The sequence below is a fragment of the Pseudoglutamicibacter cumminsii genome, assembly GCF_003143995.1.
Classification (GTDB): Bacteria; Actinomycetota; Actinomycetes; order Actinomycetales; family Micrococcaceae; genus Pseudoglutamicibacter; species Pseudoglutamicibacter cumminsii_B.
The window spans coordinates 1-57,671 of record NZ_QFWG01000003.1 but is presented as its reverse complement, the minus strand read 5'-3'; the positions used below and the strand labels follow the sequence as shown (position 1 = coordinate 57,671).

Genomic DNA, 57,671 nt, shown 5'->3' with positions numbered 1-57,671 from the left:
GCCAGTTGAAACATCGATATACAGCTTCAAGCCACGACGATGCCCGCCCGGGTAAAACGTCGCGACCCACTCGCCCACGCGCGGAACCAAAACTACCGCGTCCTCGCGCGCGAAAAACGCAACCCCTGGACGCGACACGAAGATGCCTTGAGGCTGATAAACCCACACCCCATCGGCATCCTGGCCCAAACACAGTCCGTAGGTGACCCAGTGCGGGGAACCATCGAATTTCCACGCCCGCGTCACGATCGGCTCGCCTACAACCACATCTTCAGGGTTGCGCGCTAGCCCTTCCGGGATCCCAGCCTTCACCCGTGGGCCTCAGCAGCTGCCGCAACGGTGTCTGCAGCATCGGCGCCATCTGTAGCACCGGCCTCGCGGGCACGCGGCACGCGCTCGCCCCGCATCGACTCCAGAACCTGGTTCACAACCGCGTCCACCGTGATTCCAGCATCCTCAAGGATCTCGGCACGGGTGCCATGAGCCAAGAACTCGTCGGGAACACCGACCTCGTTCAGGCCCGTATCGACACCCAGAGCACGCATCTCCTGCCGGTAACGCGAGCCCACACCACCAGCGCGGATGCCGTCTTCAAGCGTGACCACCAGCCGATGCTCAGCCGCCATGTCAGCGATGCTACGAGCAAACGGAAGAACCCACCGCGGATCAACCACGGTCGCGCCAACCCCGTGCGAGCGGAGCCGCTGCGCAACCTCAACCGCCATCGGAGCCAACGCGCCGATGCCAACCAACAGCACATCGCGCTGGCCGTCCGCTGGCTCAACCAAAACATCGACGCCGTCCTCGGTACGACGCACGGGCGTGAGCTCTTCAGCCACCGCGCCCTTAGCGAAACGCACCACGCTCGGCGCATCCGGCACCGCAACCGCTTCACGCAACTGCTCACGCAGACTCGACGCATCGCGCGGAGCGGCTAGCCGCAAGCCTGGAATCGACTGAACCAACGCCATGTCCCACACGCCGTGGTGGCTCGCACCGTCCGGGCCAGTCACGCCTGAACGGTCAAGCGTGATCGTCACGCCAGCCTTATGCAGGGCGACGTCCATCAACAGCTGGTCATAGGCCCGGTTCATGAATGTCGAATACAACGCAACCACAGGATGCGCACCACCGTACGCAAGCCCCGCGGCACTAGCGATCGCGTGCTGCTCGGCAATCCCCACATCGATCACACGATCAGGGAATTCCTGCTGCATCGCACCCAAACCAACCGGCTGAAGCATCGCCGCCGTGATCGCCACGATGTCATCACGCTCACGCGCTAACGCGAGCATCTCAGCGCCAAACACATCCGTGAAGCTCTGCGAATCCGATTTCTTAACCGGCAGGCCCGTCTCCGGATCAATCACACCCACCGTGTGGAACTGATCCGCCTCGTCCTCGCGCGCCGGAGCATAGCCGCGCCCCTTCTGAGTCAAAGCGTGAACCAAAACCGGACCGTTGAAAGCCTTCGCGGCCTTCAGCGCATCCTCAAGATCCTGGATCGAATGCCCATCTACCGGACCGATGTACTTCAGACCCAAATCGGCGAACATCGGCTGCGCAGCCCAGTAATCCTTGAAAGACTCCTTGATAGCGTGCAACGACTTATACGTGCCGCGCTGGAACGCGTTGCCGTGCTTGAGCTTCTCTTTCATGAAGCGCATCGTCTGCACGTATTTGCGCGACACACGTACCTGGTCGATCTTCTTTCGTACCTGGGACGTCACGCCGTCCATCGTCTTCGCGAGCCCACCCACGGTAGGCGCATACGAGCGGCCGTTGTCGTTGACCACGATGATCGCCTTGCGGTGTTCATCGCCCGCGATGTTGTTGAGGGCTTCCCACGCCATACCGCCGGTTAGCGCGCCGTCACCGATCACACCCACGGTCCAACGGTCATCTTCCCCCGCTAGTACGCGGGCACGGGAGATCCCATCGACCCACGACAATGAGCTCGATGCGTGCGAAGACTCCACGACATCGTGCTCAGATTCTTCACGCGAGGGGTAACCAGCCAAGCCACCCTTTTGACGCAACCGATCGAATTCCTGCCGCCCCGTCAGAATCTTGTGGACATAGCTCTGGTGCCCCGTGTCGAAGACGAGGGTGTCATGCGGCGAATCGAAGACCCGGTGCAACGCCATCGTCAGCTCGACAACACCAAGGTTCGGGCCCAGGTGCCCACCCGTCTTTGCGACATGCGTGATGAGGAACTGCCGAATCTGTTCCGCGACATCAATCAGCTCTTCCTGATCCAAAGCCCGCAGATCTTCAGGCGAGGTGATGCTGTTGAGGTGTGGCACCCGGCTCGTCCTCCACTTCTGTTGTCTGATGTAGCCGTCACAGTCGACTCTGCACAGCAGGCGGCGCGGCTGAGTGGCATCCGTACTAGTCTATCCCGCCGGTAGCGTGAAGGTGGCCGGCGTTTGAACGTGACAGTAAAACGGAGGATGGCCCCAACACTCGGTTGAGGCCATCCTCTGTTGTTTGCTGTACCCAGCGCGGCTACCAGCTGTGCTGTAGTGAGCTCACTTGCTTTTAGCTCGCTACAGCACCCGCCGGTTGCGCCGTCTCAGGTGACTTACTTGTTAGCGGCGATGTTGCGCAGAACGTACTGCAGGATACCGCCGTTACGGTAGTAGTCAGCTTCACCTGGGGTATCGATGCGCACCACTGCATCGAAGGTGGTTTCCTTGCCGTCTTCGCCGGTAGCGGTAACCTTCACGGTCTTTGGCGTCGAGCCGTTGTTGAGCTCGTTGATGCCCTCAATCTTGAAGGTCTCAGTGCCGGTCAAGCCCAGCGAGTCTGCGGACTCGCCTTCTGGGAATTGGAGCGGCAGAACGCCCATACCGATCAGGTTGGAACGGTGGATGCGCTCGTAGGAGACGGCGATGACTGCCTTGACGCCCAGCAGAGCGGTACCCTTTGCAGCCCAGTCACGGGACGAACCGGAGCCGTATTCGGCGCCTGCCAGAACAACGAGCGGGGTGCCCTGCTCCTTGTAGTTCATAGCTGCGTCGTAAACGGTGGACTGTGGGCCCTCAGCCTGGGTGAAGTCGCGGGTGAAGCCACCCTCGACGTTGTCCAGCAGCTGGTTGCGGAGGCGGATGTTCGCGAAGGTACCGCGAATCATGACCTCGTGGTTACCACGGCGGGAGCCGTAGGAGTTGAAGTCCTTACGCTCAACACCGTTCTCGAGCAGGTACTTACCTGCTGGGGTGTCGGACTTGAAGGAACCTGCTGGGGAGATGTGGTCGGTCGTGACCGAATCGCCCAGCTTGAGCAGAACGCGAGCGCCGTCGATGTCCTCGACTGGCTCTGGCTTCTCGCCCATGCCTTCGAAGTAAGGAGGCTTACGCACGTAGGTGGACTCTGCATCCCACTCGAAGGTGTTGCCTTCTGGGGTGTCGAGGGACTTCCAGCGCTCGTCGCCGTCGAAGACGGATGCGTAGTCGCTCTTGAACATCTCGGAGTCGATCGACTCGGAAATGACCTTCTCAACCTCGGTTGGGTTTGGCCAGATGTCCTTGAGGAAGACGTCGTTGCCGTCCTTGTCCTGACCCAGGGCTTCGTTCTCGAAGTCGAAGTCCATGGTGCCTGCCAGCGCGTAAGCGATCACGAGTGGAGGCGAAGCCAGGTAGTTCATCTTCACGTCAGGGTTGATGCGGCCTTCGAAGTTACGGTTACCGGAGAGAACCGAAACTGCGGTGAGGTCGTTGTCCTGAACTGCCTTGGAGATCTCTGGCTCGAGTGGGCCGGAGTTACCGATGCAGGTCGTGCAGCCGTAGCCGACCACGAAGAAGCCGAGCTTCTCGAGGTATGGGATGAGGCCGGACTTCTCGTAGTAGTTGGTGACAACCTTGGAGCCTGGAGCCACGGAGGTCTTGACCCATGGCTTGGAGGTCAGGCCCTTTTCAACCGCGTTGCGTGCCAGCAGTGCTGCCGCGAGCATCACGGATGGGTTGGAGGTGTTGGTGCAGGACGTGATCGATGCGATCGAAACGAAGCCGTGGTCGAGGGTGAACTCGCGGCCGTCTTCCATCTTGACGTCGACTGCAGCGGATGGGCGGCCCTTGCCTGCCTGGTCGCGGCCGTCGGAGTAGTTCTCGATGTCCTTGCGGAACTGGTCCTTCGCGCTGGTGAGCTCGATGCGGTCCTGTGGACGCTTCGGGCCAGCGATAGATGGGACAACGGTCGAGAGGTCGAGCTCGAGGTACTCGGAGTACTCGGCTTCGTTCTCTGGGTCGTGCCACAGGCCCTGTTCCTTGGCGTATGCCTCAACCAGGTCGATGTTCTCCTGTGGGCGGCCGGTCAGGCGCAGGTAGTCGAGGGTGACTTCGTCGATCGGGAACATTGCCGCGGTCGAACCGAACTCTGGCGACATGTTACCGATGGTTGCGCGGTTCGCGAGTGGCACAGCGGATACGCCCTTGCCGTAGAACTCAACGAACTTACCGACAACGCCGTGCTGACGCAGCATCTCGGTGATGGTCAGAACGACGTCGGTTGCGGTTGCGCCAGCTGGGATCTCGCCCGAGAGCTTGAAGCCAACAACGCGTGGGATGAGCATCGAAACTGGCTGTCCGAGCATCGCTGCCTCAGCCTCGATACCGCCAACGCCCCAACCGAGAACACCGAGGCCGTTGACCATGGTGGTGTGGGAGTCGGTACCGACACAGGTGTCTGGGTATGCGCGCAGAACGCCGTCGACTTCGCGGGTCATGACGGTGCGTGCCAAGTATTCGATGTTGACCTGGTGGACAATACCGGTGCCTGGAGGAACGACCTTGAAGTCGTCGAATGCGGTCTGGCCCCAGCGGAGGAACTGGTAGCGCTCGCCGTTGCGCTCGTACTCGATCTCCATGTTGCGCTCGAGTGCGGCTTCGGTACCGAACTTGTCGATCTGAACCGAGTGGTCAATAACCAGCTCAGCTGGTGCGAGAGGGTTGACTCGCTTGGCGTCGCCACCCAGGTCCTGGATGGCTTCACGCATGGTTGCCAGGTCGACGATGCAAGGAACACCGGTGAAGTCCTGCATGATGACGCGGGCTGGAGTGAACTGGATCTCGGTGTTTGGCTGTGCCTTTGGATCCCAGTTGCCAAGGGCTTCGATGTGCTCCTTGGTGATGTTGGCGCCGTCTTCGGTGCGCAGCAGGTTCTCGAGCAGCACCTTGAGGCTAAATGGAAGACGCTCGGAGCCCTTTACGGCGTCCAGGCGAAAAATTTCGTATTCGGTGCCCTTGACGTTGAGTACGTCCTTAGCGCCGAAGCTGTCCACGGTTGTCATGGATCTCCTCTCGCAAGTGATCTGTCCTGAGCAGTGACGCTGGTGTCGGCGCCGTTTGGCTCAGCGCAGTTATGTCTAATCCTACCGGGTACCTCGGACTGTTTGGCGTCTATGACACAAGCAGACCGGGTGGCGAATCCCACGTTTACGGCTTGTTTTATGGCTTTGGCGTGAAGAGCGCGATGGTTTCGATGTGGTGGGTGTGGGGGTAAAGATCGCGCCCGGTGAGTGATGTGAGCTGGTATCCGCTACGCACGAGTTGGCGGGCGTCGCGGGCGAACGCGGCAGGGTCGCATGCAACGTAGACGATGCGGTTCGGAGCGAGGCTCACGATGCGGTTGATGGCTACCTTCCCCGCTCCTGCACGTGGCGGGTCAAGCACGATGCCGTCGATGGCGGCGTGGCGTTGGTTTCGGTTTCTTACTCCGCGTGGCTTGTGGCCCAGTTGAGCGAGCGCACCCTCGACTCGGTCTTGCACGATGCGGGCTTGCGGCGCGTCTTTAAGGTTGCGTTTTGCGTCGCGGTGGGTTCCAGGCGCACCTTCAATCGAGACGACTTCACCGCTCTCCCCCACAGCGTCGGCGAGCGCAGCCGTGAACAGTCCGGCGCCTGCATAGAGGTCGAGCCAGCGTTGGCCGGGCTGGGCCTCGGCGTAGGTCATGACGTCGTGCATGAGGGTTTCCGGGGCTGAGCTGTGGATCTGCCAGAAGCCTTCGCCTGTAACCCGATAACTGTAGCCGTTGGCGGTTTGTGTAAGCCATGTTCGGCCGGTAACGCGTTCGACGCGGCCGAGGCCGTCGCTGGCCGCCCCGCTGATCTGGTTGAGGATCGCGATCGAGGCGGCTGGCGCATCGTTGGCCGGACCATCATTGTGGGTGAGGCCTGCGACATGTTGGCTGAGCCGTTTGATCGAGCCGCGTGCCGCACGCGTCGTTTCCCCCGTTTCGGTCACGGTCGGGACTGCAAGAATGAGCGGCGGCTCGTCAGTGTTGGAGACCGCGAGTTCGATCTTCTCGAGGCCTGTCAGATCAACCTCACCGAGCCGTAGCGCTTCAAGCCGGGGATGTTGCAGCGGCATGCGTGGGGTTGGGATGAGTGTGTGGCTACGGGCTTGGCGCATCGAGATCCGGCCCTGTTCATCGATCGCGTACGCCATGCGGGTTCGCCAGCCGAGCCCGCCGTCGGTGTCCGTGAGCGGCGGCAGGACGCCGCGGTAGTCGGTTTCGTTGACGTCGATGCCGCCGATGCGGGCTAGCTGTTCCGCTACGATGCGGGTCTTGAGTTCGCGCTGGTGGCTCAGCTCGATGTGCCCGAAGTCCGCTCCACCCGGCACTTCCTGACCATGTTTCAGCGGATCTGCGCTATCCCACACGTGCGGAACGCGATGCGCAGATGCTTCGTGGACTGCGATGACGTCGCCTCGCCACATCCGGGCATCCGGCGCGGGGTCATCCACGCGTACAGTGACCTGCTCCCCTGGGATGCCGTAACGGGCGAAAACCACGCGACCGTCCTCAGCCCGGCCCACAGATTCGCCGCCGTGGGCGATCCCGGTCAGCTGCAGCTCAAACTCCACGGGTGTCAGCACGTTGTCAGTTTGAGTCACGCTTACGAACCTTCCTGTGAAACACGACCACCCTGTGAACCACGACCCCCTGCCGCGTCGGCCCCACCCGCGTTCGAATCATCGATGTCTTGTTCCAAACCGATCTGCCACGGGACGGTAGCGATCACAATCCCCGGCTCAAGCCTCAGATGCGAATGCAATCTCGCAACCACCTGGTTGTGAACGAGCCGCTCCCAAGCGTGCTCAACAACGTATTCCGGAACGAACACCGCGACGATCTCGCGAGGCTTCTCGGCCCTGATCCGTCGGATGTGGTCCACGAGCGGACCCGCGACGTCGCGGTATGGCGAAGCCAGAACTGTCAACGGAACGGGAAGCTCAGCTTTGTCCCAGCTGTTCAAGAATCTGGCTGTGCGTTCGGGTTCCGTATCCACCAGAACACACTCGAGCCGTGCTGGCCGCATCCCCCGCGCATACGCGATCGCGCGACGCACGGGCCGATTGGTATTCGACGCCAGAACCAACGCATGAACGCGGCTCGGCAAAACATCGTCCGCACAGGCAAGCTCCCCAGGCTTATGTTGCGGAGCCTTCAGCCGTCGGTCAACACGCTGATAGTGCCTGCGTATCGAAAGCATCCAGGCAGCACCCAGAGCAATCAAGAGGAAAGCTATGAAAGCGCCATAGGCCAGGCGCGTCGCAACAATGCTGATCAGCACCAGGAAAGAAAGTCCCGACGTAAAACCGGCCAACAGCAAGTGCCGAACATCGCGACGACGGGTAGCGCGCACCGCGTGGCGGCGATGCTTATTCGCACGCCGAGCAAGCCCCAACTGGCCGAGCCCAAACGCCATGAAAATACCCACGACGTAGAGCTGAATCAGATCCGTAACCCGCGAACCAAACGCGACTACCAGAATGCCCGCAAAACCACCGAGCAACAGAATGCCGTTCGAAAACACCAAGCGCTCGCCGCGGGTACGCATCTGGCGTGGCAGCAGGTCATCTTGAGCAAGTTGATATGCAAGACGCGGGAAAGACGCGAACGCGGACACGCCCGCTCCAAGCAGGATCATGAACGTCACGATCGCCACGACGATCGCCGGCCAGTGAGCGCCGATGATGGACTGCGAAAGCAAAACTGTAACCGGGGTTGGCCACGTGCCCGGCTCGACAGCTCGCTGCGCATCCGTTCCTGAACCAGTCAGTCCGCTCGCCGCGGGCGCGAGACCCGAGATGTGGGCAAGAACCAGGATCCCCACCATTCCGAGCGCCGAAACCACACCGATGAACAACAGCGTTCGGCCAGCGGTCTTGGCACGAGGCGACCGGATCGAGGACGCGTTCGTAACCGGCGTCTCAAGACCAGTCACAGCGGCCGAGCCCGTGGAAAACGCACGCAAAACCAAGATCACGGCAGCCCACCCTTCAGCGGGTGCCGGTACGCGGGCTGGCCCGTTAGCCGCCGACGCGCCCTCGAACGGCTCCAGTTGGCCTGAAACCATGACCATGACGCCGCCTGCCACCAAGATCAGCAACAGCATCGCAAGAAACAGGTACACGCTCACGATGCGGACCCGGACCGAACGTGCCCACCCACGCAGGCTCAGGAGCGTCAAAAGGGCAACTCCACCCAACGCGATCCACGGCTGAACCGGTTCAAGCGACGGGAACGCGATCACAACATAGCTCGCCGCGACCGCCATCGAAACCGCAACAGTCAACGTCAAGTCCAACAGCAACGCAGCACCCACCGCGGCACCGGCGCGCACCCCAAGCTCAGTGCGTGCAATCTGGTAATCGCCCTGCCCCGGAGCCCGGCGAACCGTCATCCGATACGCCGCAACCAGAATCAGCGTGAGCAGCGCAACCGCGATGCCCACCCACGGAGCGAACACGAGCGCCGCGACACCGCCAGCAGCCAATGTGAAAAGAATCTCATCCGGCGCATACGCCAAAGACGAGATCGCATTAGTGGAAAGCGCAGGCACAGCATCCTTCGGGGCAAGGCGAGTCTCCGGGCTTTTACCCGTCGCAACCGCCCGCCCAACAAAGGCGCGTTTCACCGCATCAAAAAACGTCACCCATCCAGAGTAGCCCCGAACGTGGCACACTGAGATGAGTCAAGAAACGAGGCACTCAAACCATGGCTCACTTTGTCATCATGGGTTGCGGGCGCGTTGGCGCCCTCCTAGCCCAAACGCTTGAAGACGGCGGCCATTCCGTGGCTGTCATCGATAAGAACCCCAACGCATTCCGCCGGCTCCCTGTCGGCTTCAACGGCCAGCGCGTCACCGGCGTCGGATTTGACCTGGAAGTCCTCAAAGAAGCGCGGGTCTCAGAGGCCTATGCGTTCGCCGCGGTATCTTCAGGCGATAACTCGAACATGCTCGCAACCCGCGTTGCACGCGAAGAGTTCAACGTCCCCCACGTAGTGGCTCGCATCTATGACCCAGGCCGCGCCGAAGTGTTCCAACGCCTCGGCATCCCCACAGTCGCGAGCGTGCGGTGGAGCGCAGACCAAGTCTTGCGCCGCATCCTCCCCTCCCACACGCTCTACGGCGACTACCGCGACTCAACCGGCACCATCATGCTGCGCGAACTCAACGTCGCCTCGGCTTGGCGTGGCCAGCCGCTCACCCGCATCGAAGAGCTCGCCAGCGTGCGCATCGCGTACATCACCCGCTTCGGGGAAAGCATCATCCCGAACGCCGGGATGCTGTTCCAAGAAACCGACACGCTGCACGCGACGATGCGCGTCGATGCCGTGGCTGACGTCGACCGGATCTTGTCGGAAACCCCGCAGCGGGCTGAGAAACTTGCCGAAGAACTCACTGAAGACGTCACGGACGAGGTAGAGGAATGAGAGTCATCATCGCCGGTGGAGGGTCGGTTGGTCAGTCGATCGCGTCGGAACTTTTGGGCCGTCAGCATCAGGTGTGCATCATCGACGAAGATCCTGACAACCGCGAAGCCGTCACTTCAGGCGCGCTCGATGGGGTCGAATGGCTCATCGGGGACGCGTGCGAACTTTCGACGTTGCGCCGCGCCCGGCCAGAAACCGCCGATGTGGTGGTTTCCGCTACCGGCGACGATAAGGCGAACCTCGTGGTGTCGTTGCTCGCGAAGTCTGAGTTCGGCGTGCTGCGAACCGTGGGCCGCGTGAATAATCCGCGCAACGAGTGGATGTTTACTCAGGCGTGGGGCGTGGACGTTGCGGTTTCGACGCCGCGTTTGCTCACGGCTCTGGTCGAGGAAGCCGTTGAAGAGGGCGACCTCGTACGGCTCATGTCTTTGCGTTCGGATTCCGCGGATATCGTCGCGTTCACCGTGCCCGCGGATTCGCCGATGGTGGGCTTGCGTTTCGCTGAGGTTCCGTGGCCTTTGCGTACGGTTCCGGTGGCGTTGCTACGCGATGACGCCCCGATGGCGCCAACTGCTGACGACACTCTCGAAGCCGCCGATGAGGTCATCTTCCTCGCCGCACCTGCCGCAGAAGACGAGCTGCGGACTTTGTTGCGGGAAGGCTGGGACCAGGCCGAGTCCCCTGCTTAGGGGCCTCCTGTTTAGGGTTCCTCCGTCTGGTCCGCCACGCCCTGAGCTTGCTGCGCAACGCTCTGCTCCTGCTGCGCGACGTTGGTGCGTGGCCGGGTAATGAGCCACGCCAAAACGAGCACACCCACGTAGAGCGGGACGCCCATCACGAGCCGGGCGGCGCCGAGTGCGTTGACCTGGTCCGTGAAGTACAGCGGGACCTGAACCGCGAGACGGAAAATAAACAGGCCGAGGACCAGAAGGTTAGCTACTTGGTACACCCGCATGCGGCTACGGCTCGCACGCCAGCGGGTCTCCTCACCATGGAGGAAACCAAACACGACGCCGACCAGCGGCCAACGCACGAGAGCCGAAATACCAAGCACCACAGCGGAGACGATGTTGGTGATGAACCCTGGGACGTAATAGTCGCGTGCGTTGCCGCCCGCTTTAGCGAAAACCGCGCACAGCGCAATACCCAACAAACCCGTTACCGCGGGCGTGACTTGGGAGCGCGTCACAACACGGGCCACGATGAACACGAGCCCAGCCGCAAGTGAGGCGATCAACGCGGTGTCCAGCTGTTGCGTAAACGCGAAGATCATCATGAACAGGAAACCCGGAACCGTGGATTCCGCTAAACCGCGGATGCCGCCGATCGAGGCTAACGGGTCGATGTTCCCGTCGTCTTTACGCTTGATCGAACTACCTAATGATCCCGCAACGGCTGCCGCGGCCTGCTTCCGTTCGGTAGCTTCCGCCGCAGAGTCTGAGGACTCAGAGGTAGCGGACATCGGTTCAGGTTTCTCTGGGTTAGTGCTGGACATGCCTAGGATTCCTTATCTGACCGGTCCGGAGCCGCTTCGATGACCTCATACCTCGGGTTGAAGATCACGTCTCGTCCCTCGCGCCGGCTCACTGGCCCAGAAAACCGCAGGGTCGCGCCCGGGTGTATTCCAGCTACACGGTGCTGACCGAGCCAAATCAGGACAACGAGCTCACCGGCTTTAGACGACTCCAGACGCTGCCCTGGGCTCGGCCGGTCCGGAACGACAACCGCCTCAAAGCTCGCAGAATGGCCGGGCGCAGGGCGTGTGGTTGCCGTGATCCATCCAGTCAATTGGATGTGCTGACCAGTGACCCGCTGCGGCCATTCGGCACCAGCTTGGCGTTGGCTTGTTGGCACTCTTTAGCCGACCTGGGTGATTTCAGGGCCACGACGAGGGTCGTGGTTATCTTTATTAGCTTCCGCATCGTGCTGCGCCTGTGCAGACTCAGCCGCCGTCTCCGACCCTTCCGGGACACGCAACGGCAAAAGCTCCGTTGGCGACATCGGCTCCGAGCCACGATCCACAATGACACCCGCAACGAACGCTTCGAGTTCCTGTGCGGCTTCGTCATTGATCGCTGCCGGGCCACCAAAGACCGCGCGCAGGAACCAGCGCGGGCCGTCGATACCTACGAAGCGAGCCACCATGTGGCCCTGCTCGCCGTTCGGTCCAGTGGCCTGAACGCGCGCCAAAAGCTCCGGACCAAAACGGCCATCACGACGGTCGGTGCGGCCGCCCTGCTGCGTGATCGCATCGTCGATCTCTGACGAGATGCCATCCCACAGGCTTCCAGATTTCGATGCGGCGAAAGCCTGCAACTGGACGCGCGACTCCCCGTGCTCAACGGCCGCCGAAACCACGGCGCCGGAGCTTTCCTCGACCTCGAGGTTGAGGCTCATGCCCTGGATCGCAGGGATCTTCAACGAGCCGAGGTCAATATAGGACTCAGTCGGGGTGCGCTCTGAAATGTCGAACGGCCCCCCGGGGCGTTCAGGTTTGCCCTCAGGAACCTCCGGAGTCGACTCAGCGACAGCTTCCTGTTCCGCTGCGGCTTCAGCCTCCTGTTTCCTACGCTTGCGGCGCGAGAACAGACCCATCGAAATACACGTCCTTCCACATCACTGACCGTTACGTGGCCAGCGACCTATCGTCGATCACATCGATCTCTACACCGAGTCTAATGCCGTAGGCCACACAAACCAGAACCTTGCGACTCTAGCCCGGAACATTAGCCGCGCAAGCCGCCTGTGCTTCCGTGACCTCCAACGCCGCGCTCCGATTCGCCCAGCTCATCCGCCTCAACGAAACGGGCGTGGCTCACCTGCTGGATGACCAACTGGCCAATCCGATCCCTCGGGTTCACGGTCACGGCGTTCGCTGGGTCAAGGTTGATGAGGTTCACTTTGATCTCACCGCGATAGCCCGCATCGATCGTTCCTGGCGCATTCACAATGCTCACACCATGCTTATGAGCCAACCCGGAGCGCGGGTGAACAAAGCATGCATAGCCTTCTGGAAGTTCGATCGCGATCCCCGTAGACACAAGCCTGCGCTCACCTGGCTGCAACGTGACCGTCTCCGACGCGGCAACATCAGCCCCCGCATCGTCATGATGTGCATACGTTGGCACCACGGCTGAAGGGTCCAGACGCTTTATTTTCACAACAGGGCGATCAACACCGGCCCCACGTGCACCTTCAGAGCTGACCTGATTCTGCTCCACGAAAACTCCCACAACACTCGGTGACATCGTCAAATCAGTCACATTCTAGACGGCGCGCGCCAGCCAGCGACCCCGACCCACCCCAACGGTGCCGCTCGATAGAATGACAGCATGTCCCAGTCTGTTCCTTCCGAACCACACGACCCTGCCGCGAACGCAACCGCAGCCGAGACTGCATCGGCAAGCACCGCATCGGCCGTAGCAGGCAAACCGATCTTCGAAGAAAAGCTTCCCTACCCATGGTGGATGTGGATCGTAGCCGCCGCGTTCTCTGTAGCGATCGGCTTGACGCTGTCGCCCACCAACATGGCGCTACTCGCCCTCATCGCGGTGATCATCTTCGTTATCGCGGCTGTACTCATGATCAGCACAACCCCTAAAACGGTCGTTACCGATGACGTTCTGCGCGTGGGGCGCGCCGCAATCGAACGCCGTTACCTCGGTGAAGTCACCGGCTACCGCGGCTACAAGGCTCGCTATCAGCGCGGCCCAGGGCTCAACGGACTGGCATACATGAGCTTCCGCGGATGGGTTGACCCGGTCGTCAAGGTCATCATCACGGACGAACGCGACCAAACCCCCTACTGGCTGTTTTCCACCAAGCGCCCCGAGGAACTCGTAGCAGCGCTGGGCGGTTCGATGGCCGGCGACGACGCACCAGAAATCTAGGCGGTACCAGAGATCTAGGTGTGATGTCCAGGGACGTTGTTCTGGCCCCCGCCCGTAATGACACCGTGCCGATTCAAGAAGTATCTGTCCAGACCGCTCGCCATTGAAGGCATGTTAGAGTTTGGGGCATGTCGAGTCCCGAATCAGACAGGTCAGGGGTTGTCGGTCACACCGCCAGCCCCTTGAACCACTAGTTACGACGCCCACGATCTGTGTGGGCGTATGTCTGGCGTACCCGGGGCGCTGGCCGTGGTGACAAGAAGAACCATTTCTTGATCTCACACCTCGGAGTACTCGATGCCTTTTGCCCTCTACATGCTTGCCCTGGCGGTCTTCGTCATGGGCACTTCAGAATTCATGCTCGCGGGATTGCTCCCCGCGATCGCGACCGAACTTGACGTCTCGGTCGGCACTGCGGGCCTGCTGACCTCCGCATTCGCAGTCGGTATGGTCGTCGGCGCGCCAGTGATGGCGGCATTCGCTCGCCGTTGGCCACCGCGGCTCACATTGATCGTTTGCCTTCTCGTGTTCGCGGGAAGCCACGTCATCGGAGCGATGACACCAGTGTTCTCTCTCCTGCTCATCACCCGGGTGCTCAGCGCTCTCGCAAACGCAGGATTCCTCGCCGTAGCACTGAGCACGGCCACTACCCTCGTGCCAGCGAACCAGAAGGGGCGTGCACTGTCGATCCTGCTCTCCGGCACGACGATCGCAACCGTCGTGGGCGTCCCCGCCGGGGCACTGCTCGGCACAGCGCTGGGCTGGCGAACGACGTTCTGGGCGATCGCCATCCTCTGTATTCCCGCGGCCGTTGGAGTCATTCGTGGCGTCACGAACAATGTTGGTCGGAGCGAGACTAGCGCGACCTCACCAAGGCTCCGTGTCGAGCTCAGCCAGTTGGCGACGCCGCGGCTCATCCTGGCCATGGTACTCGGAGCGCTGATCAACGGAGGGACCTTTGCGGCATTCACCTTCCTGGCACCCATCGTGACCGAGACCGCGGGCTTGGCCGAAGCGTGGGTGTCCGTCGCGCTGGTGATGTTCGGCATCGGATCGTTCCTTGGCGTCACGATCGCAGGACGACTATCAGATCAACGACCTGGCCTCGTGCTCGCAGTCGGCGGACCGCTATTGCTGACAGGCTGGATCGTGTTGGCAGTGGTCGCATCTCATCCCGTCGCGCTTATCGTCCTCGTCCTCGTTCAGGGATTCCTGTCGTTCGGCGTCGGCAGTACTCTGATCACGCGTGTGCTGTATGCAGCATCGGGTGCGCCAACGATGGGCGGTTCGTACGCAACCGCAGCATTGAATATCGGAGCTGCAGCGGGGCCCGTGCTTGGTGCGCTCGGGCTCGCGACCGGGCTGGGGCTGCTCGCGCCGGTTTGGGTCGCTTCGGTGCTGACAGCGATCGCTCTCGTCATCATGCTTCTCACCAGACGCGCGCTTACGAAGACCGCGGCGGAGGCCAATTGATGACCCATCCGAACGCTCTTCTCACTCCTCGTGCCCGTCTCCGGTTAGCCCGGCTGATTGTCGAAGACGGCTATCCGGCCACGATCGCCGCAAAGATGTTCATGGTCTCCCCGATCACTGCCCGGAAATGGGCAGGCCGCTACCGGGAAGAGGGTGAGTTTGGGATGCAGGATCGCTCCAGCAAGCCGCACCGGATCCCAGGCAGGACGCCCGAGCATGTCAAGAAGAAGATCATCAACCTGCGCTGGCGGCTTCGACTGGGGCCAGCCCAGATCGCTGCGCGACTTGGTCTCTCGACGTCGACTGTTCACGCGGTCCTCGTCCGTTGCCGCGTGAACCGCCTCTCGCATATCGATCGTGTCACTGGCGAGCCATTGCGGCGATATGAGCATCCTCATCCGGGATCGTTGATTCATGTCGATGTCACGAAGTTCGGCAACATCCCCGACGGCGGTGGACATCGTTACGTAGGTCGGCAGCAAGGCGCACGGAACAAGCTCGCGACTCCGGGATTACCACGAGGAAAAGATCACAAGCCGCGCACCGGGACGGCGTTCGTTCACACAGTCATCGACGACCACTCCCGCGTCGCATACGCAGAAATCTGGTCGGATGAGCAGGCGAGCACAGCGGTGGGAGTTCTCGAACGCGCCGTGGCCTGGTTCGCCGAACGAGGCGTGACCGTCGAGCGAGTCCTATCCGACAACGGGTCGGCATACAGATCCCACGCATGGAGGGACTTCTGCGCTCGGCTCGGCATCCGACACAAGCGGACACGCCCCTACCGGCCGCAGACGAACGGGAAGATCGAGCGATTCCACCGCACGCTCGGGGACGGCTGGGCCTATGCCAGGTTTTACGGTTCAGAGGCCGAACGACGCCTGGCGCTGCCCGGCTGGCTCCACTTCTACAACCACCACCGACACCACTCTGCGATTGGCGGCGTACCCTTCGACCGACTCAACAACGTCCCTGGACATCACATCTAGGCGGCGGAAACTGAGCCGGTTCCGGCATTGCCCTTAACCGCGCGCCTCTTAAACCGCGTGTGGGGAGCAGCTCACAATTGTGAACTGCTCCCCACACACGTTAAAGCTTGAACGTTTAGCCCGCGCAATCCTTGCAATACAGCAGGCCGTCTTCTTCCTCGGCAATCTGGGAACGGTGGCGCACCAAGAAGCACGAGCTACACGTGAACTCGTCCGACTGAGCCGGGAGAACCGTCACGTTGAGCTCTTCCTCGGACAGGTCAGCACCCGGAAGCTCAAAACCTTCCGCCGCTTCGGTCTCGTCCTCGTCAACTACCGCCGACTGGCTGTCGTTACGGCGACCCTTGAGTTCCTCAATGGAATCTTCGCGGTTGCCTTCCTCGTTCTTGCGAGGTGCATCGTAATCAGTGGCCACTTCTCACCTTAATTCTCGGACGGGTCTCTGACAGCGACATATGAGCCGATATACAGAGGATCTGTGCATCTCCTACTTCGCACGTATCTAACACCATCAGACCCCTTCTTGGCAACACCTGCTATCGGGGCGTTGTCAAACACGATGCGATAGCACCATACAAAGCGGCGCGCCGCAACGCAATATGGCGGCATTGTAGCTGAGACATGAAAGACTAGGCCGAGACAAGGCTCACCCTAAATATGAGCGACTGAGGTAAAACTCGGTTCGAACAATCCGTTCATGATCGGCTCGACGGGCACCGACCGGGAGGAAACATGCGTAACCTTCGCGTGATTCGCGTTGATGAAACGAGCGCGACTCTGTATCTCAGCGACTCCGACGGACGCGAGTACAGCCTCCCCATTGACGACGAACTCCTCAAAGCTGTCACTGAGCTCACCTCACCTGACGCTGACAAGACCAACGCCTCCGATAGCACTGGCGAGACTGGCCGCGGAGACGACCAGCCTCAGGCCGGGCCGCAAGCAAGCGAGGACCCCGCAACCGCCGCATCGCGCACTGCACCTCAAGGCCGGCCACTTAAGCCGAGCGAAATCCAGGCGCGCATCCGTGAAGGCGCAACAGCTCAGCAGCTCGTGGAAGAAACCGGGACCGACCTCAAGCTCATTCAAAGCTACGAGGGCCCCATCCTTGCTGAACGCCACTACCGTGCGCAGCAAGCCCAAAACATCGAGGTCTCCGCGCCACAAAACAACGAGGGCTACCGCGCCGCTTTCGGCGATAACCCAGCCAATCTCGGCGACATGGTGCGCGCCCGCTTGCGCGCCAACGGTGTAGACCTCGAAACCCTGCGCTGGGATTCGTGGAAGGTCAACGCCGGCGCGTGGACCGTCATCGCAGACTTCGAACTCCCCGAAGGTGCCGTCACGGTTGGTGGCGAACCACCAGCGGAATGGACGTTCCACCCAACCCGCCGCCACCTCGAAAACCGCAACCGTTGGGCCCAGGTGCTCTCCGAATGGGAGCCGTGGGACTTCTCCGCTCCACCGCGGCGCCTTGTGCCGGTCGCTGACGAACCTGACCAGCCGTTCAACGTTGAAGACGGCGGCGAAAACGGCAACACCGCACCTGCAGATTCCGCGCCTGCAAACGAACCGGGCCATGATGATTCGGACCACGAACTGCTCGATGTTCTGACCCGCCGCCGCGGAACCCGCGTAGGTGAAGACGCCGAAGGTGACGATGCGCTCGCCCACCTCATCGCGCAAAGCCACCAGGATCGCGAACGCTCAGGTGCGAACACGGAAGCCCCAGACCGTACCGACGGCCAGCACCTCCCGGACGTCCAGAACGTCTCGTTCCCACCGCTGCGCCGCGTCCCAGACCCAGTCCCGGCCAGCTCCCACACCGGAAACGACGCAGACGACCGCAAGGGCCGCGACAACGCCTCCCAGCCACTCTGGGGTGACTCGCATAACTCTGACCGAGAAACCGAATCCGGCTCCAACCACGGCCGCCATGCTGGTTCTGAGCACGAGAACGACGGTGAATCGAACCATAAGAAGCGCCGCTCCAAGATGCCGTCCTGGGACGAAATCGTGTTCGGCCGCGGCGCCCGCCACCCCGACGAGGACTAAGCCGGCGGCTTGTTAGGGTTGGGCACTAGGCCTGTGCGAGCACGGCGAACGGGATCCGCCTCTCGGCCTCGGTGAGCGAGCCGTGCTGTCCGATCATCTCGAAAGCGTGAGGAGAAACCCGGCGACCGTCATACAACGCAATCGGGCCGTGCGCGGCGATCACGACATCGCCCGCACGCTCGAGCACGCCGTCGCGGAACGACGCACCAAACCAACCGAGCTCCACGTACTCCTCCCGCGTGAGAATCCACGCGTCCGCCCCGAAGCGTTCTTTCCATGCCGCAACCACCGCATCGCGCTGTGACTGTGGCACATCCGCGGCAAAGTGCAACTGAACCGCGCGCGGCTCCCCCGCCGTGAGCTCGACGCCGTCAATCAGCTCGGGGAACTGCGAATAATCAATGCGCCCCTCACGCGGGATATCAACCATCCCGTGGTCAGCGGTCAAAACCACCGCAGTGTCCGGCGGAAGCTTAGCGATGAGCCGGCCCATCGCGGCGTCGAGCTCCTCGAGCTCATGCAGCCACTGCTTCGACGCGACACCGTGCGCGTGCCCGGCTTTATCCAGGTCATCCCAGTACAGGTACACAAACACATCTTTGTGTTTGAGCTCGGTGAGCGTTGCACCCACGCGGGCGTGCGGCGTCGTGACGCCAACGAACTCTCCACCACGCAAACTCGAACGGGTCAGCGCGGAATCCTCGAACTTATCCCGCGACACCGTGACCACCCGCCGCACCGCCTCCATGCGTTCAAAGCACGTCGGGTTCGGTTGCCACTCACGCGGTTCAAGATCGCTCGGCCAGCTGCCGAGCTGGTTCACCATGCGGCGGCCGCCAGCAGGGTCCGGTGCCACCGCGTCATAGCCCACGATGCCGTGCTCAGCTGGCGCAAGACCCGTACCCATCGCTGTCAGGGCTGCCGCTGTGGTTGTCGGGAACACCGTGGAGAGGACCTGAGAGTTTTGGCCTTTCATCGCCTGGCGGATCACCGGAGCGTGCCCGCCATAGCGATCGATCAGCTCGGACCCCAGGCCATCCACCATGACCATGACTGCACGCCGGGCTGGCCCAATCCCCGGAATGAGCTCAGCCGCATCGATCCCCGTGCCCGGCCCCGAACACACAGGCGCGACGCCGTGCCACTCGGCGAGCGCCGCATCGAGCGTTGGCACCACCATGTTCAGCGTGCCCTGGCCGTAATCCGGAGCCGTCGGCAACTTAGCGCCAGCCGCGCGGTCACCAAGCTCTGGTGCGGCTGCGCTTTGGGCATCTGCACGGAAACCAAACTGAGGCATCGAAAACTCAGACACAGCGCCTACCACGCACGCCCGTCTGCCGCGGCAGAGCACGCACGCCGCACGTCCCTTGCGAACTGGCGTGCCGCGTCGAGCGCTTTCTGGCCGTCCGCATCCGCTGAAACACGCATCGCAAGGTCCTCCTTGCTCACCTGACCAGTGAGCCCGTGGTCGGCGATGCATTCAGGGTCGCCACACTGCGCCGGCGCGAACTCAGCGCGGGCGCTACCCGACCACGAAAGCGAGAACGTGAGCTCCCGCGGCGACTGCCCCGGCGTGTACTCAGCAGGCCGCGCAACAACACCCGAAAGCACCACGGTATGCAAACGCTGCAGAGGCACGGATTCGACGGAGAACGTCGCGATCGGCTGGCCATCAGCCGCGTACTGCGCGTCATCGATATGCAGAATGATGAGCTCCGCGTCAGTCAGCACCAAAACGATCGCATGCCGGTGAACCTCAACCGCCTCAACGTGCGTCTCAAGATGCAGATAATGACGACGCGGCACGGTGCCTTCGAGCTCCTCGTTGAGGATGTCCAAGGTCAGGTCCGGGTAGAACCCTGCGCGTTCGAGCTCAAGACGCAACGCGTACGCTGCCGACGGTGTAGAGGAAGTTTCAGACATAGCGTCCAGTCTAGTGCCGGGCTAGAAAATTAGTGCCGGGCTAGAAAATTGGTGCCGGGCTGGGATTTGAGTGCCGGCTGGGAATGTAGTGCCGGGTTGGGAACCAAGTGCTGGGGCGCATCGGATGCGGCTGCCGCCGTGGCCCACGCGTGAATACGCCGCGGCTAGCGTTGCGGGATGCTCATGGAACGGCGAGCCGAGTCGGTGCGCTGATCCGGGTTCCCCACATAGATCGCCGCCGAGAGCACCGCGACGCCCTCTTCCATGACCTGGAGCGGGATGAACTCCATGCGTACAACCTCTGGATGCTGTTCTTTGAGCTCAGAGATGCGATGCAGAACGTCCTTGAGTGCTTCGGTATCGAAGTGTGGGAGGCCGTGATAGCCCGTGAGTTTCTGCGCCGTCTTGGGGCGCGAAACCATGTCTTCGAGGATCCCTGGCGAAAGTGGAGGTGTCGCGTGCGCCCAGTCGTCGAGCAAGTCCACGGCATCCCCGCTCAGGCCGAATGACACGACCGGGCCCATGAGCGGGTCCTCGATCGAAATCACGGTGCATGCCTGGCCGCGGTCCACCATCGGCTGGATATCAAGCCGCGTTTCACGCGTCACTGCCATATCTTCACGCATCTGCTCGATCGCCTGCCGCAGCTCCTCCTCGGAACCGATGCCGAGACGCACGCCGCCCATGTCCATGCGGTGACGCAAGTGCCCCGAGGCGACCTTCAACGCGACCGGATAGCCGTACTCGTTGGCGGCGGCAACGGCGTCCTCAACGTCCTCGAAGGTGGTCGACGGAACCACCGTCAAACCGTAGTGGCCCAGCAGTTCAGCGGTCTGCTCGTGCGAAAGCCGGCCCATGCCCGTGCCCTCGATGCCTTCAACGGCCTGCTCAACCAATGCACGGGCCGCCGCAACGTTGATGCCCTCCGGAGGCTCCGGGACACCCCAGTCACGTTGCTGCCACGCCGCGTATTCCGCGCCGTGCCCCAGCGCTCGGAACATCGTGGACAACGTCGCGAAAACCGTGACGCGCCCACCACGGTCAGTACCCGGGGTCTCCGCGCCAGAAACACCCACGAGGCACGCAACCACAGGCTTCTCCGTCGCCCCAAGGCGCTCCGCGACCTGCTCAGCAAGCACCTCGTGGTCAACGCCAACAGCGGGAAGCAACACGACAGCGACGGCATCCGCCTCATCGTTCTCCAGGGCCTTCGTGACCGCGTCCGTCACGGTCGCGGCAGGATCCTCAGTCCCCGCCAGCAGCAGGGAGGCATCCGTACTCACAGCTTCGAGGCCATTCTGGCCGGCCAGATCAGCGGCTGTCATCGCAAGGGCCGAGGAATTAGAAACCAACGCAACCTTAGGGCCCTGCGGAACCCCCGCCGTCGAAAACAACAGCGCCGTGTCCATAAGCTCATCCTGCGTCGAAACACGCACCACGCCCGCCTGACGCAACATCGCATCCACCACGCCAACCGGCGCACCCAACTGACGCACAGCATGCCCCGGAGGAAGAACCAAGCCCATCGTCTCCGACTTCGCGACAATCACCGGCTTCGAAGCCGAAAGACGGCGAGCCAAGCGCGTGAACTTACGCGGATTACCGAAGCTCTCGAGGTACATAGCGACCACGCTCGTGGCCTCGTCGTCTTCCCAGTACTGCATCAGGTCGTTACCCGAAACATCCGCACGGTTACCGGAGTTGACCCATGAAGAAATACCGACGCCGCGACGCTGCGCCGCCGCTTCAAGCATGATTCCCGACGCCGCGGAATGGCTGAACAAGCCGACGCCACCGGCCGGAGAGGTTACCGCAGAAACAGAGGCGTGCAGGCGCACATCGGCCGCGTTATTGCCGTAACCGAGCGATGCCGGGCCGATGACACGCATACCGTAATTGCGGGCCACCTGAACCAGCTGACGCTGAATCTCGAAGGCCTCCGGCGTGTCGAAGCCAGAGGAAATCACCACAAGACCGCGAGCGTTCACGACCGCGGCGTCATCCGCTGTCTTCATCACATCGGCCGGCCGCTGTACCGCAACCACCACATCGACCGATGCGTCCACCTCACGCAGCGATGCAACACAGCCCGAAGCCTCGGCTTCCTCCGCGCTGAGCTTCGCAAGATAGGGGTCAACGCAATGCAGAGTTCCAGTGAAACCAGCGGCACGGATGTTCTTAACCACGGCACCTGCCACCGAGCCTGGCTTGTTGATCGCACCCACCACGGCCACCGATTCAGCCCGCATCAACGCATCCAGCGACAACGCCTCAGCGCGGTGTTCGCGTGCCTCCATGACCTCACGCGAACGATCCGTTGGGTCAATCGGGAACTCAACCATCACAACGCCGTCTTCAAAACGACGCGAAACATCGAAGCCAGCCTGCTGGAATACCGTGAGCATCGCGCGGTTCTCAGGCAAAACCTCGGCCGTGAAACGCTCAATGCCCAGCTCCCGGCCCGCAGTCACGAGGTGCTCAAGCAGAATCGAGCCCAAGCCCCGGCCGTGGAAGTCGTCGCGGATATTGAACGCGACCTCGGCCTCCGCATCGCTGCCGCCAAACTTTCCACCGAGCCGATCAAAACGGCCAATGCCCACAATCTCGTTGCGCCGCTCCACCACGAGGCACACGCGGTTCTGGTGATCGACTTCCGTGAAGTTCCGCAGCTCTTTATCCGTGAGCTTCGACTTATACGTGAAGTACCGCAAATAGATCGAACGTTCCGACTGCTGCGAGTGCATTTTCTGCAGGCCGTCGGCATCCGCAGGCGTCACCGGACGCACGTGAGCGGTCGAGCCATCGCGGAGCACCACATCGGCTTCCCAATGCGATGGATACGTCGACGGAGTGTCAGATCCCGGATTCTGCGCTAAGGAGGCCATAAAGTGAATATAGCGCGATCATCTGAATGTTGGGTGAAGGTTTCCTCTTGATATGGGGCCGCACCTCATGCTTCAAGATTGCGGGCAGGTATTCGAGACAAGAAACGTTGAGTGAAGGGCAGCATGGCGACCTCGTCGAAAGGTTCCAAGGGCACAGCGGGTTCCAAGGGCACAGCAGTTGCTAAGGCACCGGTGGCTTGGGAGGACGTTGAGGAACACATCATCGATGTGGATGTCACCAGTGAGATGGAGGCGTCCTTCCTCGAGTACGCGTATTCGGTGATTTATTCGCGTGCGTTGCCGGATGCGCGTGATGGTCTCAAGCCGGTTCAGCGCCGCATTCTGTACATGATGCGGCAGATGGGGCTCGCACCGAATAAGGGGCACGTCAAGAGTGCGCGTGTGACCGGTGAGGTCATGGGTAAGCTGCACCCGCACGGTGACGCCGCGATTTACGATGCGATGGTGCGCATGGCGCAGTCGTTCTCGTTGCGTTTGCCGCTGGTTGATGGGCACGGCAACTTCGGTTCGCTCGATGACGGCCCTGCGGCGGCGCGTTATACGGAGGCGCGGCTCGCTGATTCTGCGATTGATATGACGGATGACCTCGATGAGGACGTCGTCGATTTTGTTCCGAACTACGATTCGCGGCTTCTGCAGCCTGAGGTTTTGCCGGCCGCGTTCCCGAACCTTTTGGTCAACGGTTCGTCGGGTATTGCGGTGGGTATGGCGACCAACATCGCCCCGCACAACCCGGATGAGGTGATCGCGGGTGCTCGGCATTTGATCGAGAACCCGGATGCGTCCCTCAAGGACATCATGAAGTTCATCCCTGGCCCTGACCTGCCATCTGGTGGCACCATCGTGGGCTTGGATGGCGTGAAGCAGGCCTATGAGACGGGTCGTGGCGTGTTCCGTACGCGCGCCAAGGTTGAGCTTGAGAAGGTGACCGCGCGCAAGCAGGCGTTGGTGGTCACGGAGCTCCCGTATGGTGTGGGGCCCGAGAAGGTTATCGAGAAGATCAAGGACGCCGCGGACGCGAAGAAGCTCACGGGCGTATCCGATGTTGTTGATCTGACGGACCGCCACCACGGTTTGCGCCTGGTGATTGAACTTAAGACTGGCTTCAATCCGAACGCTGTGCTTGCGGCTTTGTATAAGCACACGCCGATGGAGGACTCTTTCGGCATCAATAATGTCGCTTTGGTGGATGGCCGGCCGCAGCAGCTCGGTTTGTTGGAGATGCTGCAGGTGTATGTGGACCACCGTTTGGATGTGGTTCGCCGCCGTACGCAGTTCCGTCACGGTAAGCGCAAGGATCGTCTGCACCTGGTTGAGGGTTTGCTGATTGCGATCCTCGATATCGATGAGGTCATCCGGATTGTGCGGGACTCTGAGGACACGGCCACGGCGCGGGCCGCGTTGCGTGAGCGGTTCTCGCTTTCTGAGCCGCAGGCTGATCACATCCTTGAGCTACGACTGCGTCAGTTGACCAAGTTCTCGCAAGTTGAGCTTGAGGCAGAGAAGAAGAACCTCGAAGAGGAGATCGCATACCTCGAGGGGATCCTGGGCTCGGATGCGAAGCTGCGCGAACTGGTTTCGAGTGAGCTTGCCGAGGTTGCTGAGCGGCACCACTCCCCTCGTCGCACGGTTTTGATGGCTAAGCCGAAGGACGTCCCGCTGGCCGGCACTGTGATGCCTGAGCCGGATGCGGGCGCGGGTTCGGCGAAGAAGCCGCTGTCGATGCAGGTCGCTGACACCGAATGCTTCGTTGTGCTGTCCGCGACGGGCAAGCTGGTGCGCACGCACGGCCGGGACGAGGTTTTGGGTGACCGGCGTTCCCGCCACGACGTGATCGCCTCGATCGTTCCGACGACGGCGCGAGGCCACATCGGTTTGCTCACGAACACGGGCCGCATGGCGCGCATTAGCGTGGTCGAGATTCCACAGGTTCTGCCGGGTTCGAACGGTGTTCCGCTGGGCGACGGCGTCGCGGCGACCGAATTTATGCCGGTCGAGCGCCGCGAGCGGATCATCGCCGCGGTTCCACTGGACGAGGTATTCGCTGTGGGTACGGCCCAGGGCGTTGTGAAGCGCGTGAACCCGGATTATCCTGTCACGACCGATGAGTGGCCTGCCATCACGCTGAAGGCCGGCGATGAGGTGGTTGGCGCCGCCACATGCCCTGACTCTGCGGAGCTTGTGTTTGTTTCGCGTGAGGCTCAGCTGTTGCGTTTCGGCGCAGATAAGGTGCGTCCTCAGGGCCGCACGGGCGGCGGTGTTGCTGGCATCAAGTTGGGTGCGAAGGACTCGGTCGTGTTCTTCGGTGTTGTCTTGAATGAGGCCGATGCGGTGGCTGTCACGATCGCGGACGGCCCCGAGCCTCTCCCGGGCGCTGAGGGCGGTTCCGCGAAGGTCACCCCGCTGGCTGAGTTCCCTGCGAAGGGCCGCGGCACGATGGGTGTCCGCGCGCATCGTTTCTTGAAGGGCGAGGATCACCTCGTGGCCGCGTGGGTTGGTGCGGGTCCGGCTCGTGGCGCATCGAAGGGCGGCATGGCCCGTGCGCTGCCGCTCGAATACGGCCGCCGCGACGGCTCCGGCGTCCCGCTGACGCAGGCCGTCGAGATCATGGGCCCTGTGAGTTCCGTTGCGGCTCTCAGGCCAGCCGACGATGCGGTTGCGGCTAGCGCTGAAACCGCGGCTGGCACCGCAGCGGCTGACACTGAGGCGGCTGAGACTGAGGCGGCAGATCCTGCGACGCCTGCCAAGACAGCGGCATCGAAACAGGCTGCTCCGAAGCAACCAGCAAAGCCCGCGTCGCAGCGTGCGACCCCTCCTCAGCGCCGTGCGCCGGTCCAGCCAGAGATGGATTCGTTGCCGTTCGATGACGACGCGGTCTCGATCGAGCCCGGCAACCGGGTCGACCTTCGAGGCAACGACAAAAAGTAGCGCATCCACGTTGAAACGACTCTGGGGCCTGCCAGCACTCACGTGTTGGCAGGCCCCAGAACTATGTGTGTTCGCTAGAGCCGCGTGATGCTGTCGGCTTGGGCCGCTAGCTCCTGGTCGTGTGTCACCAGTACCAAGGCGACGTCCTGGGCGCCCGAACGGACGTCGTCGATGAGGTCTTGGCCCTCATCCGCACCGAGGTGCGCGGTTGGTTCGTCGAGGATGATCGCACGTGCCCCTGCGAGCAGCGTACGTGCCACCGCGAGCCGCTGCCGCTGACCGCCAGACATGAACCTGCCGCCAGCGCCCGTGCGAGTGTCCAGGCCCTCCGGCAGCTGAGCCGCCCACGGTCCTAGGCCGACGCGATCCAGCGCGGCATACATTTCCTCTTCCGTCACCGGGTTGTTCTTGTCGCGGCCGAGTGCGAGGTTACCCCGAACCGTGGAATCGAATACGTACCCGTCCTGAGGGCACCACGCGAGGCCCGCCAAAGCCGCCGCGGAATCGCTCCCTGGGGAGCCAGCCGCCGCATCGGGCGCTGTGGCCACGGTGACCCACGTGCCATCCGCACGCACCTGGACCGACCCCTCGCGCGGGGCGAGGAAGCCGAGCATCACAGCGATCATCGTTGACTTACCGGAACCGGACGGCCCCGTGACCGCCCACATCTCGCCCTGCTCGACCTCGCCGCTGACCGGCCCGAACACCGTCGGGTCCTCCGGCGCGTACGCCGCGCTCAACTCGCGCACGCGCACACCGTCGACCTGCAACGGCGCGGCATCGGATGGCGCTTCCTCACCGTCGAGCGGCTCAACCTCAATTTCAGAGACCGAGCGGTTCTCCAGATACGGTGCAACGGAGGCGAGCATCGAGCTCAAAACCGGGACCTGCCGCAACGCGTCAGCGAGCTGGCCGAGCGGCTCATCGACGGCGAGGAGCAGCAGAACCGCAAGCGCGAGCAGACGCGGATCAACGCCAGCCGCAGCACCGACAACCAGCGCGGCAAGCGCGGCGACCCCGCCAAGGATCGATGCGAGGCCCTCCCCCACACCGGACCCGAGCGCTTCGCGTCGTACAGCACGGCTGACCGCGCCGTCGCTGTTCCTAAACCACGCCACGTGGCGGGCTACCGCGTTGTGAGCCGCGATGTCCGGGGCGGCTCCCATGACGCGGCCGGTCTGTTCGGCGACCTGAACGCGATGCTCGGCCATGACGGCAGTAGCGCGCCGTTCCACGGCAAGCGTGATGAGCGGGGCAACCCCGAGCCCCAGCACCAGGAGCGCGATGAGCATCCAGCCGAGCGACGGAATGAAAATCCACGAAACCAGGCACGTCGCGAGCACAGCCGCGATCGCCGCAGGGATCGGCACGATGACGCGCGGCACGGTGTCGCGGACCTCATCGACCTCGGCGATCAATGTGCCCGCCGCGCCTCCTGGCCGGTTGAGCTTCTGCCAGCCCAGAATGTTGGAGCCCAGAGCGTCCCACACCGCTACACGCAGCCGCGACGCCCACGCGAGCACCGCATTATGGGTCACGTTGCGTTCCGCATAGCGGAGGGTCGATCGCGTAAGCCCGAAGAAGCGCACGCCCACGATCGCAACCATGAGGTACATCATCGGTGGCTGTTGGGACGCGTAGACGATGAGCCAGCCCGAGACCGCCGTGAGCGCTCCGCCCGAGAGCACAGACAAAGCACCAAGCGCCGCCGCACCCCACAGCGCCGCCTTACCCCACGGCAGAATCCGCCACGGAAGCTTACGGCGTGGGCGAGGGGCCCGATGTTCGTGTTCGCTGGCCTGTTCCGCTTCGTTTGGCTCCGGCTCAGCCTGCGCTGAATTGGCTTCGACAGCGGCGGTCCGGCTCTGATGGGTTGTGCTCGGTGTTGAACGGCTCGGATTGGAACGCAGCGGGAACACGGTGTCCGGGCGGGACGTCGTGTGAGCGGGTGCCTGCCCCCCGCCTTCCCACACGACGAACGCATCGCAGATCTCTGCCAGCTCGGGGTCGTGTGTAGCGATGACCACGATGCTGCCGGCGTCTACTTCTGCACGGATCAGTTCCCGCACGCGCTGAGCCGAAACCGGGTCAAGGTGGGCCGTCGGCTCATCCAAGATCAGCAGGCCCTCGGCGGCGGTTACACCTTCGTTTGCAGTGGCGCGCGCCGCCCGCAGGTTCGTCACGGCACGCATGATCGCGAGCCGACGCTTCTCCCCGGGTGAAAGCTCCGAGATCGGACGATCCCACGCTTCCTCCGGCAAAAGAGCCGCAACCTCCTCTGCGACCAAGAGCTTCCGAGGGTCTCCGGCATCCGCGGCCAAAGTCAGCTCAGCCCGCGGCGTCTCTTGCGAGAAGTTCGGGGCCTGAAACGCAACGCCACGCGGCCGCGACACCACCACATCGGGCACCACCACATCGGGCACCGCTGCATCGTGAGCCACCGCATCCTGCCCGGCGGAGTCCGTCGTGTCCGCCACCGAGAGACCCGCCACAGTTCCCTCGATGGTCGTTGCCGGTTGTGCATGCGCAACCCCAGCCAAAACTGCAAGCACTGACGACTTACCGCAACCAGAAGGCCCGGCCAGCGCAGTCACGGTGCCCGGCAGAGCCTCGAACGTCACCGGCCCCACCGATTCGCGCCCACCACCGCGAGTCACGTGGACGTCGGTCACCGCAACGCCCGCATCGGCCGTCCCAGGCACGCTCTGCAGACCGCGAGGCGCCTCGGCCGCAGCAGTATCAGCGGGATCTGCGTCGAGGATCGCGTTGACCCGCTTGAGCGCCGCAACTCCGTCTTCGGACGCGTGGAACCCCGCACCCACAGCGCGCAAAGCCAAGTAGGCCTCCGGTGCGAGCATCAACGCGATCAGGCCGTCCTCAAGGCTCAGCTGGCCCCACACGAGGCGCACACCGATGAACACCGCGACCAGGGCAACCGAGATCGTCGCGATCAGTTCGAGCGCGAACGAAGACATGAAAGCCGCCCGCAACGTCTTAGCCGTGCTGAGACGGTACTTCTCCGATACCTCGAACAACGCACGCCGCTGAGCATCAGCTCGCCGCAACCCCACCAGTACGGGCAGGCCGCGCGCGAGCTCGCTTAAATGGTGTGACAACCGGTCGAGGCCCTCTTGAGCCTCCTGGATGCGTTCCTCGGTGTGCCACCCGATAAGCGCCATGAACACCGGCACGAGCGGGATCGTCAACACGATGATGAGCGCGGAAACCCAGTCGGCCCACAGCACACGCGCGAGCACAGCGAGCGGAATCACCGCAGTTGAGACGAGGGCGGGCAGGTAGTCGCGGAAGAACGCGTCGAGACCGTCTAGGCCGCGCGAAGCGACGACGGTCGCTGAAGACTCGCTGTGCGTTGCCGCTGGATCAGGACCGCTTGCTCCCGCATTACTCAGATGATGCTCGACAAGCCGCGCACGCAGTGACTCTTTGACATCCACTGCCGCGCGCACGGCGATGACGCGGGAAGCCCACGTCGCGACCGCGCGGAGGATAGCGCCACCGACGCCGTAAAGCAGAAGGCTCGTGCTGTCGAGTTGCTGGCCTGCGGCCACCTGCGCGATGCCCGCCGCGAGTGCGGACATCAACGCGATCAACCCAACGGCACGAGCCGCTGCTACGGCCCCGAGCGCCAGAAGAGCACCGCGAGAGGTACCTTGAGGCAATTCAGGGCGCAAGAATCACACCACGCTCGTCACAAAGTGCTGAGGCGGAATGTGGTGCGCCGAGATGCGCTTGCGGAACACCCAGTAGGTGTAGCTCTGGTACGCGAGCGTGATCGGAACACCAATCGCTGCGACGATCGACATGATCAAAAGCGTGTTCTCAGTGGATGATGCGTTGTAGATCGTGAGGTTGAATGCCGAATCGATCGTGGATGGCAAGACGTTCGGGAACATGCTGCCGAAGATCGCCGCAACACCCGTTACCAACGTCAGGCCAAGCGCGATGAAGGTCCAGCCTTCGCGACGCTTGAGCGCAAAATAGGTTGCGGCGAGTGCAGCCAGAACCGCGAGCACCAGCGGAGCCCAAGCCCACGCGGTACCGGTACCGATCACAACAACAACTGCCCATGCAGCCACAGGGATCAGAGCCCATGGGAGCATGCGTGCAAGGCGCTCTTCTGCACGGCGGCGGATATCGCCGTCCGTCTTGAGTGCAACGAAGGTCAAGCCGTGGACGTAGGAGAACAGCACCACTGCGATACCGCCGAGCACGGCGTACCAGTTGAGCCATACGAATGCGTGGCCCACGCGGTTGCCCTGAGCGTCGAGCGGCAGACCGGTCGAGGTCAGCGCGAGCATCGCACCAACACAGAACGCTGCGAGGAACGAGCCTCCAGCCATGCACCAGTCCCAGAAGGCCCGGCCGCTGGCCGAGTTCGTCTTACCGCGGTACTCAATCGAGACACCGCGCAGAATCAGCGCGAGCAACGCCAGCGTCAGAGGCAGGTAAAGGCCGGAGAACAGTGCTGCGTACCAGTTCGGGAACGCCGCGAAGGTCGCACCACCAGCAGTGAGCAGCCACACTTCGTTACCGTCCCAGACTGGGCCGATCGTGTTGAGCATGACGCGGCGGTCGCGCTCGTTCTTAGCGAAGGACTTGAAGAGCATGCCGACGCCGAGGTCGAAGCCTTCAAGGAACAGGTAACCGATCCATAGGACCGCAATCAGGATGAACCAGAGAGTTGGTAAAAATTCCATGGTGTTTATTCCTCAGTGTCCTAGTGATCAGTACGCGAACGCGAGGACGTCGTCGTCGGCGTTGCGCTTCGATGCGTCGCCGTTGCCATCGTGCTCGTCGTCATGCGGATCGTAGTTGTGGTCGTTTTCCGGCATCGCGGACGGTGTGCCGCCGCGTGCGTAACGGAACAGGAACACACATTCAACGACCGCGAGCACACCGTAGACGGCGGTCAGCAGGATCGTCGATGTCAAGAGCTCGCCCCCGCTTACACCTGGCGACAGCGCGGCGGCGGTGAACATGAACACACCATCGTTGCCGTCTGGAGCTGGCGCTACGACGAACGGCTGGCGACCCATCTCGGTGAAGATCCAGCCCGCGCTGTTAGCTGCGAACGGAGCACCGATGGACAGCACAGCCAGGCGCGAGAGCCACTTGTTGTCCGGAACCGTACCCTTGCGGCCGATAAACAGGCCAATCGCAGCGGCGAGTGCGGCGAGACCACCAAAGGTGATCATGAGGCGGAAGCCCCAGTAGGTCACTGCCATGATCGGTTGGTAGTCGATCTCGGTGCCCGCGTACTTGCCGTACATCGGGTCATCCGGCAGGTGGGTTCCGTACTTTTCCTGGTATTCAGGGATCAACGTGTTGACGCCCTTGACCGGGGTATCGAAGTTGTCGTGTGCCAGGAAGGACAGCAGGCCAGGGATTTCGAGGGTCGTGGTGACGTCGTCACACGTGGTCTTGCCGCCGGAACGCAGGTCGCCGAAGGACAGCACGGAGAAGCCGGTGCCGTCGTGGCATGCGGCTTCCGCGGAAGCCATCTTCATTGGCTGCTGGTAGATCATGAGCTGGGCTTGAGCGTGGCCGGAGAACGCGACACCCAGAAACGCAACGAGAGCGACCCAGCCGCCGAGGCGGAAGGAACCGCGCCATACCTTGTAGTCGGTCTTATCGCGGCCAGCACCCTTGGCAGGGTCTTCACCAACCACGACGTAGCCCTTGGCATCCACGGTGTCGATGCCGTCGCGGCGGCGACGGTAGAGGTGGAACCACGAGATACCGAGCAGGAAGCCACCGGCGACCGCGAGCGAACCGAAGATCGTGTGGATCAGGGTCACGATGGCGGTGTTGTTCGTGAAGACCGCGAGAGGGTCCGTCATGACTGCTCGGCCATCGATCAGCTCAACACCAACCGGGTGCTGCATGAAGGAGTTAGCGACGAGGATGAAGTAAGCGGACAGCCACGTGGCGAGTGCCGCGATCCAGATGGTCGCGAGGTGGAAGCCCTTTGGCAAACGCTTCCAACCGAAGATCCACAAGCCAAGAAACGTGGATTCAACGAAGAACGCCAGCAAGGCCTCCATGGCGAGAGGTGCACCGAATACGTCACCCACGAACTTGGAGTATTCGCTCCACGCCATACCGAACTGGAATTCCTGAACGATACCGGTGACGACACCCATGATGAAGTTAATGAGGAACAGCTTGCCCCAGAACTTCGTGGAACGCAGGTACTGTTCCTTGCCCGTCTTGTACCAGAGGGTCTGAAGTGTTGCGACCAGAACACCCAGACCAATGGTCAACGGAACCATCAAGAAGTGATAAACGGTGGTGATACCGAATTGCCAGCGGCCGATCAAGACCGGGTCTAATACTGGGTCCATAGCGGAGCCCGTCCTCTCGCATGAAGGTGCGGTTTAACTAATAGAAAAACCTGTTCATCCAGACACTTCCACGCTAATGACCACAGTCGATTTCTACAAGTTGTAGAACCACAGCCAGCGAGTCGCGCCGGATGCACTATTAATAGGTAATTATATGGTTTTTCTCAGCTTCTGTCGCCTTATAACAGGCCTCTCGAGCAGTCGTGATACACGCCATACGAAACCCGTGTTCAGTCACCGCTCAAAGCCAAAAGTTCACATACCTTTCACATCGATCTGAAGCCCCCGAAACCTGGCTCCGCAAACATTAAAAACGTGCGGATTTGTATCATCACCGAGTCCTATCCACCCCACGTCAACGGCGTATCCAACACAGCCAGACGAGCAGCCCACCACGCTCGCAACGCCGGCCACGACGTCCTCGTGATCGCCCCATCACCTCAGCCCGCATGGATCGGCAGATACACCCGCATCGAAGGCATCGATGTGTACCAGGTCCCCGCACTCGCCGTCCCTGGCTACAGCAGCTTCACCGCATCGACCGTCACGTACCTCTCGCTGAGGCCCATCATTTCCCGTTTCAACCCCGACGTGATCCACGCCGCCTCTCCGCTGTGGCTCGGACATGCTGGAACATCTGCCGCCAAGAGCCTCGGGATCCCTATCGTCGCGGCGTATCAAACTGACATTCCGGCCTACCTCGGCCGCTACGGGGTCGATGCGCTGCGCACGCTGGCGCTGGCACAGTTGCGTCGAATTCATTCGCGTGCGCACACCAACCTTGTACCGAGTTCGGTCTCGGCTCAGCAGCTGAGCGAACTCGGCGTCGGCCGCTTGCGTATGTGGGGTCGCGGGGTCGATCACACGAACTTCTCCCCTGCTCGCCGCGCAGAGGGGCGAGCATGGTGGAACAGACACGGCGTCGGTCTTGGCGGGCGCCGCATTGTGGGGTTCGTGGGGCGGCTTGCGCCTGAGAAGCAGGTTGAAGACCTCTCAGTCCTTCTTGGTGGCGGGCACGGACTTCCAGCGGTCGATGCGGATGTTGCGGTGATCGGTGACGGCCCGGCTCGCGCTTCGGTTGCCGCGGCCCTGCCCGGCGCGCACATGATGGGCCTGCAGCAAGCACCCACGGTTGGTGCGGCTATCGCTGGGCTCGATGTTCTGGTCCACACAGGCCCGCATGAAACCTATTGTCAGGTGGTCCAGGAGGGTCAGGCGGCCGGGGTTCCGGTCGTTTCAGTTGCAGCGGGCGGCCCGCTCGATCTGATCGAGGACGGAATCACCGGCCTGTTGTATGAGCCGGGGAATCTGCGGCAGCTACGGCATCACGTCGAAGAGCTTTTGGCTCGCCCCGAGTGGGCCGTGAAAATCGCAGAAGCCGGCGCCGAAGCGGTCGCGGACCGCACGTGGGATGCGATCAACGATCAACTTCTAGGCCACTGGTCCACTGCGGCCTCGACGGGTAAACGGCTCAAGTCCTGGACGGTCTAGCCCTGACTTAGGCTCTGGGCTATTAGGCTCCTGAGTCCGTAGGTTCTGTGGCGTCTGTAGGCTCCGTCGACTTAGGCTCTGCCGCTTGGGTCTGCAAGCTCAGATTTCCGTGCGCCGTCGAGTACACGCGCCTCCGTCCCGACTGGACAGGAAGTTCTGCTTCCCCCACCGCGATGCGCGGCTGATACAGCCGTCGTCCCGTACGGAAAACGACGTTGAAGTCGACGTACCCTTTCGGCAAGTCCGCGAACGTTCCGGCTGGGATCGTTGCAATGACGGTGTTTCCCTCGAGTCGCGCCGGAACCCGGCGATAGAGGGTTGTACCCCGCAAGGTCCACGCGAGTGAAAGGTCCTGCAGGTCAGGAAGCTCTACGGGTTCGCCCTTCTCGGTAGCCTCCAGCTTGACCTTCAGCTCTAGCGTTCCTTCGGGTCCTTCCCCAGCGTCGTTACGAAACTCAGCGGAGACGGCTTGGGCTTTGAACGAGGCCCGGCTGATCTCACCGAATTCCAGCTCGCCGAGCACACGACCCCATTCACGCACGATATTCGGCTCGAAAAACTCTTTGGCCCGCTCACGTGCCGCCCGCCGCATCACTGTGAGCTCCTGAGGGCTCATTGTCGCGACCTTGACGATCGTCTCTGCCAACGCATCTACGTCACCCGATGGCACGAGGAAGCCGTCGACGCCATGCGTGATGATCTCCGCAGGTCCGTAATCGACGTCGTAGACGATCGGGATGCAACCTGCAGACATGCTCTCCATGGTTACAAGTCCTTGCCCCTCATAGAGACTTGAGACAAGGCTGAACGAGGCATCCAGATAAACCTGTTTCGCTTTCTGATCGTGGCCCTTCAACTGAATCGAGGCCGATGCGTCCAAGCCGTGAATCAGTTCTGCGAGCGTCTCAGATTCAGGGCCCTCGCCGTAGATGTCGAGCCTCAACCCCGGAACCTCACGACCCGCTTGTGCGAACGCACGAATCGTGTGGTCAACGCGTTTAGCCGGAACAAGCCGCGCCAAGCTAGCGCCAAAATGCGGGTCCCGTTGCTTTTCCGGGTCACCCGCGAGGTCTTCCGTCGGATTCGATATGCGGCGCATACTCGCGGCAGGAAAACCCAGATCGATCAGGTCAGCACGCTGCTTCTGCGTCAAGGTGATCATGGCGTCGTACGCACCAAGATTCTTCAACATCGGGAGCTTGCCCTTGACCAGTTCCCCTTCGACCGTAGGGTTCTGCCTGACGTGCGAGCTGTGCATCACGTTCGTCACGACCACGTTTTTGCGGCGGTAACGATGAAACAGGTTCGCGGCGAATGCCGAATCCACGTTGATGTAGCTCCGCTTGCCGCCCAACACGACGTCCATCCACGCCATGTACATGTCCGTAGCGCTACCCCACTGCGCGATGACACCACCGTCACTACCGAACAAGGTCAAGCGGCGGCCACCGGCTTCACCTCTCACCTTCATATCGAGTCGATCAGTGAGCACGATCTTGCCGCGAGACGAATACACATCGCGTTGCAAGACCTTACCCGCGGAATCGCTCCGAGTCGCCTCTATATTGCGCCGCTCCCGTTTACTCCGAGGGGCGTCGAGGATATCTTCTGTAGCTGATTCATCAACGTGAAGCGTCCCGGTCATCCGGCGAAGCATCTCGTCTGGCCACGTCCGCATGTCATGCCACACGTTCCGGATACGCACACGCTCATCGAGGAACCCTTGGGAACGCAACCGCTTAGTTCGCTCCACAGGGTCTTGCTCGTGCGCAAAAGTCAGGATCGTGACGCGACGGTTATCTTGGCGCGCGAACGCGCTCGTGCGTTCAAGCGATACGGTCGTCATACCGCCATAGGAGTCCGCGATCCCCCATAGAACCGTGTAGTACTCGCCCTCGGGAAGAACGCCGTTCGGTGTCAGCGGTTCCGGCTTCGGCTCCTCATGCTTGTTCAAGAGCTTGCCAAAAAAAGTACCCAACGGGCTCATGCGTCGATCTGCTCCTTCTCGAGTCGGTCTGCCGACTCGATCAAAAATTCCTTACGTGGTGCAACGTCCGACCCCATGAGTAGATCAAAAATCCGCTCCGCCGAAGAGGCCTCTTCGAGGCGAACCCGGCGCAGAGTGCGGGTCTGACGGTCCATCGTCGTCTCAGCGAGCTGTTCAGCATCCATCTCGCCGAGGCCCTTGTAGCGCTGGATCGGTTCCTTATAGGACAAGCCTTCTTCTTCGATCCGCTTCAGAACCTGGTGCAGCTCGGCTTCCGAGTACGTGTACACAACCTCGTTCGGATTCGAACCGCGATGCACAATCTCGATCCGGTGCAACGGCGGAACCGCAGCGTACACGCGGCCGTCCTCGACCATCGGGCGCATGTAACGGTAGAACAGCGTCAACAGCAACGTGCGGATGTGGGCGCCATCGACGTCGGCATCCGTCATGATGATGACCTTCTGGTACCGGGCCTGGTCGAGCTCGAACGTGCGGCCCGAACCCGCGCCGACAACCTGGATGATCGCGGCGCACTCGGCGTTAGACAGCATGTCCGCGACCGAGGCCTTCTGGACGTTGAGAATCTTGCCGCGGATCGGCAAAAGCGCTTGGAACTCGGAGGACCGCGCCAAGCGCGCGGTACCGAGCGCGGAGTCACCCTCGACGATGAACAGCTCGGAACGGTCAACTTCCTTGGTCCGGCAGTCCAGGAGTTTGGCTGGCAGAGCCGAGGACTCGAGCGCGGTTTTCCGGCGTTGAGTTTCCTTGTGTTTACGCGCCGAGATGCGGGACTTCATCTCGTTGACGATCTTCTCCATCACGGCGGTCGCTTGTGCTTTGTCCTGGCGGCCGCGTGCGGAAAGCTTTTCCTTGATCCCCTGCGTCACCACACGCGAAACAATCTGTCGCACCGCAGACGTGCCGAGCACTTCCTTGGTCTGCCCTTCAAACTGTGGCTCAGCCAAGCGGACCGTGACGACCGCCGTCAGGCCGGCCATGACGTCGTCCTTTTCAGGCTTATCTTCGCCCGCTTTGAGGCGGCGCGCGTTGGCTTTGATCGCGTCGCGCACGGCGCGTGTGAGGCCGTTTTCGAAACCGGCCAGGTGCGTACCGCCTTTAGGGGTCGCGATGATGTTGACAAAGGAACGCACCGTGGTGTCGTAGCCGATGCCCCAGCGCAGGGCGATGTCGACGTCGCAGGTCCGCTCGACGTCTTGCATGGTCGCGTGCCCCTGATCGTCCAGGACCGGGACTGACTCCGTGAAGGTTCCGCTACCCTGGAGCTTCCACGTGTCGGTTACGGACGCGTCGAGGGCCAGATGGTCGACGAACTCAGTGAGCCCGCCGTCATACTGCATGACTTCTTCGGTGATCTCCGCGCGGGTTCCGTCGGCTTGCTTGCGGCGGCGTTCGTCACGGATCACGATGCGCAGGCCAGGAACCAGGAACGCGGTCTGGCGGGCACGGCGTTCAAGGGCGGTCGCATCGAATTGGGCGTCCGGAGTGAAGATCTGAGGGTCAGCCCAGTAGCGGACGCGGGTTCCGGTGACGCCGCGCTTGGCTTTACCGATGACTTCCGGCTGTTGAGGCTCTTTATATGCGCTGAATGCGGCGTCTGGCTTCGGTTGCCCCTTATCGGTGAAGGTTCCGGGTTCACCACGCCGGAACTGCATGCGGTAGGTCTTGCCGCCGCGGTCGACTTCGACATCGAGACGGGAGGACAGCGCGTTGACGACGGACGCGCCGACGCCGTGCAGACCACCGGAAGCCGTATAGGAACCGCCGCCGAACTTACCGCCCGCGTGCAACTTGGTGAATACGACTTCGAGGCCGGAGAGCCCCGTGCGAGGCTCGACGTCGACCGGGATGCCACGGCCGTCATCGGACACTTCGACCGAGCCGTCCGAGTGCATCGTGATGGTGATAGTGGAGGCGTAATCAGCGAGGGCCTCGTCGACCGAGTTGTCGATGATCTCCCACAGGCAGTGCATGAGGCCCCGCGAATCGGTTGAGCCGATATACATACCCGGGCGTTTACGAACCGCCTCAAGTCCTTCAAGGACCGACAGGTGGCGGGCCGAATACTCGGATCGCTTGGACACGGTGATGCCTTTCTCCGGGATCTGCGGTGATGTTTCGAACTATGCAGCAGACGTTTTCTGGGCTTCGATCGAGAGAAGCTCTTCCATTAAGAATAGGGTTCACCTGCGTTAAAGATGCGGAACCAGGCTTCAAGGCCATGTCACATTCCGCGTTGGCGTACGCCGGTGGTGAAATTGGGGGCGTCTCGGGACTGTGTGCCTCGCGCGCGTGGTTACATTGATAGCTACAGATTCTGCGTTAGGTATAGGAGGATCTCATGAACGCGACTGCTACTCGTGAGCTGACTGCAGCTGATCGTTGCGATAAGTGTGGCGCTCAGGCGTATGTCCGCGCTACATTGACTTCTGGTGGGCAGCTTTTGTTCTGCGCGCACCACGCGCGCGCCGTTGAAGAGTCGCTTCGTCCGCAAACCAGCGAATGGCTGGATGAGTCGGACCAACTGACTCTTAACGCCTAACCGTTTTCTCCCCGTGAGGTGATATCCGTGGTGACGTCTTCTTTGTTCGTTGAGACTGAACGTCCTGAGCGTTATGTGAAACAGCTTCTGTCCCATTTGACTCGGGTCAAGCCTGATCCTGAGGGCGGGCCGGATCGCGCTCGTTTCGTAAGTTCCGATGTCGAGGCTGGCACGCAGCTGGCTTTCACTGATGACGGTACGACCCCGGATGAGTCGAATTACACGCTTCTTGTGTGTGAGCCGGAACGCGGCGTGGCGGTGACTCACAACGCGTCGAGCGAGGAGAAGCTTGAACGTCTGGAGAAGGTTGTGACCGGCCATTTGTGGCGTTTCATTCACGGCCGTGAAGCGCAGTATCCGGATCACGAACGTAACGCCGGCTGACTCTTCCAGCTTTCTGTAAAAGCACAGCCTTTATAAACGCCTCGGGGCGGACATCCGAAAGGATGTCCGCCCCGAGGCGTTTGTGTCTGTTGCTTAGTCGAGGTAGTCGCGCAGCACCTGGGAGCGCGATGGGTGACGCAGCTTGGACATGGTCTTGGATTCGATCTGGCGGATGCGTTCGCGGGTCACGCCGTAGACCTTGCCGATTTCGTCGAGGGTTTTCGGCTGGCCGTCGGTGAGACCGAAACGCATCGCAACAACGCCTGCTTCACGTTCGGAGAGCGTGTCGAGCACCGTGTGGAGCTGCTCTTGGAGCAGGGTGAACGATACGGCGTCGGCTGGGACGATCGCTTCGGAGTCTTCGATGAGGTCACCGAATTCGGAGTCGCCGTCTTCGCCGAGTGGCGTGTGGAGCGAGATTGGTTCGCGACCGTACTTCTGAACTTCAACGACGCGTTCGGGCGTCATGTCGAGTTCCTTAGCGAGCTCTTCCGGGGTTGGTTCGCGACCGAGGTCTTGCAGCATCTGACGCTGTACGCGTGCGAGCTTGTTGATGACTTCGACCATGTGCACCGGAATACGGATGGTGCGGGCTTGGTCTGCCATGGCACGGGTGATGGCCTGGCGGATCCACCAGGTTGCGTAGGTCGAGAACTTGAAGCCCTTGGTGTAGTCGAACTTCTCTACCGCACGGATCAGGCCAAGGTTGCCTTCCTGGATGAGGTCAAGGAACAGCATGCCGCGGCCCGTGTAGCGCTTAGCGAGCGATACGACGAGGCGGAGGTTCGCTTCCAGAAGGTGGTTCTTGGCGATGCGGCCGTCGTGAACGATCTGTTCGTAGTCGTAGCGCAGGCGCCTGTCCATGCGCTTGCCTTTTTCTTTCGCTTCTTCGAGCTTGTGCTGGGCGAAAAGGCCCGCTTCGATGCGTAGCGCGAGGTCGACCTCTTCCGCTGCGGTGAGCAGCGCGACTTTACCGATCTGCTTGAGGTAGTCCTTGACCGGGTCAGCGGTTGCTCCGGCGACAGTCACCTGCTGCTGTGGAGCGTCGTCTTCGTCGTTCGAGGAAAGAGTAAAGCCCTTGGACTCTTCGCTTTCCTTCTTACCGGACTTGGATTCGCCCTGCTTCTCCTGGCCGTGACGCTGTTCAGGCTCGTCGTCCTCGTCTTCGTCGTCGACGTCCTCGTCGTCGCGATCCTCGCGGTCGTCGTCTTCGTCCTCGTCGACGTCCTCGAGATCTTCGTCTTCGAACTCGTCTGGCTCTTCTTCGTCTTCGTCTTTTGGCTTCGCTGCCTTCTTCGTTGCGGCTGCAGTCGTTGCCTTCTTAGCCGCAGGCTTGCGCGTGGTCGTCTTCTTGGCAGTCGCTTTCTTAGCGGCCGGAGCCGCTTCTTCCTCAGTCTCTTCTGCCTCTGCGGCTGCTTCCTCGGCTGCTGCCTTGCTCTTGGCAGCGGTCGAGGTCTTCTTAGCCGTTGCGGTCGCCTTAGCGGCGGTGCTCTTCGCAGCCGTAGTCTTCTTCGCGGCAGTAGTCTTCTTTGCAGCAGTGGTGCTCTTGGCTGCGGTCGACTTGGTAGCCGTAGTCTTCTTGGCTGCGGCAGTCTTGGTTGAAGTGGTCTTCTTCGCAGTCGTGGACTTCGTTGCCGCGCTTGACTTAGCCGCAGTGCTCTTAGTGGTTGCGGTCTTCTTCGTTGCAGTCTTGGACGCAGCGCTCTTGGCGGTCGCAGTCTTTGATGCGCTCGCCTTGGTGGTAGCGGCCTTGGTGGCGGTCGTCTTCGATGCGGCCTTCTTGGCAGGTGCCTTCTTTGCCGCGGTCGAGGTGGTCGCCTTTGGCTCCGCTGTTGCGGTGTCCTTCGACTTCGAGGAGGTCTTCGCTGGCACGAGTTCCCTTTCTGGTCAGCAAAATCCGAGCGTGGCTAAGGGATGCTCACGCTACTATGACCCTGTCAAGTCCCAGGTGAATCGGCACACGCGTCGTGCTTTTGTGCCCCTGAGTTTGAAGGGTCGTTAAGGTTCAACGACGTAACGATCGCTTTTGTTCCCAATCTCCTGAAAAATTTTTCTTCATCTTTTAGGGACTTCAACCCACCGGGGGTAAGGCCGCGTATCCAATACATCCTTGACCTGCGCAACAAACGTGTTCAGAGGCTGCTGGCCGGCCTCATTGGAGCCGGCTTTACGCGCCTCAATATCGGCGAGCCCTTCTTTCTCCAGCAGGAGCGCTTGTTCGATTTCACGTGTGGCTTGTTCGTGGTTTCCCATCGCCCACTCAATCCACGCGAGCATTGCCCGCGCCGTCGAACGCGGCCCCTTCCCCGCTGCTTGGGTCATCGCACACGCGTATTCAGTGATGTTTCGGTGAGCTCTCAGACCATCTACTGACATCGGGCCGCCCCACTCCCCTGTAAAAACTTCTCTGTATTCGACTGTCGAGGCGAGTCTGCAAGGGACAGTGATCTGTTGAATCATTCGTTCGCGTTCAGTTGCTATGTCCAACTGTGCGCATACCGCCGCCACGACGTGAACAAGAGAATGAGTCCAGGGGCCAACATACTGATTACTCGTGTGTGTATGCGGCCCAGGCTCCGACTCGTGAAGCTCATGCTGTCTGAGAACCCACTCCCAAACATCGACCATGTGCCATAAACCGTTGTTGACCAGCGCCCGGTCACGTTCCCGCTGCGCCGAGTCATATGCGGCATGGAAAAGCTCCTGCGCGCACTCAGGTATTGCTTGATGATGGTTACGTGGCAGACCCTCCCCTAGGTGCGCCGGTTCGCTTGAGCGCACGTTGCTGTGGTGAGTGGCCCACTCGCCGCCTTCGTGGATGGTGGCGTTGGAGAACCATCTAGACTCTTCAACCGCGTACGCCATGACAATGTTGGGCCACCGCTGGGCACACTTCTCAACCCAACGGCGTCCTGCAACGCCGGTGTCGTAGAGCCCCACGATGACCCGGTGCGATTCACGTGCACTCCGCTCTACAACACGTTCACACTGTTTGAGGTCCTGCTGGGTCCAGGCGTCACACCGAACCGTTCCTGTCCATACATCGTTCTCATCGGTCAGGATGAGAACTACCGCGTGGTGCGGCTGCTGTTCGCAATGTTGCTCTACGTAACGAAGTACATGCCGGAAATGTCCGATGCGCTTGTGGCTAACGCTGTTTGGTCCACGGAATTTGTTTGGTCCACTGTGGTCACTACGGCCGGTGGGATCTGGAGAAAGTTCAGAGATGCTCATAGACCGATTTCATCCGGTCAAAGAACGCCTCGGTGGGCCTCACAAGAAATAGTGGATATCAAGCCGTGGATCACCCGGCTGTGGATTCCCGAACCGGCCTCTATTTGACCCTGCGGCGAGCACGAATCTGTTGCATGAAAACATGCCTGAGCGGCGCGTAATCCGGATACCGCTTGCGTACGAGCCGCAGTGAGACGAAGAACCCGATGTAACCGATCACATACATCGCCAGCACGACGGTGAATGCAAGCTGGAAGCCTTCCAACGTATACAAAGCCCCGCCAGACGTCGCCGCACCTGCGCTCGGGTGCCCAGCCACCGCATCGAGCACAAACCCCACGCCGCCGATCGCGATCAAGCCGCCGGAGAACGAACCCACGTTCGCAACACCGGTCGCAGTGCCAGCAAGATGCGGAGGGTTCTCGGTGCGAGTGAAATCGAACGCGATCATCGATGCGGGGCCACCGCACGCCAAAACCGTGACGGCCACGAAGTTCATCCACAACGGAGCCCCGCCCGGCCACACAACCAACGCGACCCAACAGGCCAGCCCAGCCATCGAAACCAGGATCACCAAAAGGGAACGCCGGTACGGGTAGCGTGCGACCAAAACACCCAAAATAGGGCCGAAAACCATCGCAACGAACACGAACATGCTCATCAACACACTCGCTCGAGCCGGTGCGTAACCCATGCCCGAAACAAGGTACGGGTACCCCCACACGAGCAGATACACGTTGACGGAAAACGCACCCAACCAGTGCGTCCAAAACCCAAGCCACGTACCCGGGCTCACGCCAACCGCCTTGATCTGGCTCAGCAACGACAACCGTTGCCCGCCAGAATGAGACGGCCGTTTACCGCCCGGGAAATCCTTGACAGCTATAACCGTTAGCGCAAACGCCAAGACACTCATCGCCGCCAAAGAAACGAACGTTGTGGTCCAGCCGCGCCAACCCAAAAGCCACGCAACCGGGAACAGCGACATCAGCTGACCAACTTGCCCCAGCGTTCCCGTCAGCTGCGACATCACAGGGTTCAGACGCGGCGCAAACCACGCAGGCACCAGGCGCATCACGGACACGAACGTCATCGCATCGCCGGCGCCCACCAGGACGCGCCCCACATAGCCCTGGACCACGTCGGTGGCTAGCGCCAAAACGAACTGCCCCGCCGCCATCAGAACCGCACCGATAGCGATCATCCACCGCGAACCAATCCGGTCCACGAGCGTCCCCACCGGAATCTGCAAAGCCGCGTACACGACCAACTGCACGACGCCGAACGTGCCCAGCACTGCAGCCGTTGCGTTGAAACGCTCGGTAGCATCCAGACCGGCAACGCCGAATGAGGTACGTTGCGTCACCGAAACCATGTACGCGAATACGGCGACGCCCCACACGAGCCACGCGCCGCGGCTCGTTTTATTTGTCATTAGCTTTATTCTTCATCGTCTCGTTCGTCTGCTTGATCGCCTTCAGCCTGTGGCTTGGCCTCAATCTGGCCCCACATTTCGGCGTCCTCAGCGAACGTATCAGATACGTTGCTCAAGAACTTTTGCGCAGCGGCCGCGATCTGCTCACCATCGGGAAGTTCGGACTCGTCGTCGGCGAGCGCCGCAGACGAACGCAGCAGCGGGGTTTCCATGTCGTAGCGCTTCTCAAGACCTTCAAGCATCGAAGCCGCTTCAGGGGTCGACTGAAGTTGCTCCTCAATCTGGGCGTCCACGGCCCGGCCGAGTTCGCGTAACTGCTCGCTCGGAACAGAGATACCGGCATGCGCGGCGATCGCGTCCAAACCTGCAACAGCAGCCGCTGGATAGTCGGAGTCCGCGATGTAGTGCGGAACTTGGACCGTCATGCCAGTCACGTTAAAGCCATGTTCAGTGAGCCGGGCCTCAAGCAAATGCGAGAACGAGGCCGGCAAGTTGAACGGCCCGCTTTCAAGGCCACCGGAGTCGCCATGCTCTCGCACCACGATCGGGCGCGTATGCGGAACCGGAAGCGGCATCGAATGAACAATGGAAACCTCGTTCGAGCCCACCGAGTCCAGTAGCTCGGTCACCGCCATCACGATGCGCTCCCACGCGATCACCGGCTCGGCACCAGACACGAGGATCGCCTGGTTCCCGAGCTCATCCGTGACGATGTCGGCTCCCAGACGCGGCGCACGGTAATCCTTGAACGTCCCGTCTTCGAACGTGATGCGTGGGCGGCGAGCACGGTGGTCGATTAGGAGGTCGGAGTCGAACTCCGCCAACGGTGTCAGCGTCATCTCGCCGCGGATAGCGCGGCGCATCATGCGCACGCCGGACCCCGCATCGAAGGCACCATCCACAAGAACAACAACGGGCAGGTTCGCTTCTGCGATCTGCCGTTGCGCTCTCCCGTGCACATCGATGATGTCATCTCCCAACACCGTGGTCAGACGCTCCTTCCATGCCGCTTGATCGCGTATTGCCGCTCCGCTCACACGCGTAACTGCTTCTATAACACCGCTAGAACACCATTTGTTCCCGCCCGTTCCACAGCGTGATCCGGCCTGTTCCACAGTTTTGTCAGGTCTGTTCCACAGCGTGATCGGGTCTGTTCCACAGAGGATGCGCATATGCTGGAGATAGTGGCCTCGCTCACGCGCGGCTGTATTGCGGCCGACATCCCTCGGCCTCTTCAATTCGTACAAGTTCGATTCGTACTCGATTAGTACAAGGAGATTTCACGCCAGTGCACGCCATTGATGAATTCACCCTTTCTGTCATTGCCCCTGACGAGTCCGGCCTCAAGCCTGACGCAACCGTTTGGGTTGCACGCGCTGAGAACGATGCGGCAGTAGTTCTCGGTGACGCTCCAGAGGGTCTCGCTGAGGCTCTTGAAGATTTGGCTTTTGGCGCCGATGCCGGCCAGGTCGCGCAGGTTCCGGGCGCCGGCGACAACGGATCGCTCGCCGTCGTTGTGGGCTTGGGTTCTGTTGTTGACCCAACGCCAGAAGATCTGCGCCGTGCAGCAGGCGTTGCAACCCGTGCCCTGGCTGGTCGTGAAACCGCGCTGTTGCGCTTCCCAGCTGAAGAGCCAGAGCTTTTGAGCGCAACGCTTGAAGGTGCGTCGCTCGGTGCATGGGCTTTCCGTGCTTACAAGTCCTCCAAGCCAGCCAAGGGCAACCCGCTTGAGCAGGCCGTCGTAGCAACGGGTCTCGCCAAGGACAAGGCAACAAAACAGATCGTTGAGCACGCAGCTATCGTGACCCGCCACGCCAAGCAGGTCCGTGCACTCGTCAACACCTCCCCTGCTGACCTCTTCCCAGAGACCTTCGCCGAATACGCACAAGAGCAGGCTTCCGGAACCAAGGTCAAGGTCGAGGTGTGGGACGAAAAGCGCCTCGCTAAGGAAGGCTTCGGCGGCATCATCGGCGTTGGTCGCGGCTCCGAACGCGGCCCGCGCCTCGTCAAGCTCTCCTACGAGCCATCCAAGAAGGCTAAGCACCTCTCTATCGTCGGTAAGGGCATCACGTTCGACACCGGCGGTATCTCGCTCAAGCCAGCCGGCGGCATGGAAGAAATGAAGTCCGACATGACCGGTGCAGCCACTACCCTGCACGCTGTTTTGGCCGCCGCTGAGCTCGGCCTCAACACCCGCGTCACCGGCTGGCTGTGCCTCGCAGAGAACATGCCGTCCGGTTCCGCAACCCGCCCAGGCGACGTCCTCACCATGTACAAGGGCACGACCGTCGAGGTCACCAACACCGACGCCGAAGGCCGCTTGGTCCTGGGTGACGGCCTCACCAAGGCCTCGGAAGAAAACCCAGACCTGCTGCTCGACATCGCAACCCTGACCGGTGCGCAGCTTGTCGCACTGGGTGCCCGCACCGCAGGCATCATGGGCGACGACGAAGCCACCGCCGCGATCGAGGCCGCAGCAGAAACCACCGGCGAACTGCTGTGGAGCATGCCGATCCCAGAAGAGATCCGCAAGGACCTCGACTCCGTGACCGCAGACCTGCGCAACTCGGGCGACCGCAACGGAGGCATGCTCAAGGCAGCCGCATTCCTGCGCGAATTCGTTGGCACCAAGGACGACGACAACAAGCCAACCTGGGGCCACATCGACATCGCAGGCCCATCCTTCAACAACAGCGCACCGTGGGGCCACACGCCAAAGGAAGGCACCGGCTACGCACTGCGCACGCTCGTTGAAGTTGCAGCCAACCTCGGCGACAACTAACCCACAAGCCCTTGCGGAAAGCTGAGGGCTTATACAACCGAGCAACACAACTGAATAATGCAGAGGGCCTGGCGGCCACAACCCGCCGAAACCAGTCAGAGAACGGTCTGGGAACGGCACGAAATCGGCTCATGATCATCCAGAAATCGGCTCATGGCTTATTTCGACGGCCGCCAGGCCCTCTGCTGTCCACAAACCCGCCCGCAGGGGCTAACATAAAGAGAAGCATCTCAACACCGACCTAAGGGAGCATTCCGTGGCCGAATCGGCAACGACAGAATTTGACGTGTTGGTCCTCGGCGGAGGTTCCGCCGGCTACTCAGCGGCTCTTCGCTCCGCACAGCTGGGCATGAAGGTTGGCCTGGTTGAGCGCAGCAAGCTGGGCGGCACCTGCCTGCACACCGGCTGTATTCCAACCAAGGCGTACCTGCACTCCGCAGAGCTCGCAGACGAAGCACGCACCGCATCCAAGTACGGCGTCAACACGACTCTTGACTCCATCGACATGGCTGCCGTCAAGAAGAACAAGGACACCATCGTCCAGGGCAAGTTCCGTGGCTTGTCCGGCCTGATCAAGATGCGCAAGATCGAGGTCATCGAAGGTGAAGGTAAGCTCACCGGCCCTGACACCGTGACTGTGGACGGCACCGAGTACAAGGGCAAGAACATCGTCCTGGCTACCGGTTCCAAGACCAAGACCATGGGCATCGACATCACCGGCCGAGTCATCACCTCGACCGAAGCCCTCGAAATGGACTACCTGCCTGAGTCCGCGATCGTTCTCGGCGGCGGTGTCATCGGCGTCGAGTTCGCATCCATGTGGAATTCCTTCGGCGTTGACGTGACCGTCGTTGAGGGCCTGCCGTCGCTGGTTCCAAACGAGGACCCATCGATCATCAAGGTCCTTGAGCGCGAGTTCAAGAAGAAGGGCATCAAGTCCAAGACTGGCGTCTTCTTCGAAGAAGTCACCCAGGACGATGACAAGGCAACCGTGAAGCTTGCCGACGGCACCTCGCTCGAAGCAGACCTCGTGCTGGTCGCTGTTGGTCGCGCACCTGTCACCGAAGGCTTCGGCTACGAAGAGCAGGGCATCGAAGTCGACCGCGGCTTCGTCATCACGAACGAGCGTCTCCACACCGGCGTAGGCAACATCTACGCGATCGGCGACATCGTCCCAGGCGTCCAGCTCGCACACCGCGGCTACCAGCACGGCATCTTCGTCGCAGAAGAGATCGCTGGCAAGAACCCGGTCATCGTTGAAGACATCAACATTCCGAAGGTCACCTTCTGCGAGCCAGAGATCATGTCCGTGGGCTACTCGCAGCCAAAGGCTGAAGAGAAGTTCGGTAAGGACAACATCGAGGTCGCTGAATACAACCTCGCCGGCAACGGTAAGTCCTCGATCCTCGGCACCGGCGGCATCGTCAAGATGATCCGCGTCAAGGAAGGCCCGATCGTAGGCGTCACCGGCATCGGCGGCCGCTTCGGCGAGCAGATCGGTGAGGCACAGCTGATTGTGAACTGGGAAGCATACCCAGAAGACGTCGCACACCTCGTCCACGCCCACCCAACCCAGAATGAGTCCCTGGGCGAGGTTGCTCTGGCACTGGCCGGCAAGCCTCTCCACGGCTAACTCTTATCGATAAGCCGCCGGTGAGTTCGAACACATGAGCACATCGCAGGTGCGTTCGAGCTCGCCGGCGTCTTAGGCTTATACGTAATAGCGTTATCACTACAAGCATTAACGGCCCGGGGACATCACAGTTTCTTGGGTAACGTGAGGAAGACAGCTCCGCCGGTTGCAGAATTTGCGGGGCAAAGAACAGGAGTGAGTTCCGATGTCTGAGACCGTGAACCTGCCCGAACTGGGCGAATCAGTTACCGAAGGAACCGTGACCCGCTGGCTCAAGTCCGTCGGCGATTCGGTAGAAGTCGACGAACCGTTGGTGGAAGTGTCCACCGATAAGGTCGACACCGAAATCCCATCGCCTGTCGCCGGCGTCATCGAGGAGATCCTCGTTGACGAAGACGAAGACATCGAGGTTGGCGCTCCGCTGGTCGTCATCGGCGACGGCTCCGGCAGCTCCGATGGTGGCTCTGATGATTCCGCTGACGAAGCTGAAGAGGAAGAAGCCCCAGCTGAAGAGGCTGCCGAAGAGACCGCTGAAGCTGAAGAAAGCCAGGACTCCGGTTCCGAGGAATCGGGTTCTGAGGACTCCGGCGCGTCGGATTCCGGTTCGGACGACTCGGGCGAGAAAACCGAGATCAAGTTGCCTGAGCTCGGTGAATCCGTGACCGAAGGCACCGTGACCCGCTGGCTCAAGGAAGTCGGCGATTCCGTCGATGTTGACGAGCCACTCATCGAGGTTTCGACCGACAAGGTCGACACCGAGGTCCCATCCCCTGTCGCTGGTACTCTGCTTGAGATCAAGGTTGAGGAAGACGAAGACGTCGAGGTCGGCCAGGTCTTGGCTATCGTCGGCTCGGGTTCCGCATCCTCTTCTTCCGAGGCACCAAAGGAAGAGCCGAAGGAAGAAACTAAGGAAGAAGCTAAGGAAGACGCCCCTGCAGAGGAGCCAGCTGAGGAACCGGCTGAAGAGTCCAAGCCAGAGCCTAAGGAAGAGCCTAAGCAAGAGGCTAAATCGGAGCCTGCTCCAAAGGCAGAGTCCGCATCTGCCGGTGCAGATAAGTCTGCCGCTGGCTACGTGACCCCGATCGTCCGCAAGCTCGCTAACGACAACGGCGTTGACTTGAACTCGATCGAAGGCACCGGCGTTGGAGGCCGCATCCGTAAGCAGGACGTCGAGGCCGCTATTGAGAAGCAGAAGTCCGCTTCCGCTTCCCAGCCAGCTGCCGCATCGGCACCTGCCTCGTCCGCACCAGCTGCGAAGGCACCTTCGAACGTTCCGTCGCCTGAGGCTCTCAAGGTTCGTGGCACGACCGTCAAGGCTCCACGCATCCGCCAGGTCATCGCTTCCCGCATGCGTGAGTCGCTGGACATCTCGACCCAGCTGACCCAGGTTCAGGAAGTCGACATGACCCGCATCGTCGCGCTGCGCAAGCAGGCTAAGGCCTCCTTCCAGCAGACCCACGGCGTCAACCTGACCTACCTGCCGTTCATCACTAAGGCCGTTACGCACGCTCTGACTCAGATCCCTGCGTTCAACGCTTCCTACGATGAAGAGAAGCAGGAGATCACCTACCACGACGCCGAGCACATCGGCATGGCTGTCGACACTGAGCGCGGCCTGCTGGTACCGGTGATCTCGGATGCTGGCGACTTGTCGCTGGCTGGCGTTGCTAAGAAGATCGCGGAAGCCGCTGACAAGGCACGCACCAACAAGCTCAGCCCGTCTGACTTGTCCGGTTCGACCTTCTCGATCACCAACATTGGTTCGGTTGGCGCGCTGTTCGATACCCCGATCATCAACCAGCCGAACGTCGGCATCTTGGGTACGGGCATCATCGAGAAGCGTCCACGCGTTGTGACCGACGAGTTCGGCAATGACGCGATCGCTATCCGCCACATGATGTACCTGTCGCTGACCTACGATCACCGCCTCGTTGACGGCGCTGACGCAGGTCGCTTCCTGCAGACCGTCAAGGCGCAGCTCGAGAACGCCGAGTTCGCTTCTGAGCTCGGCCTCTAAGGCAGCTGCTCGACGCATATATGCATAGGTCCGGGGCCGCAACCGTGAGGTAGCGGCCCCGGAGCCATATGCAGCGGATCATCTGCAGCGGACGCTGTAGACACCAGATTTCATTTACGCCCAAAATAACAAGGACGTTTTCATGCCCGTACTGCAAGATATTCTCCTGGCCCTGCACATGGTGGGCCTCGCCGCGATTGTTGGTAGCTGGCTCACTCATTTCAAGCCAGCAACCGTGACCGTTTGGCAGGTTTACGGCGCTATCATCCAGGTCGTCACTGGCCTTGGCATGTTCGGCACCATGATGGCCCTCGGCGGTCAGATCAACCACATGTGGTTCGGTATCAAGTTCGCGCTGGGTCTCATCATCCTGGTCTGCGCGCTCATCGGCTACAGCAAGGCTAAGAAGGGCCAGGAAGTTCCAACTGGTCTAGCCCACGGTGTAGGTGGCCTCGGCTTCCTCACGATCTTCTTCGCCGTGTTGGGTCGCTAACCACTACCCTTTCCGCTTGGCCGCAGCTGAGATAGTGTCTATCTTCCAGCTGCGGCCAACGCGTTTAAACCCAACCTCGAGAGCCTCCGTGCGCTCAGGCTCACGCGCCACGACACGTCCGGACTCCGTTTCAACCGTGTGGGCATTCAAGGTCAACTCAACAACCGCTGACGCCGATGCGGTATCTGCTTGCCGGGTTCCGATGCTGACGCGTTGCAGGCGCATTTCAACCCCTGAGAACCTGTGCTTCTGAGAACGCATGTTCTCGATCATCGTCCGGTCACTTTTCAGCCCTTCAGCGCGCTCCGTATACACCTTCTCAAGCGCAACGGCATCACGTCGGTTGAGCGCATCGATCCGTGATTCGAGCTGCCGTTCAACTTCTTTCTCGCTCAGCTCCTCCTGCCAGGATGCTTCAGGCGATGGCGGGGACGCCGGGCCAGATTCCTTAACAGACGTTGTAGGTTGAGTTGGTTCATCGATACGTGAAGCCTGAGCCTCACCCTGCGAACGGGGCGAGAGGAAAAGTAGGAGGCTCGCAACGGTGAGCATCCCTAAAACCGCCACTGTGACAATCATGGATTGCGGCGTACCCCTCACCGAGTTCAGCAATGTTCCCAGCCGAAAACTTGGCCGTTCCCGGCCGCGTCTCGAAGCTCTCCTTGATTCTTTCCTCCGGCTCGCTGCCTTCGTTGGGCGATGTTGAGTCAACATCAAGGCCCGGCCCTCGGCACGAATCGCTTGATCGATGTTCAGCGGTTCGGGTTCCTGCACGGCTAATACCTCGGCCGCGATTTCAGAGGCCGCCGGCCGCTCCCCCGGATCCGATGCTAGACAGTCGTCGATTAGCTGAGCGAAGCGCTCATCGATGCCCTCTACCAATAGCGGCAACGGTATTCGGCTCTTAGCTTCCCCTGGAGACTCCCCCGTCAGAACAAACCACGCGAGAGCACCCCACCCCCACACGTCGCGGGTTTGCGTTGCTTCCTCCTCATCCGGCGCAAACCCGGCCGTCATGCTGTGACCGGGAGCCGCGCCTAATGCGCGCGCGTTCCCCGGATCGATCAACACGGGAGCGCCGTCGGCCCTAAACATGACGTTCTGCGGGCTCACATCCCCGTGCAGCGCCCCATGGGCATGAAGATGCGCCAAGGCTTGCGCGATCGGCACGAGCAACGTCACAGCTTCACCTACCGGAAGCACACCGCGCGCTTCGAGAAGGCCTGCCGCGGAACCGCCTGGGACGGCCTCCATAACAAGCTGTCGTGCGTCCTCGGCGCCCAATGTCGGACCATCAGTTTCCCGAATACCGGACAGTTCCCTTGAATAGATTTTCACGAGGTGCGGATGATCCCATGCCGCGGGTACGGTCTGGTCTGGTTCTTGACTCGACTGCCGCGTACGCCGGACGGCTACTGTATGCCCACCTCGAGTTTCAAAATGTACGTCAGCTTCCCCGCCTGAGCGCAAATAACTCCGGATATCACGGCTCACATCCCTCTCCAGAACTTCGGGTTGCTGATCTTCAGGTTCGTAAGGCATCCGGCTCTCGCTCCTTCGAGTCACAAAACTCAATACGTGGACGTTCTGAAAATCAGTGTGCATTATTCAGCACCACTGCCGCTGAGTTGTCCACAGGTAGCCCTTGCCAGCGCAAATATTCCGTTATTCACAGCAACCTCTAATGGGTCAGCTTTCCCCAACGACTCTCATCAGAGCGATCTTCATCGCATGTGGACACTATGCTGTTACGCATGGACATCACCGTGCTGGAACCTGGATACGGCTCAGAGGCCGTCGAATATATGGAGGCATGGAGCCTCCAGCAACGCATCCATGACGACGTTGTGGAGGGCAACGCCCAACCAACGTTGATTCTCCTCGAGCACCCGCCAACGTATACGGCCGGCGTCGCACACAGGACTCAGATCGTCCGACCGACGGAACCCCCGTCATTGACGTCGACCGCGGTGGCCTCCTCACCTGGCACGGCCCTGGCCAGCTTGTGGCCTACCCCATCGTTCCGCTCAAGGACCGCGCCGCCATCAAACCTTTCGTGTGGGCGCTCGAAGAGGCCATCATCAAAACTGTGGCCGACTACGGGATCACCGCGCAGCGCGTAGATAAGCGCGCGGGAGTCTGGGTCATCAAGGAAGGGGTGCAAGACGAGAAGATCGCGGCGATCGGCCTGCACATCGAAAACGGTGTCTCGATGCACGGACTCGCGCTCAACGTCAGCAACAGCCTGGACCCCTACAACGTGATCGTCCCGTGTGGCATCCAGGATGCCGGAGTCACTACGATGGCGTTGCAGACCGGGCGGAACATTACAGTGACCGATGTTGTTGAGACTTTACGTAAGCACCTCTTGGAAGAGCTTGCGCCCGTCATCGCGACCCCAGAAAACTTTTCCGCGAATCAGAACACCAAGGAGAAGACCCGAGCATGAGCGCCCCAGCACCTGAAGGCCGCCGACTTTTGCGCGTCGAGGCACGCAACGCAGCAGTCCCTGTGGATCGGAAGCCTGAGTGGATCCGCGCCGAACTCAATATCGGCCCGGAATACGTCAGCCTCAAGAAAGATGTGCACGCGAAAGGCCTTCACACGGTGTGTGAAGAAGCCGGTTGCCCTAACATCTTTGAATGCTGGGAAGACCGCGAAGCCTCGTTCCTGATCGGCGGTTCCCAGTGCACCCGCCGTTGCGACTTCTGCCAGATCGACACCGGTAAGCCACAGCCGCTCGACCCAACCGAACCGCTCAAGGTTGCAGAATCCATCCGCGAAATGCAGTTGCGTTACGCAACCGTCACGGGTGTTGCACGCGACGACCTCGAAGACGGCGGTGCGTGGCTGTACGCCGAGACCGTGCGCAAGGTTCACGAGCTCAACCCGAACACCGGCATCGAGCTGCTCATCCCAGACTTCAACGGCGAGCCAGATGCGCTTGACCAGATCGTTGAATCGGCGCCAGAGGTCTACGCGCACAACGTGGAGACCGTTCCGCGCATCTTCAAGCGCATCCGCCCGGCTTTCCGTTACGAGCGTTCCCTCGACGTGATCCGTTACGCGAAGGATCGCGGGCTCATCACCAAGTCCAACCTGATCCTCGGCATGGGTGAAACCCGTGAGGAAATCTCAGAGGCGCTGCGTGACCTGCACGAGGCAGGCACCGACATCATCACGCTGACCCAGTACCTGCGGCCAACGCAGCTTCACTTGCCAGTTGATCGCTGGGTCACGCCAGCGGAGTTTGTTGAGCTCAGCGAAGAAGCAGAAGAGATCGGTTTCGGCGCCGTCATGGCTGGTCCTCTGGTTCGCTCGTCCTACCGTTCGGGCCGTTTGTGGGCACGTGCAATGAAGAACACGGGACGGGAAATCCCAGCCCACCTCAGCCACATCGACGACAGCGGCTCCGCACGTCAAGAAGCGGCGTCCCTAGTCTAACAGGCCTACCGACGGGGTGGATACAGCCATGCCTCACAAACCGAGAACACAGCGCAAACCGCGGGCAATAATTGCCGCTGCGGTAAGCATGCTCGCCCTCGCAACGTTGAGCGCATGCGGCGACGGCAAGACGCCAGAGCCAAGTGACCCTGCCCCGTCGGTTAGCCCCACCGAAACGACGAGCCCCTCACCATCAGAGGACCCCGATCCAAAGGATCCCGGTACCGACCTCGACGCGTGGCCGAACGACCTCACCCCAGTGACTGTGAAAACCCTCAAGGACCCGGTGCTTGAGCACAGCTTCACGGTGAAGCAGGTCCTCGTGAACCCGAAAGGTTTGCCAGATCCACCCGAGAAAACCGGGTGGCTGCTCGCCCAAGTCGAGGTCACTGCAGGGGCTTCCATGATGAACGAGCCACGGTGTTCCTTCATCCAGGTTTCAAGAGAGTCAACCTACTCACCTGAAGCCTCGCACCAGGTCATCGCAAACTATGCCGCGGCCCTCAACAAGGTTGATGAGTACATAGATCTAGACATCAGTCCCCTCTCGGTCCTTGAATCCGGAACCCCTGTGACGGGTTGGTGCCTCTACCAGGTCAAGAACCTCAACCCTGAGAAACCCGAATCTGAAAAGCCAGAAAGCGTCGATGGCGCATTGCTATGGATGCATGTGCATCGCCCAGCGATGAAAGACCCAGGGAAGAACAGCTTCCCTGAATACGTCGAGTCCGCAAGAATACGCTTCGCTCAAGATCAGCCCACACCGGAGGCTGAACAGGACAGTAGCTAAACAGAACAGCGAACGGTAACGTTCCGTTTCGTCGCTAGCTCCAGCATCCTCAGCTCGACCGTCTAGAATGATTCATTATGGCCAGACTTGATCAGAACGCCCGCGAACAAATCGCGAAGCTGCGTGAACAACAAAAAGCGGAAAAGCAGGCTCAAAAAGACGCCAAGAAACGTGCGCGTGCCGAACGGAAAGAAAACGGACGCGGCGGACAGATCCGTGAAATCTTCCGCATGACCCGCGAAGCGAAACCAGCCCTGCCATGGATCATGCTGGGTATCGTGCTCGGCTCGGGTGCGATTGGTTTCGGTATCGGTTGGTTGCTGAAGAACTGGATCACGTTCCTCATCATCGGCCTCGTCGTCGGCCTCATGCTCGCGATGCTCTACATGTCGCGTAGCGGTGAGAAGGTCGCATTCCAGAAGATTGAGGGCCGCCCAGGTGCCGCCGGTGCCGCGATGTCGATTCTGCGCCGCGGCTGGATTCTCAAGGAAGAGCCTGTTGCGGTTTCCCCTCGCACTCAGGACCTCGTGTTCATGGCCATTGGTCGTCCTGGTGTAGTTCTGGTGACTGAGGGCCCTAACGGTCGTGTCCGTTCCCTGGTTGAAGGTGTTCGCCGCGACGTCGAGCGTGCAGTTCGCGGTGTCCCGGTAACGATCGTCAACGCTGGCTCCGGTAAGAACCAGACCCCTCTGCCTGAGGTCTCCAAGACGATGAAGAGCCTGCCGAAGGCGATTTCGCGTCAGGAAGTCCGCGCCGTGGACCAGCGCCTTTCGACTCTGCGTTTGTCCAAGCCGCCGATCCCTAAGGGCATGGACCCTAACCGCCCGCCACGCATGTCGCGCCGTGCGCTTCGCGGTAACTAGTAACGCTTTTCGTTAGATACGCCGATGGCGGTGGAGATCATGTCTCCACCGCCATCGGCGTCTTTATGGTCAGTTGAAGGCCGCTTATTTGCGGACGATGCGGCCGCTGGATCCGCCGCGAACCACGGTCAGTACAAGGCCGCGGAGGCGGTCGTGGACACCACGCTGGTCGGCGTCCATCACGACAGGCGGGATCACGAGCAACAGCAAGACGGTGCGGATCAAGGCGTCCAGGGGCGAGATCGGGCTGCCGTCTAGACGTTGAACCTGTAGGCCTAGGATCCAGTGGCCGATCGTGCGACCGAAGATCGTCAACATCACGAGTGTCATGACTGCGAACGCTACGAGGTTAAGCCACGGCAGCACGTCCCGACTGATGAGCCACGAAACACCCATCGCGAGACCCCAGTCGATCAGCAACGCCAAGATACGTGGGCCCATACGGCCCACTGATCCCGGCCCAGACTCTGGGCGGTCGAGTCCCGCACCGGGATATTCGCTGTTATGGGTTTGAGGAGGTCCGCTAATCCACGAGCCAATATCGGCTCGTGTGACGCGTGTCTCGCGCTCGTTGTCACGTTTTTGGGCCATGAGCCTCATTCTACGTGGGGAGCCGGCCGAGACTTTTTCTGTACGGCACGCAGTTTCTTAACAAGACGGGCACAGTGCTTCTCAAGAATGCGAACGCAATGCATCTAAAGAAGACGAACACAGCGCAGACAAAAACCAACATGCTTGGGAACTTTTTGACTAAACTAGAACGCAAGGCCCGCCGTATCTCAACGGGCCACACACCATGCCTAGGAGGCTACAGACGTGTTTACGTCACCGGAAGAAGTACTGTCCTTCATCGAAAAAGAGGAGGTGCAGTTCGTCGACATACGGTTCACTGACTTGCCTGGCATGCAGCACCACTTCAACGTGCCAGCCTCGACGGTCGACGAGGATTTCTTCGTCAACGGCCAGCTGTTCGACGCTTCCTCGATCCGCGGTTTCGAGGGCATCGCTAACTCCGACATGCAGCTGATCCCGGACATCAAGACGGCTTTCGTTGACCCGTTCCGCGCAGCGAAGACCCTTGTCATGACGTTCTCCGTGGTCAACCCTCGTACGGGCGAGCCATACGGCCGTGACCCACGCGGCGTAGCGGAACGCGCTGAGGCTTACCTCGCATCGACCGGCATCGCTGACACGGCCTTCTTCGCATCTGAAGCCGAATTTTTCATCTTCGACGACGTGACCTACTCGACCGAGCCACACAACAGCGGTTTCAGCGTCGACTCCGTCGAAGCCCCATGGAACACCTCCGCGATCGAGGTTGCAGGCAACCTGGGCCACAAGATGCGCCTCAAGGGCGGCTACTTCCCGGTCTCCCCTAACGACAAGCAGGCAGACCTTCGCGACGACATCTCTCTGCGGTTGACCGAGGTTGGCCTGAAGGTCGAGCGTGCACACCACGAAGTTGGTGCAGCCGGCCAGGCGGAAATCAACTACGAGTTCAACACGCTCGTACACGCGGCTGACGACCTCATGAAGTTCAAGTACGTCGTCAAGAACGTCGCTGAAGAATGGGGCAAGTCCGCAACGTTCATGCCGAAGCCGCTCCAGAACGACAACGGCTCCGGTATGCACTGCCACCAGTCCCTCTGGAATGACGGCAAGCCGCTGTTCTACGACGAGCTCGGCTACGCGAACCTGTCCGACACCGCCCGCTGGTACATCGGCGGCCTGCTGCACCACGCATCGGCTGTCATGGCGTTCACCAACCCGACCGTGAACTCCTACCGCCGCCTCGTCAAGGGCTTCGAAGCACCAGTCAACATGGTGTACTCGCAGGGTAACCGCTCGGCCGGCATTCGTATCCCAATCACCGGTTCGAACCCGAAGGCCAAGCGCCTCGAGTTCCGCGCGCCGGATGGCTCCTCCAACCCGTACCTCGCGTTCGCTGCACAGCTCATGGCGGGCCTGGACGGCATCCGCAACCGCATCGAACCGGCCGACCCGATCGATAAGGACCTCTACGAGCTCCCACCAGAGGAAGCCGCAGACATTCAGAAGGCGCCAGAAACCCTCTCCGAGGCGCTCGAGGCGCTGCGTGAGGATCACGAGTTCCTGCTCGCAGGCGACGTGTTCACCGAGGACCTCATCGAAACCTGGATCGAGGACAAGTACGAGAACGAAGTGCGCCCGATGATGGCCGCTGTCACCGCACTGGAATACGAGCTCTACTACTCGCTCTAAGCCGCGGGCTAGCTGAGCACACTAAACCATACAGTCGGAGGGGCTGGGAACCACACGGTTCC

General features: G+C 61.2%; 44 protein-coding genes (1 of these 44 running past the window's edge). 20 read left to right on the top strand and 24 right to left on the bottom strand.

Translation table 11 applies throughout. The annotated features are described in order from the left end of the window. The 5 genes from CAY35_RS03555 to CAY35_RS03535 all read right to left on the bottom strand — a co-directional run. Window positions 1-312: the 5' portion of a YgaC family protein gene (locus CAY35_RS03555; RefSeq protein WP_258265611.1), read on the bottom strand. The gene continues 282 nt to the left of window position 1, outside the view; the window shows 312 of its 594 coding nt (coding positions 1-312); its start codon is at window positions 310-312; its stop codon lies off the left edge, out of view. Next, window positions 309-2,306 carry a 1-deoxy-D-xylulose-5-phosphate synthase gene (dxs, locus tag CAY35_RS03550; protein WP_109303349.1) on the bottom strand — a complete coding sequence of 666 codons (1,998 nt, stop codon included), beginning with the start codon at window positions 2,304-2,306 and terminating at the stop codon, window positions 309-311. The genes CAY35_RS03555 and dxs overlap by 4 nt, the downstream gene beginning before the upstream one ends. Window positions 2,307-2,584: 278 nt before the next feature. Beyond that, window positions 2,585-5,290: an aconitate hydratase AcnA gene (gene acnA, locus CAY35_RS03545; RefSeq protein WP_109303348.1), complete on the bottom strand. Its 2,706-nt coding sequence runs from the start codon at window positions 5,288-5,290 to the stop codon at window positions 2,585-2,587. A gap of 157 nt (window positions 5,291-5,447) precedes the next feature. Next, window positions 5,448-6,896 (bottom strand): class I SAM-dependent RNA methyltransferase, encoded by a 1,449-nt coding sequence (locus CAY35_RS03540; RefSeq protein ID WP_109303347.1) that lies wholly within the window; start codon window positions 6,894-6,896, stop codon window positions 5,448-5,450. A 2-nt stretch (window positions 6,897-6,898) separates the two neighbouring features. Beyond that, a complete protein-coding gene (locus CAY35_RS03535; protein ID WP_181377473.1) occupies window positions 6,899-8,941 on the bottom strand; it encodes an APC family permease in 2,043 nt (680 codons plus the stop codon). 62 nt (window positions 8,942-9,003) lie between these two features. Between CAY35_RS03535 and CAY35_RS03530 the strand changes: the two genes are divergently transcribed. After that, on the top strand, window positions 9,004-9,723 hold the full coding sequence (locus CAY35_RS03530; protein WP_109303345.1) for a potassium channel family protein: 720 nt from the start codon (window positions 9,004-9,006) through the stop codon (window positions 9,721-9,723). Continuing rightward, window positions 9,720-10,412 carry a potassium channel family protein gene (locus tag CAY35_RS03525; protein ID WP_109303344.1) on the top strand — a complete coding sequence of 231 codons (693 nt, stop codon included), beginning with the start codon at window positions 9,720-9,722 and terminating at the stop codon, window positions 10,410-10,412. Before CAY35_RS03530 ends, CAY35_RS03525 begins: the two co-directional genes overlap by 4 nt. Before the next feature lie 11 nt (window positions 10,413-10,423). Here the strand turns inward: CAY35_RS03525 and CAY35_RS03520 are convergent, their stop codons facing one another. From CAY35_RS03520 to dut, 4 genes are all read right to left on the bottom strand, one after another. Beyond that, window positions 10,424-11,218, bottom strand: coding sequence for a DUF3159 domain-containing protein (locus tag CAY35_RS03520; RefSeq protein ID WP_258265610.1), 795 nt, complete (start codon window positions 11,216-11,218; stop codon window positions 10,424-10,426). Between the two features lie 2 nt (window positions 11,219-11,220). Next, window positions 11,221-11,577 carry a hypothetical protein gene (locus tag CAY35_RS03515; RefSeq protein ID WP_109303343.1) on the bottom strand — a complete coding sequence of 119 codons (357 nt, stop codon included), beginning with the start codon at window positions 11,575-11,577 and terminating at the stop codon, window positions 11,221-11,223. Window positions 11,578-11,580: 3 nt separating this feature from the next. Beyond that, window positions 11,581-12,318, bottom strand: a complete 738-nt coding sequence (locus CAY35_RS03510) for a DUF3710 domain-containing protein (protein ID WP_109303342.1) — start codon at window positions 12,316-12,318, stop codon at window positions 11,581-11,583. Between the two features lie 131 nt (window positions 12,319-12,449). Continuing rightward, complete coding sequence (gene dut / locus CAY35_RS03505) at window positions 12,450-12,944, bottom strand: dUTP diphosphatase (RefSeq protein ID WP_258265609.1); 495 nt, start codon at window positions 12,942-12,944, stop codon at window positions 12,450-12,452. Between the two features lie 111 nt (window positions 12,945-13,055). Here dut and CAY35_RS03500 point away from each other — a divergent pair, with 111 nt between their 5' ends. From CAY35_RS03500 to CAY35_RS03480, 4 genes are all read left to right on the top strand, one after another. Then, window positions 13,056-13,613, top strand: coding sequence for a DUF3093 domain-containing protein (locus CAY35_RS03500; RefSeq protein ID WP_109303340.1), 558 nt, complete (start codon window positions 13,056-13,058; stop codon window positions 13,611-13,613). A 222-nt stretch (window positions 13,614-13,835) separates the two neighbouring features. Beyond that, complete coding sequence (locus tag CAY35_RS10000; RefSeq protein WP_011113070.1) at window positions 13,836-13,889, top strand: chloramphenicol resistance leader peptide; 54 nt, start codon at window positions 13,836-13,838, stop codon at window positions 13,887-13,889. Window positions 13,890-13,910: 21 nt separating this feature from the next. Continuing rightward, on the top strand, window positions 13,911-15,086 hold the full coding sequence (gene cmx / locus CAY35_RS03485; protein ID WP_047217927.1) for a chloramphenicol efflux MFS transporter Cmx: 1,176 nt from the start codon (window positions 13,911-13,913) through the stop codon (window positions 15,084-15,086). After that, window positions 15,086-16,075, top strand: coding sequence for an IS481-like element IS5564 family transposase (locus CAY35_RS03480; RefSeq protein WP_011273866.1), 990 nt, complete (start codon window positions 15,086-15,088; stop codon window positions 16,073-16,075). The genes cmx and CAY35_RS03480 overlap by 1 nt, the downstream gene beginning before the upstream one ends. A 115-nt stretch (window positions 16,076-16,190) precedes the next feature. On the opposite strand, the gene CAY35_RS03475 is transcribed toward CAY35_RS03480, so the two are convergent. Then, window positions 16,191-16,490: a DUF4193 domain-containing protein gene (locus CAY35_RS03475; RefSeq protein ID WP_109303339.1), complete on the bottom strand. Its 300-nt coding sequence runs from the start codon at window positions 16,488-16,490 to the stop codon at window positions 16,191-16,193. A 317-nt stretch (window positions 16,491-16,807) separates the two neighbouring features. Here CAY35_RS03475 and sepH point away from each other — a divergent pair, with 317 nt between their 5' ends. Continuing rightward, window positions 16,808-18,130, top strand: coding sequence for a septation protein SepH (sepH, locus tag CAY35_RS03470; protein ID WP_109303338.1), 1,323 nt, complete (start codon window positions 16,808-16,810; stop codon window positions 18,128-18,130). 25 nt (window positions 18,131-18,155) lie between these two features. On the opposite strand, the gene CAY35_RS03465 is transcribed toward sepH, so the two are convergent. From CAY35_RS03465 to CAY35_RS03455, 3 genes are all read right to left on the bottom strand, one after another. Further along, a complete protein-coding gene (locus tag CAY35_RS03465; RefSeq protein ID WP_258265608.1) occupies window positions 18,156-19,442 on the bottom strand; it encodes an alkaline phosphatase family protein in 1,287 nt (428 codons plus the stop codon). Window positions 19,443-19,447: 5 nt separating this feature from the next. Beyond that, on the bottom strand, window positions 19,448-20,053 hold the full coding sequence (locus CAY35_RS03460; RefSeq protein ID WP_109303337.1) for a DUF5998 family protein: 606 nt from the start codon (window positions 20,051-20,053) through the stop codon (window positions 19,448-19,450). A 164-nt stretch (window positions 20,054-20,217) separates the two neighbouring features. Next, window positions 20,218-22,938, bottom strand: a complete 2,721-nt coding sequence (locus CAY35_RS03455) for a bifunctional acetate--CoA ligase family protein/GNAT family N-acetyltransferase (protein WP_109303336.1) — start codon at window positions 22,936-22,938, stop codon at window positions 20,218-20,220. 246 nt (window positions 22,939-23,184) lie between these two features. Between CAY35_RS03455 and CAY35_RS03450 the strand changes: the two genes are divergently transcribed. Then, window positions 23,185-25,887 (top strand): DNA gyrase/topoisomerase IV subunit A, encoded by a 2,703-nt coding sequence (locus tag CAY35_RS03450; protein ID WP_258265614.1) that lies wholly within the window; start codon window positions 23,185-23,187, stop codon window positions 25,885-25,887. A gap of 74 nt (window positions 25,888-25,961) precedes the next feature. Here the strand turns inward: CAY35_RS03450 and cydC are convergent, their stop codons facing one another. From cydC to CAY35_RS03435, 3 genes are read right to left on the bottom strand one after another with little or no spacing between them, the layout of a single operon-like run. Then, on the bottom strand, window positions 25,962-29,579 hold the full coding sequence (cydC, locus tag CAY35_RS03445; protein WP_146191908.1) for a thiol reductant ABC exporter subunit CydC: 3,618 nt from the start codon (window positions 29,577-29,579) through the stop codon (window positions 25,962-25,964). Window positions 29,580-29,582: 3 nt separating this feature from the next. Next, entirely contained in the window at window positions 29,583-30,605 is a 1,023-nt protein-coding gene (gene cydB / locus CAY35_RS03440) for a cytochrome d ubiquinol oxidase subunit II (protein ID WP_109303333.1), read from the bottom strand. 27 nt (window positions 30,606-30,632) lie between these two features. Next, window positions 30,633-32,252: a cytochrome ubiquinol oxidase subunit I gene (locus tag CAY35_RS03435; RefSeq protein ID WP_109303332.1), complete on the bottom strand. Its 1,620-nt coding sequence runs from the start codon at window positions 32,250-32,252 to the stop codon at window positions 30,633-30,635. Between the two features lie 315 nt (window positions 32,253-32,567). Between CAY35_RS03435 and CAY35_RS03430 the strand changes: the two genes are divergently transcribed. Further along, the gene (locus CAY35_RS03430; RefSeq protein WP_109303331.1) at window positions 32,568-33,743 is read left to right on the top strand and encodes a glycosyltransferase family 4 protein; all 1,176 of its coding nucleotides are present in this window, start codon (window positions 32,568-32,570) and stop codon (window positions 33,741-33,743) included. 22 nt (window positions 33,744-33,765) lie between these two features. On the opposite strand, the gene CAY35_RS03425 is transcribed toward CAY35_RS03430, so the two are convergent. Continuing rightward, window positions 33,766-35,730 carry a glycosyltransferase gene (locus CAY35_RS03425; RefSeq protein WP_109303330.1) on the bottom strand — a complete coding sequence of 655 codons (1,965 nt, stop codon included), beginning with the start codon at window positions 35,728-35,730 and terminating at the stop codon, window positions 33,766-33,768. Continuing rightward, window positions 35,727-37,835: a DNA gyrase/topoisomerase IV subunit B gene (locus tag CAY35_RS03420; RefSeq protein WP_109303329.1), complete on the bottom strand. Its 2,109-nt coding sequence runs from the start codon at window positions 37,833-37,835 to the stop codon at window positions 35,727-35,729. Before CAY35_RS03420 ends, CAY35_RS03425 begins: the two co-directional genes overlap by 4 nt. Window positions 37,836-38,092: 257 nt before the next feature. Between CAY35_RS03420 and CAY35_RS03415 the strand changes: the two genes are divergently transcribed. Further along, a complete protein-coding gene (locus CAY35_RS03415; protein ID WP_109303328.1) occupies window positions 38,093-38,293 on the top strand; it encodes a DUF7455 domain-containing protein in 201 nt (66 codons plus the stop codon). Window positions 38,294-38,320: 27 nt separating this feature from the next. After that, window positions 38,321-38,677, top strand: a complete 357-nt coding sequence (locus CAY35_RS03410; RefSeq protein ID WP_181377472.1) for a DUF2218 domain-containing protein — start codon at window positions 38,321-38,323, stop codon at window positions 38,675-38,677. A gap of 93 nt (window positions 38,678-38,770) precedes the next feature. Here CAY35_RS03410 and CAY35_RS03405 read toward each other — a convergent pair whose 3' ends face one another. From CAY35_RS03405 to CAY35_RS03385, 4 genes are all read right to left on the bottom strand, one after another. Next, window positions 38,771-40,549: an RNA polymerase sigma factor gene (locus CAY35_RS03405; protein ID WP_109303326.1), complete on the bottom strand. Its 1,779-nt coding sequence runs from the start codon at window positions 40,547-40,549 to the stop codon at window positions 38,771-38,773. Between the two features lie 183 nt (window positions 40,550-40,732). After that, complete coding sequence (locus CAY35_RS09460) at window positions 40,733-40,999, bottom strand: hypothetical protein (protein WP_146191907.1); 267 nt, start codon at window positions 40,997-40,999, stop codon at window positions 40,733-40,735. A gap of 1,012 nt (window positions 41,000-42,011) precedes the next feature. Further along, window positions 42,012-43,346, bottom strand: a complete 1,335-nt coding sequence (locus CAY35_RS03390; protein WP_109303323.1) for an MFS transporter — start codon at window positions 43,344-43,346, stop codon at window positions 42,012-42,014. A gap of 5 nt (window positions 43,347-43,351) precedes the next feature. Then, window positions 43,352-44,329 (bottom strand): proteasome assembly chaperone family protein, encoded by a 978-nt coding sequence (locus CAY35_RS03385; protein ID WP_181377471.1) that lies wholly within the window; start codon window positions 44,327-44,329, stop codon window positions 43,352-43,354. 305 nt (window positions 44,330-44,634) lie between these two features. Here CAY35_RS03385 and CAY35_RS03380 point away from each other — a divergent pair, with 305 nt between their 5' ends. The 4 genes from CAY35_RS03380 to CAY35_RS03365 all read left to right on the top strand — a co-directional run bounded on the left by CAY35_RS03380 (window position 44,635) and on the right by CAY35_RS03365 (window position 50,271). Next, window positions 44,635-46,128: a leucyl aminopeptidase gene (locus CAY35_RS03380; RefSeq protein WP_258265607.1), complete on the top strand. Its 1,494-nt coding sequence runs from the start codon at window positions 44,635-44,637 to the stop codon at window positions 46,126-46,128. 256 nt (window positions 46,129-46,384) lie between these two features. After that, on the top strand, window positions 46,385-47,761 hold the full coding sequence (gene lpdA, locus CAY35_RS03375; protein ID WP_109303321.1) for a dihydrolipoyl dehydrogenase: 1,377 nt from the start codon (window positions 46,385-46,387) through the stop codon (window positions 47,759-47,761). A 205-nt stretch (window positions 47,762-47,966) separates the two neighbouring features. Further along, window positions 47,967-49,778 carry a 2-oxoglutarate dehydrogenase, E2 component, dihydrolipoamide succinyltransferase gene (gene sucB / locus CAY35_RS03370; RefSeq protein ID WP_109303320.1) on the top strand — a complete coding sequence of 604 codons (1,812 nt, stop codon included), beginning with the start codon at window positions 47,967-47,969 and terminating at the stop codon, window positions 49,776-49,778. Between the two features lie 142 nt (window positions 49,779-49,920). Continuing rightward, window positions 49,921-50,271, top strand: a complete 351-nt coding sequence (locus CAY35_RS03365; protein WP_109303319.1) for a hypothetical protein — start codon at window positions 49,921-49,923, stop codon at window positions 50,269-50,271. A 3-nt stretch (window positions 50,272-50,274) separates the two neighbouring features. Here CAY35_RS03365 and CAY35_RS03360 read toward each other — a convergent pair whose 3' ends face one another. Further along, window positions 50,275-51,813 (bottom strand): serine/threonine-protein kinase, encoded by a 1,539-nt coding sequence (locus tag CAY35_RS03360; protein ID WP_258265606.1) that lies wholly within the window; start codon window positions 51,811-51,813, stop codon window positions 50,275-50,277. A gap of 412 nt (window positions 51,814-52,225) precedes the next feature. Here CAY35_RS03360 and lipB point away from each other — a divergent pair, with 412 nt between their 5' ends. From lipB to CAY35_RS03340, 4 genes are all read left to right on the top strand, one after another. Beyond that, window positions 52,226-52,720: a lipoyl(octanoyl) transferase LipB gene (lipB, locus tag CAY35_RS03355; protein ID WP_309136523.1), complete on the top strand. Its 495-nt coding sequence runs from the start codon at window positions 52,226-52,228 to the stop codon at window positions 52,718-52,720. Beyond that, a complete protein-coding gene (gene lipA / locus CAY35_RS03350) occupies window positions 52,717-53,715 on the top strand; it encodes a lipoyl synthase (RefSeq protein ID WP_109303317.1) in 999 nt (332 codons plus the stop codon). The genes lipB and lipA overlap by 4 nt, the downstream gene beginning before the upstream one ends. Before the next feature lie 88 nt (window positions 53,716-53,803). Then, the gene (locus CAY35_RS03345; protein WP_109303316.1) at window positions 53,804-54,505 is read left to right on the top strand and encodes a hypothetical protein; all 702 of its coding nucleotides are present in this window, start codon (window positions 53,804-53,806) and stop codon (window positions 54,503-54,505) included. 77 nt (window positions 54,506-54,582) lie between these two features. Next, window positions 54,583-55,368: a DUF4191 domain-containing protein gene (locus tag CAY35_RS03340; protein ID WP_109303315.1), complete on the top strand. Its 786-nt coding sequence runs from the start codon at window positions 54,583-54,585 to the stop codon at window positions 55,366-55,368. A gap of 84 nt (window positions 55,369-55,452) precedes the next feature. Here CAY35_RS03340 and CAY35_RS03335 read toward each other — a convergent pair whose 3' ends face one another. Next, window positions 55,453-55,959: an RDD family protein gene (locus CAY35_RS03335; protein WP_109303314.1), complete on the bottom strand. Its 507-nt coding sequence runs from the start codon at window positions 55,957-55,959 to the stop codon at window positions 55,453-55,455. A gap of 225 nt (window positions 55,960-56,184) precedes the next feature. Between CAY35_RS03335 and glnA the strand changes: the two genes are divergently transcribed. Beyond that, the gene (gene glnA / locus CAY35_RS03330; RefSeq protein ID WP_109303313.1) at window positions 56,185-57,609 is read left to right on the top strand and encodes a type I glutamate--ammonia ligase; all 1,425 of its coding nucleotides are present in this window, start codon (window positions 56,185-56,187) and stop codon (window positions 57,607-57,609) included. Window positions 57,610-57,671: the final 62 nt, after the last annotated feature.

Bases quoted from the DNA above. Each gene is read 5' to 3' on its own strand.
- CAY35_RS03510 (WP_109303342.1), bottom strand. From the start codon at position 12,318: ATGGGTCTGTTCTCGCGCCGCAAGCGTAGGAAACAGGAGGCTGAAGCC.
- CAY35_RS03415 (WP_109303328.1), top strand. From the start codon at position 38,093: ATGAACGCGACTGCTACTCGTGAGCTGACTGCAGCTGATCGTTGCGAT.
- CAY35_RS03530 (WP_109303345.1), top strand. From the start codon at position 9,004: ATGGCTCACTTTGTCATCATGGGTTGCGGGCGCGTTGGCGCCCTCCTA.
- CAY35_RS03365 (WP_109303319.1), top strand. From the start codon at position 49,921: ATGCCCGTACTGCAAGATATTCTCCTGGCCCTGCACATGGTGGGCCTC.
- CAY35_RS03360 (WP_258265606.1), bottom strand. From the start codon at position 51,813: ATGCCTTACGAACCTGAAGATCAGCAACCCGAAGTTCTGGAGAGGGAT.
- CAY35_RS03335 (WP_109303314.1), bottom strand. From the start codon at position 55,959: ATGGCCCAAAAACGTGACAACGAGCGCGAGACACGCGTCACACGAGCC.
- CAY35_RS03425 (WP_109303330.1), bottom strand. From the start codon at position 35,730: ATGAGCCCGTTGGGTACTTTTTTTGGCAAGCTCTTGAACAAGCATGAG.
- CAY35_RS03390 (WP_109303323.1), bottom strand. From the start codon at position 43,346: ATGACAAATAAAACGAGCCGCGGCGCGTGGCTCGTGTGGGGCGTCGCC.
- CAY35_RS03520 (WP_258265610.1), bottom strand. From the start codon at position 11,218: ATGTCCAGCACTAACCCAGAGAAACCTGAACCGATGTCCGCTACCTCT.
- lipA (WP_109303317.1), top strand. From the start codon at position 52,717: ATGAGCGCCCCAGCACCTGAAGGCCGCCGACTTTTGCGCGTCGAGGCA.
- CAY35_RS03460 (WP_109303337.1), bottom strand. From the start codon at position 20,053: ATGTCTGAAACTTCCTCTACACCGTCGGCAGCGTACGCGTTGCGTCTT.
- cmx (WP_047217927.1), top strand. From the start codon at position 13,911: ATGCCTTTTGCCCTCTACATGCTTGCCCTGGCGGTCTTCGTCATGGGC.
- CAY35_RS03480 (WP_011273866.1), top strand. From the start codon at position 15,086: ATGACCCATCCGAACGCTCTTCTCACTCCTCGTGCCCGTCTCCGGTTA.
- sucB (WP_109303320.1), top strand. From the start codon at position 47,967: ATGTCTGAGACCGTGAACCTGCCCGAACTGGGCGAATCAGTTACCGAA.
- CAY35_RS09460 (WP_146191907.1), bottom strand. From the start codon at position 40,999: ATGACCCAAGCAGCGGGGAAGGGGCCGCGTTCGACGGCGCGGGCAATG.
- CAY35_RS03455 (WP_109303336.1), bottom strand. From the start codon at position 22,938: ATGGCCTCCTTAGCGCAGAATCCGGGATCTGACACTCCGTCGACGTAT.
- sepH (WP_109303338.1), top strand. From the start codon at position 16,808: ATGCGTAACCTTCGCGTGATTCGCGTTGATGAAACGAGCGCGACTCTG.
- CAY35_RS03345 (WP_109303316.1), top strand. From the start codon at position 53,804: ATGCTCGCCCTCGCAACGTTGAGCGCATGCGGCGACGGCAAGACGCCA.
- CAY35_RS03340 (WP_109303315.1), top strand. From the start codon at position 54,583: ATGGCCAGACTTGATCAGAACGCCCGCGAACAAATCGCGAAGCTGCGT.
- CAY35_RS03500 (WP_109303340.1), top strand. From the start codon at position 13,056: ATGTCCCAGTCTGTTCCTTCCGAACCACACGACCCTGCCGCGAACGCA.
- acnA (WP_109303348.1), bottom strand. From the start codon at position 5,290: ATGACAACCGTGGACAGCTTCGGCGCTAAGGACGTACTCAACGTCAAG.
- CAY35_RS03525 (WP_109303344.1), top strand. From the start codon at position 9,720: ATGAGAGTCATCATCGCCGGTGGAGGGTCGGTTGGTCAGTCGATCGCG.
- CAY35_RS03435 (WP_109303332.1), bottom strand. From the start codon at position 32,252: ATGGACCCAGTATTAGACCCGGTCTTGATCGGCCGCTGGCAATTCGGT.
- cydB (WP_109303333.1), bottom strand. From the start codon at position 30,605: ATGGAATTTTTACCAACTCTCTGGTTCATCCTGATTGCGGTCCTATGG.
- CAY35_RS03450 (WP_258265614.1), top strand. From the start codon at position 23,185: ATGGAGGCGTCCTTCCTCGAGTACGCGTATTCGGTGATTTATTCGCGT.